The following is a 57,671-nucleotide window of genomic DNA, read 5'->3' on the forward strand; positions in this document are numbered from 1 at the left end:
ATTCAGTAAGAGATACACTCAAGCCCGATTCCCTGCCTCAATCATTCCCTCAAGAGCATGTGGCGTTAAAGGAAATTGAAGAAGAGTTAGGGTCTCTTGTCGGGATGGAAGAAATGAAAAAGATGATAAAAGAAATCTATGCGTGGATATATGTGAACAAGAAGCGCGAAGCAATTGGTTTGAAAGCAGGTAAGCAAGCGCTTCATATGATGTTTAAAGGGAATCCGGGGACTGGTAAAACAACTGTGGCTAGAATCATAGGAAAGTTATTTCTGAAGATGAATGTTTTATCCAAAGGCCACTTAATCGAGGCAGAGAGAGCGGACTTGGTCGGGGAATATATTGGTCATACCGCCCAAAAAACAAGGGATTTAATAAAGAAATCTTTGGGCGGCATATTATTCATTGATGAAGCGTACTCACTTGGGAGGGGCGGAGAGAAGGACTTTGGTAAAGAGGCAATAGATACACTGGTTAAACATATGGAGGATAAACAGCATGAGTTCATCCTAATACTTGCAGGTTATTCAAGGGAAATGGATCACTTCCTGACATTGAATCCAGGGCTGCAATCAAGATTCCCGCTCGTATTTCACTTCCCCGATTATTCAGTAGATCAATTAATGGAAATAGGGAAAAGGATGTTGGAAGAGAAAGAATACTTACTAAGTTCCGATGCAGAGAGAAAAATCAGGGAGCATTTATACTCAGCAAAAAATTCCTTATCACCGATGGCGTTTTCAAATGGAAGGTACGTGAGGAATATACTGGAAAAATCGATTCGTGCACAGGCGATGAGATTGCTGTTGGAGGATTGTTACAATAGAAATGACTTGATCACCATCAGGACCAATGATTTGACCTTTACTAAATCCTCTGCAGAATAATTTATGGTTCCAACAAAAAATGCATTCTCCCGGGAGAATGCATTTTTCTAATGTTAGCTTTGTGCCCGCAGGCTTCTGTTGGGTAATCGCCATTTATACAAGTATGATAAGACGCGTAACGATGTCGTAAGGATAAATAATGTATAAAGTTCAAATGCTGAATTTGTGACACCGAGTCCAACAGCTGCTCCGCACATGACAGCCCAGACAGCATAAATTTCGGAGCGGAGAACAAGTGGTTTTCTTCCTGCTAACAGGTCCCTGATGATACCCCCTCCGCTACCGGTAAGGACTGCTGCGACAATGACCGCGGATAAAGGATGATCCATATTCGATGCATATAATGCACCCTGAATCGCGAAAGCAGAAAGACCTACAGCATCAAAAAAATTCCCCCATCGTCTCCAATGTTTCAGCAAGTTATTCGGGAACAAAAAAACAGCAGTGATCGCCAATAATGCAATTTGAAACAGCATTCCCTGTTCCCATAAAGCCGAAACTGGAACCCCGATTAGTAAATTCCTGATGGCTCCGCCGCCGAATGCGGTGACGATACCTAATATATAAACACCGAGAATATCATATTCCTCTTCCATGGCTATGATGGCACCTGAAACAGCAAACGCAATAGTTCCGATGATACTTAATACTTCCCAAGTCATACGAATGCCTCCTAACCTTATCCTCATTCTATGTAGATCAAGAATGAATCTTTTTCAATCAAACATACATGATTTTATCATGAAAATCTTCAATTGCAACCATTTTTGATTACTTTATACATAGAGTTTGTGAATAACTTTTGATATGATGAAATCTATACAAATTCACTAACGGAAAGAAGGTTGCTTATTGAAAAAAGAAGTGAAGGAAAAAGTCCTGTTAGTCGGTTGTCAGCTGGATGAAGATGACCTGCGTTTTCAATATAGCATGGAAGAACTTGAAGAATTGACGGAGACCGCTCAGGGAGCAGTACTTGCGATTCTATCTCAAAAGAGAGACCGGATCCATCCTGGTACATACATAGGGAAGGGGAAGGTAGAAGAACTGGCAGCACTGGAAGAGCAGTTTGAACCGGATATCATCATATTCAATGGTGAACTTTCCCCAAGTCAAATACGGAATTTATCAAAGGAATTAGATGCAAGGGTCATCGACAGGACACAACTTATATTGGATATTTTCGCACAGCGGGCACGTTCGCGCGAGGGGAAGCTGCAAGTTGAATTGGCTCAGCTTCAGTATTTGCTTCCGCGGTTGATCGGACAAGGTACATCCCTTTCGAGACTGGGAGGGGGGATCGGAACAAGAGGCCCTGGTGAAACGAAACTTGAAAGTGACAGAAGACATATCCATCGCAGAATCGATGATATCAAAAAGCAGCTCCAAACGATTGTCGAACACCGGGAAAGATATCGCGAAAGAAGAAAGAAAAACAAATCATTTCAGGTAGCTCTTGTAGGCTATACAAACGCAGGTAAGTCAACGTTATTCAATCGGATGTCTATTGCTGATTCACACGAAGAAAATCAGTTATTTGCCACATTGGATCCGATGACAAGAAAAATGAGTCTGCCAAGCGGCTATTTCACGTTACTGACAGATACAGTCGGATTCATACAAGATCTGCCTACTTCCCTTATCGCGGCTTTCCGTTCTACTCTCGAAGAAGTAAAGGAAGCAGATCTTCTTTTACATGTTGTGGATAGCTCGAATCCAGATTATCACCAGCATGAAGATACTGTTCAATCTCTGCTTAAGGACTTGGAAATGGACAAATTGCCACAGCTGACCGTTTATAATAAGAGAGATATCAGTCATGCCGATTTTGTTCCTGACAGTGAAGCGGATCATATCATGATCAGTGCCCTGAACAGCGAAGACCGTAAAGAGCTACTAGTTAGGATCGAGGGTATAGTCAAGAAGCAAATGAATTCATATCACGTAGTCGTACCTGCAAGTGAAGGTAAGAACATTTCCAGGTTTAAAAATGAAACAATCACTTCACACCTTGAATTCCTCGAGGACTCCCAGTCGTACGAGATAGAAGGGCATCACCTCGAAGATCATCAAATCAGCGGAATCATCAAGAAATTCCAAAAACAGAAGGGACGCAAGTAATGTTTGATCAATTAGTACATGGTGAGGTATTACAACCTCTTGTTAGTAAAGTAGAAGCTTCAGTAAAATCTATTCATAAAGCAATTGATGAACGTGCTGAGAACAATCAGTTTAAAGTGCTCAAGTCATTTCAGAAGCATAAGGTAAGTGACTCGCACTTCATTCCATCCACGGGTTATGGTTATGACGATATAGGCAGGGATACACTTGAAAGCATTTATGCGGATGTATTTGGTGGAGATGCCGGTCTGGTCAGGCCGCAAATCATTTCAGGAACCCATGCTATCGCCATCGCACTTTTTGGAGTATTGAGACCAGGAGACGAACTGGTTTATTTAACAGGTAAACCGTATGATACACTCGAGGAAATAGTGGGTGTCCGGGGTGAAGGAACTGGTTCGTTGAAAGATTTTAACATTTCATATAAATGTGTGGATCTGGATGACTCCGGTAAGGTCGACTATGCGAAGGTACAGCAGACAATCTCTCCAAAAACCAAAATGGTGGGAATTCAACGTTCGAAAGGATATGCAAACCGTCCTTCCTTCTTAATAGAAGAAATCAAAGAAATGATTTCGTTCATTAAAGAAATTAATTCTGAAATAGTGGTATTTGTAGATAATTGCTACGGGGAATTCGTTGAGGAGCTTGAACCCTGTCACGCTGGAGCAGACCTTATAGCGGGATCCCTCATCAAAAATCCTGGAGGTGGTCTTGCTAAAACAGGCGGGTATATTGTAGGGAAGAAAAATTTAGTGGAATCCTGTTCCTACAGGATGACGTCTCCCGGAATCGGTGCGGAGGCAGGTGCCTCTCTTTATAGTTTACAAGAGATGTACCAAGGGTTCTTCCTTGCACCCCATGTAGTTGCGCAGTCTTTGAAAGGAGCTGTTTTCACTTCTGCATTGTTAACAGAGTTAGGGATGAATACTAACCCTTCCCCGAACGAAATACGAACGGATCTGATCCAATCAGTACAGTTTGAAGATAGGGAAAAGATGATTGCATTTTGCCAGGCAATTCAGATGTCTTCACCAATCAATTCACATTTTACTCCATATCCCAATTACATGCCGGGATATGAAGACGATGTCATTATGGCTGCAGGTACCTTCATACAGGGTTCGAGCATCGAATTATCGGCGGACGGACCAATACGTCCGCCTTATACCGCCTATGTACAAGGGGGATTGACGTACTCTCATGTGAAAATTGCTGTATGCACGGCAATAGACAATTTAATCGAAAAAGGTTTAATAAATGTTTAAAAAGGATAGTAGAAGAGTAATTGGATTGTCTATAACCGACTATCCTTTTCTTTTGAAAATTCATGTAAGAATTTCTAACATATGATTGACAGAACTTCTAACAATACATATAATGATACTATAAAGGAAAAGAAAAGGAGGAATCAAGATGAGTGGAAGTGAAATTCGTCGAACGATGGCTTTATTTCCTATAAGTATTGTCATGCAGCTCACGGACTTGACGGCTCGTCAGATTCGATACTACGAAGAGCATGAATTGATTACTCCTGCACGAACAGAGGGGAATCGTAGGCTCTTTTCCTTGAATGACATCGATAAATTGTTAGAAGTCAAAGATTTGTTAGATCAAGGGGTGAACATGGCGGGAATTAAAAAGATATTTTCTGTTACCGCTTTGTCTGAAACAAAAGTAGTGTCTGAATCAAGTAAACAAGAGGAAGAAAAAGTACGACAGGATCTAACTGACGAACAGTTGCGGAAATTACTGCGAAATGAATTGATTCATTCCGGGAAATTTAACAGGGCTTCGTTGCGTCAGGGAGACATGTCCCGCTTTTTTCATTAATAAATAACCTTTAATTAAATCTGAGGAGGAATTACGCAAAATGGCAAAGTATACTCGTGAAGATGTGGTTAGATTAGCGAATGAAGAAGGTGTTAAATTCATTCGTCTGCAATTCACTGATATTTTAGGGACAATTAAAAACGTGGAAATCCCTTTCAGTCAGCTAGAGAAAGCATTGGATAACAAAATGATGTTTGACGGATCTTCAATTGAAGGTTTTGTGCGAATCGAAGAATCGGATATGTACTTATTCCCGGACCTTGACACTTGGCTTGTGTTCCCTTGGACAGCAGAAAAAGGGAAAGTCGCTCGTCTGATCTGTGATATCTATAACCCTGATGGTACACCATTCGAAGGGGATCCGCGCAACAACCTCAAGCGAGTATTAAAAGAAATGGAAGAGCTTGGATTTACTGATTTCAATCTTGGGCCAGAACCTGAATTCTTCCTATTCAAACTGGACGTAAATGGTGAACCTACTCTTGAACTTAACGATAATGGCGGTTATTTTGACCTTGCACCAACTGACTTAGGTGAGAACTGCCGTCGTGATATTGCCCTTGAATTGGAAGAAATGGGCTTTGAAATTGAAGCTTCCCATCATGAGGTTGCACCTGGTCAGCATGAAATCGACTTTAAATACGCAAGTGCATTGAGAGCTTGTGACGACATCCAGACGTTCAAACTTGTTGTGAAAACAATTGCTCGCAAACATGGTCTGCATGCTACATTTATGCCAAAACCATTATTTGGTGTGAATGGTTCCGGGATGCATTGTAATATGTCACTATTTAAAGATGGTAAAAATTCTTTCTTCGACGAAAAAGGAGATTTACAATTAAGTGACACTGCACGCCAGTTCCTTGCTGGAACAATCAAGCATGCGACGGCGTTCACTGCGATCACCAATCCTACTGTAAATTCGTATAAACGACTAGTACCAGGGTATGAGGCTCCTTGCTATGTTGCATGGTCTGCTCAAAACCGCAGTCCTTTGATCCGTATCCCTGCATCCCGTGGTATCAGTACCCGTGTAGAGGTGCGGAGTGTTGACCCGGCAGCCAATCCTTACCTGGCTATGTCAGTACTTCTGGCCGCTGGGCTTGACGGAATTAAAAACAATCTTGAAGCACCTAAACCAATAGACCGTAACATTTATGTAATGGATAAGAAGGAACGTGAAGAAGCAGGAATCATTGATTTACCAGCTACTTTACATGCTGCCCTTGAAGAATTGAAAAAGGATGAAGTGATCGTTAAATCACTAGGCGGTCATATCTTCGAACACTTTGTGGAAGCAAAGGAAATCGAGTGGGATATGTTCAGAACACAAGTACATCCTTGGGAGAGAGAACAGTATATCCAAATGTATTAAGACCTAAATTTATATGAATACATGATATAAAGCCGGCGCGATCCATTGCGCCGGCTTTTTTATGTCAAAATAAAAAAAGAGGCTGTGACAAAACAAAAAACAACTGCCTATAGGCGAACATTACTATTTCCGTGCAAGACTTCGCTTTCCGCGGGTAGCCCGTGATCCTCCTTTTCCCGCAGGAGTCTTCGTCTTACACTCCAATCAACCACTGGAACAAGCTATATACAAAATGGACATTTGAACAAAGCTAATAAAAACCCGAACTTACTTGAACTTAGAGTTCAAATTAGTTCGGGTTTTATTCAGAACTTTTGTTCCAGACTCTTTAAAGATTAATGCACTTGCCGATATACCCCGATGACTTTTCCTAAAATAGATACATTCCGTAAGATGATCGGACTCATGGAGGAGTTCTCAGGCTGTAATCTTACAAAATCCCTTTCTTTGAAGAAGCGCTTGACTGTTGCTTCATCTTCTTCCGTCATGGCAACGACAATATCTCCGTTGTTGGCTGTCTGCTGCTGGCGTACTATGACGAAGTCCCCGTCAAGGATCCCGGCTTCGATCATACTATCTCCCATGATTTCAAGCATAAAGACCTGTTCATCTGAAGGGGCAAGACGCTCAGGAAGAGGAAAGAACTCCTCTACATTTTCTACAGCTGTTATTGGCTGACCAGCTGTGACCTTCCCGATGAGAGGAACATTTACAACCTTATTGCGAGGAATCGAATCTTCCTCTAAATCAAGGATTTCAATTGCTCTCGGTTTTGTCGGATCCCGGCGAATGAGCCCTTTGCTTTCCAATCTTGCTAAATGTCCGTGGACAGTGGAACTTGAAGCTAAACCGACTGCTTCCCCGATTTCACGAACGGATGGAGGGTAACCTTTTTCCTTCACTGATGCTTTAATGTATTGCAGTATGTCTTGCTGACGTTTAGACAATTTTGTCATATTCACGCACCTCTATTATCGATCTTATGTTCCCATTATAGCATGTCTAATCGAACGATACAAACATAAGTTCGAATTTTTAGTTGACACCAAACGAATGTTCGTATTACAATCGAGTTACAAAGAACAGAACAAACATTCGCATGGAGGTTATATTTATGTTATCACTTATTTGGAGTCGTTTCTCATATATTATAATTCTTTTCACACTATCCTTTTTGTCATCTGGCTACATTTTTTTAAGTGCGGACAGCAGTCCTGCATACGAAACAGTCAGAGTGAGTGAAGGGGATACCCTATGGACGATTGCAGAAAAGTTTGAAGAGGATTATTCTATGACAAGAGAAGAGTTTATTATTTGGGTGGGAGAAGAAAACAATCTTACTACCTACGTCATAAAACCTGGGATGTCCCTTGTATTGCCGGTGGAATCCCCCATATATCAGGAACACACGGATACACAGCTTGCCATGAATAACAAATAGAGGGTGAGATTCAATGAAAGCAGCGATTTACTGCAGGGTGAGCACGAAAAAAGATACGCAGGAAACTTCCTTGGAGAGACAGGAATCTGAATTAGTGAATCTTGCCGGAAAACACAACTTTGAGATTGCTGCCATCATTAAAGATCAGGCAAGCGGATTTGAATTGGACCGTCCCGGTGTACTAGTCTTGCTGGATTTAATAAAGGACCAATCCATCAATGCTGTGCTGATCCAGGATGAAACGAGAATAGGAAGAGGAAATGCGAAGATTGCATTGATTCATTGCATCTTAAAGGAAAATATAAAAATCATAAGTCAGACTCACAGTGGAGAGTTGCATTTATCCGAGTCGGATTCAATGGTCATCAATATCGTGAGCATGGTAGAAGAATATCAAAGAAAGCTGCATAATCTGAAGATTAAAAGGGGAATGAGAAGGGCAGTTGAAAATGGGTTCCGTCCTTATGATAATTTGAAAAATAAAGGTAATACCGAAGGCAGGGAACGAATTGAAGTGCCGGTTGAAGAAATTGTCCGCCTAAGAAAGAATGATCTGACTTTTGCGGAAATCGCTGCAACATTGAGAGGCTTTGGATATAATATATCAAAAGCGACCGTACATAGAAGATTTAAAGAATATATCTCTGCACAAGAAGAAACTTAATCCTTGTCATAGAGGCTGTTATCTAGTAACATATCGGTATATTTCAAAGAACTGAAGATATACGTTGATAATAGCTGTAAAGGAGTTTTCGTTCATGCTTTCAAAGAAAAAGATGAATAGAATTAATGAACTTGCCAAAAAGTCAAAAGCAAGTGGATTAACTGATAATGAAGCAAAAGAGCAGACTAAATTAAGAAAAGAATATCTGGAAACCTTCCGTCAGTCAATGAAAGGTACGATTGAAAACACACGAGTATTTGACTCTGAAGGCAATGAAGTAACACCAAAGAAAGTAAAGGATATTCAAAATAAGCGCAAAATGCATTAATAAATACAAGGCTAAATTATTATTGGATAAAGTGGTTTTTGCTCTGGCGCTAGCCTGCAAAGTCTTGCAAGGAAAATAAATGCGGTGCCTAACAAACACAAGATTAATTAAAGAGACAGGGACAAAAGCATTTTAGTTCAAGTAAGCCCGAACTCATTTGAATTCAAGGATTCAAGTAAGTTCGGGTTTTTTATTCGTTTTATTAAAAGGTTTATTTAGAATCAACACTGTTCGTCTTAAGGTAATTGTTTTTTGTTTTGTCCCAGCCTCCTTCTAGTACTGAACAATGGTTTACTATACAAAATCCCATTCCGCGAAGGTTTTTATTTTTCAACATAATAAAGTCATGTTATCATTCAAGTTAGTTGTATAAACTACTGAATAAGATTAATATTAATAAGAAGTAAGAAAAGGAAGGATGTCTGACATATGTTTGATAATACGGATCAGTTAGCTATTAATACAATAAGAACATTATCTATCGATGCAATTGAGAAAGCAGGTTCGGGACACCCGGGAATGCCTATGGGTGCTGCACCTATGGCGTATACCCTTTGGACACGCTTTATGAATCATAATCCAAAAAACCCTGATTGGTTCAACAGAGACCGCTTTGTATTGTCTGCGGGGCATGGTTCGATGCTGCTTTACAGCCTTCTCCATTTATCAGGTTATGACGTTTCAATGGATGACCTGAAGGAATTCCGCCAATGGGGGAGTAAAACACCGGGACATCCTGAGTATGGTCATACACCAGGCGTGGAAGCCACAACAGGACCTCTTGGACAAGGTATCGCCATGGCAGTTGGAATGGCACTTGCAGAAAGACATCTGGCTGCGACCTATAATAAAGATGATTACAATTTAGTGGATCATTATACATACTCGATCTGTGGTGATGGTGATTTAATGGAAGGTGTATCTTCCGAAGCAGCTTCTTTGGCGGCTCACCTTAAACTTGGACGTTTGGTTGTCCTTTACGATTCAAATGATATTTCATTGGATGGAGAGCTGGATAAATCTTTCTCTGAAAGTGTAGAAGGTCGTTTTGAATCGTATGGCTGGCAATATATCAGAGTGGAAGACGGAAATGATCTTGAGGAAATTTCAAGAGCGATTGAAGAGGCTCAGTCAGATACATCCCGTCCGACAATGATTGAAGTGAAAACAGTCATCGGTTACGGTGCTCCGAATAAATCAGGTAAATCAGATGTACATGGTGCTCCGCTTGGAGAAGATGAAATGAAGCTCACAAAAGAAGCTTATAAATGGACTTTTGATCAAGATTTCCATGTTCCTGATGAAGTATACAGCCGTTTTGAAGAAAAAATCCAACAGACAGGATCTCAAAAAGAAGAAGAATGGGCCAATCTCTTCATTAAATTCAAAGAAGAGTATCCAGAGTCAGCTGTCCAATTGGAAACTGCAATCAAAGGGGAACTTCCTGAAGGATGGGACAGTGAAATACCTGTCTATGAAGAGGGTAAATCATTGGCGAGCCGTGCTTCTTCAGGAGAAGTACTAAATGCCATTGCTAAAAAACTTCCTTCATTCATCGGGGGATCTGCCGATTTGGCAGGTTCGAACAAAACCATGATTAAAGGAGAGGCAGACTTTACTCCTGAATCATATGAAGGAAGAAACATCTGGTTCGGAGTCCGCGAATTCGGGATGGGTGGAGCCATGAATGGTATGGCTTTACACGGTGGTTTGAAAGTATTCGGCGGAACATTCTTCGTCTTCAGTGATTATTTAAGACCTGCGATCCGTTTAGCAGCACTAATGGGTCTCCCTGTGACATATGTTTTCACTCATGACAGCATAGCGGTCGGAGAAGATGGACCGACGCATGAACCGGTTGAACAGCTTGCTTCGCTGCGTGCTATGCCAAACTTGTGTGTGATCAGACCGGCTGACGGAAATGAAGTTGCTGCAGCTTGGAAGATTTCAATGGAGAATACCGAGCAGCCAATAATGCTTGTATTATCCCGTCAAAACCTGCCTACATTAAAAGGAACTTCTGATAAAGCTTATAACGGTGTGGACAAGGGAGCATATGTAGTATCTCCAGCAGGTAAAGAGCAGCCGGATGCATTATTAATCGCAACCGGGTCCGAAGTAAACTTGGCTGTGGACGCTCAAAACGCTTTAGAAAAAGATGGTATCAGCGTGTCTGTAATAAGCATGCCTTCATGGGACCGCTTTGAAAAGCAGTCCAAGGAGTACAAAGAGTCCATCCTGCCTAAGAGTGTAACGAACCGTCTAGCCATTGAAATGGGATCTCCGCTTGGCTGGGACCGTTATGTAGGTACAGAAGGTGATATTCTTGCCATCAATGGATATGGTGCCTCTGCACCTGGTGAAAAAGTACTTGAAGAATACGGCTTCACAGCAGACAATGTTGTTTCAAGAATTAAAGCCTTAATTCAATAAGTTCTGAGCATACCTTTCGCTAACTCCTTAGGAACCTAATTCTTACAGGAGTTAGCTTTTTTTATGAAACAATGACAGGGTGAGATTCTTCGACAAAACTAGTGCATTTTCTCTACAATTTCTGACAAGTGCATACTCTAGCATCCTTTATACTAGATGCAAGGAAATGTAGGGGGGATGTATAGGTGAGAAGTTATCAAATCTATTGGATTGAGGAATCATTTGCCAACCACTACTATGGACGCGAAAGAATGTTCTTTGGGCTGTTCTCTGAATGGGAAGCCAGTACCGGGGAATTAAAAGAAATTATCGCAAAACAAGTAGAATTCATCACTAAGCCAATTCCTTACCTTCCTACACAAAGAATTTTGCAACACGAACTGGTTAAGGTAGAAGGAGCCAAATGGATTGACACGACTGCCAGGATTGAAAGAAATGATTCCGGTGCTACACTGCTGTTGAATGAAAAATCCATGACGATAGAGGCGTGGGGGCCTCTAGATTGCGAGTATTTATATTTTGAGATATTAAGAAGGAATATGGGTCAATTACTTGCAATCGACATAAAAAATGAGCGTTACGGATGGTTGAAACCTATAAAACAAAGAAAATTTATATATTAATAAGAAATTATGACAGAAATATTGTATAATGTTCCTTGGTTTAGTACACTTTTATAAGGACAACATGAAGGAGGAAGTAAGAACATGTCAACGACTTGGCTACTTATTCTAGTTGGAGTTCTAGCATTGCTTGCCGGAATTGCACTAGGATTTTTCATTGCTCGTAAATACATGATGAGCTATTTAAAGAAAAATCCACCGATCAATGAACAAATGCTTCGCATGATGATGATGCAGATGGGCCAGAAGCCATCACAAAAGAAAATCAATCAAATGATGAATGCAATGAACAAGAATATGAAGTAATGAACTGAAGAGACTGGGACAAAAGTGTTTTGTCTGAATAAAACCCGAACTCATTTGAACTCTAAGTTCAAGTGAGTTCGGGTTTTTATTAGCTTTGTTCAAATGTTTTATTTGTATATACTTGTTCGAGCGGTTGATTGGAGTGCAAGACGAAGACTCCTGCGGGAAAAGTAGCTTATGTGAGACCCCGCAGGAGCGAACGCGACGAGGAGGCTCACGGGCTACCCGCGGAAAGCGAAGTCTTGCACGGAAATCATTAGCGGTATTCAGTGGTCATCACAGATAATGTTCGCGTTTAGACAGTTTTTTGTTTTGTCCCAAGCCTCTTTATTTTTAATTTAGCATACATCCATATCAAGCGAATTATTACTTGAGATCATGCATTGGAATTTACAAAGCTCTAGCAAAGCAGCATATGTAATTAGTTGAAAAAACTTCATCTTATTTATTCAGCATGAAAAGGGATTTATGATAGAATAAGGTGCGGAGGGAGTCAAAATGAAAAAATGGATGATTGCTTCACTTTCACTTTTTATCTTTTTATCAGGCTGTAATAATAAAACTCAAGAAGTGATTGATGAAGAAACACTTGAAATACAAGACAGCGCGGCGAGTGAAGCCCGTGAATATCTGACCTATAAAATCAATAAGCAGAAGAAATCGGTCAATCGTGGTTTAATCACGATGATGATAAATAATCGCAGTGATATGGATGAAATTGAAACAGGGCTTATGTCTTTATCAAAGGATTATTTTTCTCCGGAAGATTTCATTTATCAAGAAGGGCAATATTTGAAAAATATAGATTCCTGGTTAGGCAGGAACTCGAAAGAAAACGAGGAAGGTCTTAATCCTGCTATTAAAATTACGGAAGATATGGGCTGGGAAGAAAGAATTGAGCGCGAAAAGAAAGACCCGATGTATCTTGCTTATATACATGAGCAGAATTATGTTGACTCAAAAGGGAAAATTCAAGGGATTTCACTGGGATTTGCGATGAATCAAATTGATTACATACGTGTAAAAGATTCGAAGGGCTTAATGCATTTTGATGAGAAGGTCATTGACGATAAAGTGCTGGAAAAGTACGGAAAGGAAGCTGCGAAAAAAGTTGTGAGCAGAATCCGTTCAATGAAAGAATTAAAAAATGTACCTATCTTTGTTTCCATCTATAAATTACAACCTATAAACAGTGTAGTTCCGGGAAATTACTTCACAAGTACGTTTGTTGATGATAATGAAGGATCGATAAAAAAATGGGAAGATGTCAATGAAGAATATTATTACTTCCCTAGTGATGCCGGGGAAGAAAAAGACCGTGATCTTCACAATCGAATACGGGATCTTGAAGATTACGTTTCCAAGTTTTTTTCACATCAGGATATCGAATTTGTAGGAAAAGCATTATATAAAAAGGACAACTTGAATCAACTTGTACTGGATGTCCATACCGGGATGGTCAAGGAAACTGAGCTGATTGGTTTTGCACAAGCAATCGGACCGGAAATAGTCGATTATTTCCCCCATATGCCAGTGTATCTATATGTGAAGACCCCCAAAGGACTGAAAGCTACAATTGTAAAGGAAGTCGATCAGGAACCATTTGTAGAAATACATGAATAACATAATCATTTTAGCGGGCAGCCATGTTGATTTGGCTGCTCTTTATTATTGCTCATTTCTGGAAAGCAGACTATCTGCCCGCTGGTTAAAGAAGAATTTGCGATCTTACAAATTAATTATTTCTCAATTTTATAAAAATTTGGTAAAATAAAGAGTCATTTATTACATATGCGGGGGATACGAAATTGAAAGTATTTTTGGATTTAAAATGGTTCTTTATTCTCGAAAAAAAATCATATTTAATGGGGACTTTAATTCTTTTATTGGTTGCATTTCTTCAATTGATCCCTCCAAAAATTGTAGGGGTCGTCGTTGATAGTATCAAGAATAACAATTTCACAACCAACCAATTGATGACGTTGATGCTCGTCCTCGCAGGTACCGCGATTTCCATGTATGGTCTGAGGTTCGTATGGCGCATAATGATTTTTGGTTCAGCCACTAAGCTATCCCGGTTACTTAGGAACAGATTATATCACCATTTTACGAGAATGACGCCTTCCTTTTATCAAAAGAAAAGGGTAGGCGACCTTATGGCACATGCTACGAACGATTTACAGGCGATCCAGCAAACGGCAGGCTCTGGAGTGCTGACTCTCATTGATTCACTTGCTACTGGTGGATTTGTGATCCTTGCTATGGCATTTACAATCAGTTGGAAGTTGACTCTGATTGCTCTTATCCCGATGCCTTTTATGGCTCTATTGACAAGTTACTATGGATCGCTGCTGCACAAGCGTTTTCATAAAGCCCAGGAAGCGTTTTCTTCATTAAATGACAAGACGCAGGAAAGTGTATCTGGAATAAAGGTCATCAAAACATTCGGGCAGGAAAAAGAAGATATTAAAGCATTCAAAGATCAATCAAATGATGTCGTGCAGAAAAACATGGATGTAGCAAGAGTGGATTCATTATTTGATCCGACCATCTCTATTATTGTAGGGATTTCTTTCTTTCTGTCCATAGTGTTTGGATCCAGGTTAGTTGTAAGTGGAGAGTTGACAATAGGTGATTTGATTTCATTTACAACCTATTTGGGATTATTGATTTGGCCGATGCTTGCTTTTGGCTGGCTCTTTAATATTGTGGAAAGAGGCAGGGCTTCCTACGACCGGGTTTCGAGTTTATTAAGCGAGAATGTGGAAATTGTCGATAACGAACATGCGTTGGAAGTTCGTCCCTCTGGTGATATTGTATATCGTGCGGATACATTCACTTACCCTAATGAAGAGAAAAACAACTTGGAAAACATTCATTTTACAGTGAAAAAAGGGAGCACGATCGGGATTGTCGGAAAGACCGGAGCGGGGAAAACCACGGTATTACGCATGCTATTAAGAGAATTTGAAGGTTACACAGGTGAGATACGCTTTGGTGACCATTCAATTAAGGAGTATAAACTCTCGAAGTTGCGGGAAGCAATCGGCTACGTACCTCAGGAACATTTCTTGTTTTCTACAACTATCTATGAAAATATAGCCTTTACTAACCCGCAGGCTGAACGCAAACTGGTGGAAGAAGCGGCAAAGCTGGCACAGATTCATGAAGACATCATGGATTTCACTCATGGTTACGAAACAATAGTCAGGGAAAGAGGGGTTTCACTATCAGGCGGGCAGAAACAGCGTATATCAATAGCAAGAGCGCTACTGATGGAACCTGAAGTATTATTACTTGACGATTCACTGTCTGCAGTCGATGCCAAGACCGAAGAAGCCATTCTTACTTCATTAAGAAAAAACAGATCCGGAAAGACTACGATGATCACTGCTCACAGACTGAGTGCCATTCAACATTCAGACCTCATAGTGGTATTTGAAGAGGGCAGAATCGTTGAAAGGGGTACCCACCATGAGTTGATGGATGGTAAAGGAACGTACAGGGAGATGTATATAAGGCAGCAATTAGAAGAACTTGTAGAGCAAGGAGGGGAATGAAAATGGAAACACTTCCAGAAGTGACATCCGTCCATCAACGTAACATCTTTTTTCGCCTAATGAGATACACAAAGCCACATAAAAAGAAAATCTTCACGGCTTTTTTATTGTTACTTCTGACGACCGCAGGTGATGTACTTGGTCCGATCATCATCAAAATATTCATTGATGATTACTTGACTCCGAGAGAGTTTCCATACGGACCGCTTGTCTCTTTGGGGTCGGCATATTTAATCATACAAATAGGAAATGTACTGATATCTTACTTTCAATTATTAAAGTTTCAAGAAATTGCTTTGAAGATCATTCAACAGCTTCGTGTAGATGTTTTTACAAAAGTCCAAAGCCTGGGTATGAAGTATTTTGATCGTACACCTGCCGGAAGTATAGTCTCAAGGGTGACAAATGATACAGAAGCAATCAAAGACATGTTTGTAAGCGTCATGGTTTCATTTATTCAGGGAGCATTCCTGCTCACAGGTATCTTCATCGCCATGTTTATTCTCAACTCGAAGCTCGCTCTCTTTTGTTTGTTTATATTACCGCTTATTTTTTATATCATGGTGCTGTACCGCAAATTCAGTTCTATCTTCTATCAGGATATGAGGGAAAGACTTAGTCAATTAAATGCCAAATTGAGTGAGTCATTACAGGGGATGTCGATCATCCAGGTCTTCAGGCAGGAAAAACGGCTTCGTGATGAGTTTGGAGAAATCAATGAGAAGCATTACCTTGCTGGAATGAGAAATATTAAAGTTGACGGTCTGCTGTTAAGACCTGCGATCGACCTTGTTTATGTAGCCGCCTTGATAGTGGTATTAAGCTTTTTCGGTATCACTTCTTTTAATCAGCCGATTGAAATAGGTGTGCTTTATGCATTTATTAATTATCTTGACCGTTTTTTTGAGCCTGTCAATCAAATAATGATGAGACTTTCTATGTTTCAGCAGGCAATCATTGCATCTTCAAGGGTTTTTACGTTGCTGGATGAGGAAGAGGTATCACCTTCTCAGACAATTGCTGAAGATGGAAATAATGAATTGAATGACGGAGAAATAACCTTTAAAGATGTATCATTTTCATATGATGGTCACAAAGAGATACTGAAAAATATCTCCTTTACAGCCAAACCCGGAGAGACTGTTGCCCTTGTAGGTCATACAGGAAGCGGGAAAAGTTCGATTATTAATCTCCTCATGAGATTTTATGAATTTTCTTCAGGGGAAATATTGATAGATGGAAAAAGTATTAAATCATACCCTATGAACGAATTGAGAGAAAAGATGGGACTGGTGCTTCAGGATCCTTTTCTTTTCTACGGGACAATCAGTGATAATATTAAGCTGCATCAAGAAGGTCTGACTGAAGAAGAGGTACTGGAAGCTGCCAGGTTTGTTCAAGCGAATGTTTTTATTGAAAAACTGGAGGACGGTTATTCAAGCAAAGTAGCCGAAAGAGGTGCGACATTATCGAGCGGCCAGAAGCAGCTTATTGCTTTTGCCAGAACGATTGCTGCCAAGCCGAAAATCCTCATACTGGATGAAGCCACAGCAAATATAGATACGGAGACAGAGGAAGCGATCCAGGATGCGCTGTCTAAGATGCGACAGGGCAGAACCACAATTGCAGTTGCCCACCGATTATCAACGATTCAGGATGCAGAACAGATTCTTGTTCTACATCAAGGAAGGATAGCAGAAAGGGGCTCTCATCAAGAATTGCTTTTAAGAAAGGGTATTTATCATAAAATGTATTTGTTGCAAAATGGGCTGGTTGAAGGCATGGAGGATGCAGTCTCAAATGGAATGACATAAAGGATCTGGACCGATGCATCCAAATAGAAAAGCAGACCCGGTAACCGGTCTGCTTTTCATTATATTAATATATGTATATGTTTTCGAAATCAACTAACCTGAGTCGAATATTTTTTAATATATTTCGTATTGTAATGATTCAACAGAAGATCCAATTCCTGACTGAATTGAATAGCTTTAGGCGATGAAAGTCCGTTTTCAGCTACTATTTCAATCAATTGAGCACGCTTTTTTTCTATACGTTCAATAAGCTCTTGTTTAGACACGGCTGTTTCCTTTCTTTTGTAGTTCCTTACAGGAGGAATACAAAACTAGTAATAACTGTAACTTTTTATTAGTATAACGAAATCTGAAGAAATTATCAAAGCAAAAATACTTTTTTAAAGTTGTTGAAACAAGATTGGAAAGTGGGGAATGAAATTGTAATTAAATGGTCACAAATCGTTCACAGAATAGATTCTCATAGTCTAAGCGGATGTTTGATAGAATAGAGATATACTATCTAATGTAGGAGTTGAAACAATGGCAGACATAAATTTATTTCTGGCTTTCGGGGCGGGGTTTTTAAGCTTTATCTCTCCATGCTGCCTCCCTTTATATCCAGCCTTTCTTTCTTATATAACAGGTATGAGTGTCAGTGAACTCAAAACGGACAATGCCATGCTGCAACGGAGAAGTCTTATACATACCATATTTTTTCTTCTTGGTTTTTCAGTCATATTCATCGCTATCGGATTTGGTACTTCCTTCATTGGGGAATTCTTCCTTGATTATAAGGATTTGATCCGCCAGCTTGGAGCGATATTCATAGTAGTGTTTGGACTTGTGGTAATAGGTGTATTCACCCCTGAAATGCTGATGAAAGAACGGCGTTTTGAGTTTAAGAACAGGCCGTCTGGATTTATAGGGTCTGCACTGATCGGAATGGCTTTTGCGGCAGGCTGGACACCGTGTACGGGTCCCATACTTGCCTCTGTACTTGCACTTGCTGCGACAAATCCAGGGTCGGGTGTATTATATATGACTGCGTATGTACTAGGCTTTGCCATTCCGTTTCTCATTCTTTCTTTCTTCATCGGGAAAATGCAATGGGTCAGGAAAAACAGTGCGAAGATCGTCAAAATCGGCGGATTTATCATGATTGCAGTCGGTATAATGCTTTTCTTTGATTGGATGACTGTCATTCTCTCATATTTTACTTCTGTATTTGGCGGCTTCCAGGGATTCTAATCATTTTCTTAAGTAAAATAATTAGAAAAAATTGATACAATCCCATTATAGATGGTATAGTTATTATACGAATAGGACTATAGTAGGATTAAAAGGGATGCGGCTAAACGAGGAGGAACACCTGTGGCAACAATACTTGTAGTGGATGATGCTAAGTTTATGAGAGTGACACTTGGAAATATGCTGACTTCCAGTGGATACAATGTAGTGGGTGAAGCGGAAAATGGTGCAGAAGCAGTAGAAAAGTTTCGGGAACTTCAGCCCGACCTTGTAACAATGGATATTACGATGCCCGAAATGAACGGGATTGAAGCGGTGAAGAAAATTATGAATGAGTATCCTAAAGCAAAGATCATCATGTGCTCAGCCATGGGCCAGCAGAAAGTTGTCGTCGAAGCGATTGAAAACGGGGCAAAGGATTTTATTGTAAAACCTTTTGATGAAGTCAGGGTAGTAGACGCAATAAGGAGAGTATTAGGCTCGTGAATTGAGGAGAGAGATTGATTCAGTCTCTCTTTTTTTGAGGTTTTCGTTTTCAAATGAAATAAGCTATAATAGATAAGAAATTAAGTAGAAAGTTAAAGGATGATTGTTTATGATGATTGCTTCATCCATTGTGGCAATATGTATGGGGTTTTTTGTATTATTTATTCGAATGAAGGCACAGAAAAAACCGGTAAGCGGTAAAAAAATTATTTTACCTCCTCTTTTTATGAGTACAGGGGCATTAATGTTTTTATTTCCTTTTTTCAGGGTTACACTTGGTGAGTTGTTTGAAGCATTAACGGTGGGAATGTTATTTTCCATTTTACTGATAAAGACGTCCAAATTTGAAATTCGCGATAATGATATTTATTTGAAACGATCTAAAGCTTTTGCATTTATCCTGATTGGACTTCTGATCATCCGCATTGTCGCTAAGTCGATTCTGAGTACGACAATCGATTATGGTGCCCTAAGCGGCATGTTTTGGATTCTGGCATTTGGCATGATCGTCCCTTGGAGAATAGCCATGTATCTTCAATACCGGAAACTCTATCAGGCAAACCGTGACCTCACTACAAATTCCATTTAAAAAGTAATGCCTTTAGCAGGACAAAATGAATTCATTTTGTCCTGCTTTTTTGTGCTGACAGAAATGTTAATCTTCATCAGTGGCAATAGTTAATTCCTGATGAAGAATGTATGGTGTTTGTTACGTTTTTCTTACAAATCAGCAAAGTGGGAGTATCGCTTTATCTCCCCGGGAAGAGAGTGAGAAACATATATATAAAGGGGTTTTAACGTTGTTCAACTTACATGATATTTGGACGTTCTTTCTTGCATTTTTTTTAACACTGCCTCTTGTCACGATTGTACATGAAGCAGGTCATGTATTGGTTGCAAGGATTTTTGGAGCAAGAATAAAATTTGCGATCGGTACCGGTAAGCCATTGATAAAAATTGGACCCCTTGAAATAAATAGGATGTATTTCATGGAAGGCTGGTGTCAATACACTGAATTAAAATACAATAAAGTGTGGTCGCATGTGCTGATCTATTTATCCGGCAGCATATTCAATCTTATTGTCATACTATTGATTAACTTTCTTATATACCAAGGTATTTTTTCCGTTCACATCTTCTTTTATCAGTTTGTATACTTTTCGGTTTATTTCATTTTTTTCTCTCTTTTCCCTTATCGGAATGGAGAGGGTAAACCAAGCGACGGTATGGCCATCTACGACGTAATCAGATACGGAACAGCAGAAGACCCTATAGATTAATACTAAAGCGGAGGCGGCTCGCACTGGAGCAGGAATGCTAATAGAAAAAAGGTAAACGATGCACATCGTTTACCTTTTGTTTGCCTTTTTCCACCTCTTGAAGAGGTATAGGGCGGCACCAATAAATATGATATAAAGAACAATGGGAATTACCAGAATGGACGCCATACATTTTCACCCTTTTCGCCTGGTTTAGAACAAGTGTTCAAACGGAGCAGCATCAATCTGCATTTCATCCAGCTTCTTGCGGAGGAATTTATGGTCGCGTTTTGGGGTGGCCATAATATAACCTCTTATCACTAAATCTTGTGAAATGGCCGTGGCTTGCTCCTTAAGGGCCAACTCACCAATTTTCCCTGCAATTTTATATTTTGCTACATCTCTGAATAATTCTGGAACGGGGGTAACTAATTCATTCAGCATATTCTTTTCTTTGTCATTCCATAAATGGAGTGTTTCATTTACATAATATTCTTCCCAGTCCATATCTGATTTCCCATCCTCTTTGGGGAATCTCTTTAAAAACTTCCTGAACATAAAGAAGCCGCCGATCGCAAAAGATGCGATCAGGAAAACAACCCAAAATAGGATAAAGTATAAAAACCAACCATCAAGCTGCATGCTCTCACCTCAATTTTCTAAGCGCTTTTATCTATTTAACTCTTTGTGAAATAGAAGGAAAAGTGCATTTATATGCGTGTAAAAAACGTTTATGTATCGTCTATCATTATAGACAACGTAACAGGATGTGACAAGAATATCATCCCAAATAAAAAAGAACCTATACTGTTCTTAATAAGAAATGATATACTATTAAATAACAAATATCGTGAAAATTCTTTCTTTTTCGATAGTGGTGAATATTTTAGCTGATCAGGAAGGACGTGGGAGCATATGGGAAAGTACAAAGGCAGAATTTTATTTGTGATAGCGGGAGTTCTATTAATCATAATTTGGGATTTCATTTATTATTTTGTTCTTCAATACTCCTTCAATTTGCAAGTGGATCTGCTTTTTACAACACTTATTCTATTTATCGGATATTATACAGGTAAGACCTACGACGATAGTAATGAAACCGTCTCAGCCCTTAGTAAAAGTGAAGAAAAAATAAAAAGGTTAAACGAAGAATTGCAGCTAGTCCTTCAAAATATTACAGAAGTGGTGTTCCATACAAATTCGAAGGGGGAATTTCAGTTCCTTAATAACTCATGGGAAGAATTGACGGGTTACAGCCTGAAAGAAAGCTTACATAAAAACGCCCTGCATTTTATCTCGCTGCATGAACGGCATGAATTTATGCGTGTGCTTAGAAGGAGTATCAGTGAGCAGAAGGAAAAAACAAAGATTGATTTTTCTTTCCAAATGAGAAATGGGCAGTTCAGATGGGGAGAAGTCAATATCAAACTGAATTATAACGAAGAAGGAGAACTTGCAGGTACTGTAGGGACGATTTCCGATATAACGGAACGAATACATAATGAAGAAGAATTGCTGGAAATGAACGAGACCCTCGCCATTGAGTCACAGAAATTATCAGTCGCGGGGCAATTGGCTGCAGGAATCGCCCATGAAGTCAGAAATCCCCTGACTTCCATAAATGGTTTCCTTCAGCTGCTGAGAGATGATGCAAATGAGAAGACGAAGGAGTATTTAGAAATCGTTTTTTCAGAAATAAAGAGAATCGAACTGGTGCTCAGTGAACTGCTTATTTTGGCAAAGCCTCAATCAGTCACCTATAAACGCATCAATATTATACATACACTCGATCACGTGGCAAAACTACTCAATACCAACGCTATTCTTTATAATATAGAAATTCTGACATCATTCAAGCAGGGTGAGTTATACATAAGAGGAGACGAAAATCAGCTGAAGCAAGTTTTTATCAACCTCGTTAAGAATGCCATCGAGGCGATGCCTCATGGAGGGAATATAATGATAGGAGCCGAGTCGAAAGAGAATAATCAGGTAGAACTTACATTTAAAGACGAAGGGGTCGGCATGAAGAAACAAACCCTGGATAAACTTGGTGAGCCTTTTTTTACGACTAAAACAAAAGGTACTGGTTTGGGTTTGACAATTTGTTTACGGATCTTAAGGGATCATTCTGCAGATATAAGCGTCCAAAGTGAGCAGGGGGAAGGAACGACATTTTCGATAACATTTGAGGCAGCACAGCAGCAAGAGCGTAAAAAGAGGGAACAAACACAGAAGGTATGATAATGGAAGAAGTTTTGGGGAATCTATGATCACCTAAAGCTTCTTTTTTTTGAGGATAAAGAATGGCGGGACTGCCTGGGAATCGAACCCAGCGGAGACGGCACGCGCCTCCCAAGAGGTTTTGAAGACCTAGGCAAGCACCAGCTCTACAATCAGCCCCGGGAAAAATGAAACTAAATCAGTTATACCACTTTTCAGTTCAGTGTTCAATTAATTCAAGTGTTATCTCTATCTTGAGATAAATTTCTGCTTTTACAGTTGACAGTTTGTTTCAAATATTTGTAAAATTAGAACTTTGGCGAAAGGTTAAACTATTTCTTTACCAACCTTACATCCTCATGATAAGATACATTTTGCCGGCTAAAAAATGGAAGAAGTAAGCGATTACCTCTGGTTCGCTTTATCTCCCGCACAATTCATTGAAGAGAGACAGAAAGGGGATATGAATAATGAAAAAGCTATGGTTTTTAGGCTTAGGATTATCACTGTTATTAGTTGGATGTTCCGATGCTGGTTCTGAAGAAGGAAAAAAAGATGAATCTGCAAAATCCAGTGAGGAAAATACAAACGCTGCTGGAGATTTAATGGATTTTTATCTTAACTTAACAACGACTGTTAATGGTACGGATACTGATTTAAATGCATATGATGCAGCTATCGGTGGAGAAGCACCGCCAACGGGTGAAGAACTTGCAAAGTTAGAGGATGCAGCTGCAGTATCTGCAGATGAGTCTGCTAACGCTGTAGAGAAGGTAGAAATCCCATCGGGTCTCGATGATTATAAAAAAGACCTGGAAGAGTTCAAAGCTACATTGGCAGAGTCGTATACGATGAAAGCTGAGGCGTTGAAACAAGACGGAGAAGCAGATCTTACAGCAGCTGAAGAAAAGCTGATTGAAGCTGAAAACCAGATCAAGGCAATTCTTGAAGAAGCTGGACTGGTTAGTTCAAGCTTAATAAATGACCTGAACGGTTAATAAGCATTTCTATTATGTAGTACAGATAAAACGAATCCTTCTCGTGGGATTCGTTTTTCTTTTTTGACGGGGTGTCCTTTACTCCTCCATTTGCCTATATAAGAAGTGAAAGGAGGTTAAGGTGTATGGAATCCATCATTCCTTTCATCTCTGAGGTCGGGTTTCCGATTGTGGTGACGATGTATCTGCTTTATCGAATTGAAACGAAGCTGGATGCCGTCGTAACATCCATTCAGACACTTCCACAAAGAATGAAAGAGTAGCAAGCGGGAGGCCTTTGGTCTCTCTTTTCTATTTGATAGGTATTCAATATGGGGAATATAGTGTATAACAAGTTTTCTTGGTGGTAACAATTCCTTTTCACTGTGAATCCCTAGTTTGATATAATTTATATTAGAGAAATAGATCGAGAGAGGGGAATTGAAGGTTGAAATTTATACATACTGCTGATTGGCATTTGGGGAAATTGGTACATGGCATATATATGACAGAAGAACAGCGATACATATTAGAACAATTCATTGAATTGGTAAAAGAAGAAAAGCCTGATGCAGTGGTGATAGCCGGAGATTTGTACGATCGTTCTGTACCTCCGACTGAAGCGGTGGACTTGCTGGATGAGGTCTTATACAGAATTAACGTAGATTTAAATACGCCTATAGTCGCTGTTTCAGGTAACCATGACAGTGCAGAAAGGCTATCATTTGGATCTTCATGGTACAAACACAGCCACTTTTACTTAAAAGGGAAATTGACGTCGGACTTTACGCCTGTAACCATAAATGGGGTGAACTTTCATTGCATTCCATATGCAGAACCCGGAACGGTTCGTCAATTGCTTGATGATGATTCAATACATTCCCACCAAGATGCAATGGAAGCGATCGTGGAGAGGATTAAGCAGGTGATGAATCCCGATGAACGTCATGTGTTCGTCGGTCATGCATTTGTACTCGGAGGCAAAACGACGGATTCTGAGCGTACGTTGTCAGTTGGGGGCTCTGGATGTGTAGGCAGTGATTTGTTCGATTCATTCCATTATACAGCGCTTGGGCACCTGCACAGCCCTGACGCGATTAAACATGATACGGTTCGTTATTCAGGTTCACTTCTAAAGTACTCATTTTCAGAAGCAAGCCAGCGGAAGTCTGTTACGATTGTTGAAATGGAGGAAAGTGGATTGTTTGATCTCAGTGAACGAACTTTGACTCCAAGGCAGGATATGCGCGAGCTTCAAGGGTATTTGGAAGAGCTGCTCGATCCGTCATTCTATCAATCTCAAAAGGTGGATGATTATTTAAAAATCACTTTGCACGATGAAGGCACCTTGATTGACCCGATTAACAAACTTCGTCAAGTTTATCCAAATGTGCTGCATCTTGAACGAAAATTAGAATTGACGGATGCAAAAAAGAAAAACAGTTTCAACGTATTGGAGGACAAAAAGAAGTCAGAATTGGAATTATTCAAAGAATTCCATGCGGATATGACAACCAGCGATTTTTCACCATCTAAGGAAGATATCTTGCAAAAGGTTATTGCAAAAGCAAGGCAGGAGGTGTTTGAAAAGTGAAACCTCTTAAATTAACTATGCAGGCATTCGGACCATATGCAGATAAGGAGGAAATTGATTTCAGAAATCTGGGCAACCGTACCATGTTTGTGATTTCAGGTAAGACCGGGTCTGGTAAGACGACCATCTTTGATGGTATTTCGTTCTCGATTTATGGAAAGGCAAGTGGTGAAGATCGAAGCCCGGCTGAATTGAGAAGTCAGTTTGCCAAAGATGAAGATATAACAGAAGTGGAACTCTTATTCAGTTTAAGAGGGAAAACATACCGCATCTGGCGTTCACCTCAGCAGGAGAAGAAGAAAGCCAGGGGAGAAGGGTTTACAACAATCAATGCCAGGGCTGAATTATATACATTTGATGAAGACGGTGCTGAACAGCTTCTTGCAGCAAATGTAAGGGAAGTCGATGAAAAGATAAAATCCCTCATTCAGTTGGATGCCAATCAATTTCGTCAAATACTCATGATTCCCCAAGGGGAATTCCGAAAGTTGTTAACATCTGATAGTAAAGATAAAGAGGTCATCTTGCAGCGGCTATTCCATACAGAGCTTTATAAGGTGATTCAGGAAGGGTTAAAAACGGAAGCGGATGAGCTGAGAAAGACAGTGGAAGCAGCTGTTGAAACACGAACAAGAGAATTGCTGAAAATTAACACTGAAAATAATGACGAGCTTATAGAATCATTGAAGGAAGAACCTTTAAACGATAGCCGTATCCTTGGGCTTCTTCCAGCCCATATTGAAAAGATGGAGGAGCAGCAGATAAACGTCCAGCTCTCCTATCAACAGGTACAAAACAAAAGAGACAGCGTAAATAAGCAATTGGCAGAGGCGAATACACTTCTTCAACAATTTGAATTACGTGATAAATTAACTGTCGAATTCAACAAGCTTGAGCAACAGACGGCGGAAATGGAAAAAGTGAAAAATGAAATCGCCCTTGCACATAAGGCATCCAGATTAATAAAACAAGATGAATATTGTCATAAACTGAATCAAAAGCTTAAAGTCTTGAAGCGTGAACTGGAACAATTATTGAAAGACCAAGGGACGTTAGCAGAGAAGCTCAAGCAGGCAAAAAATATGCTAAGCGAAGAAGCAGAAAGGGAACCTGTCAGGGATGCGCTTGTAAAAAAGATAAACCATCTTGAAAGTATCCAGAAAGATGTTTATTCACTCGATACACTGCAATCAGATTTAAATGAGATTCAGGAACAACGATCGAAGGAACAGCAATTAATAGATAAACAGTCTGAACAAATCACCTTTCTCCAAAGGGGAATCCGTGAAAGGGAAAACGCCCTAGAAAAATTCGAAGAAAGTCAAAGCATGCTTTTCCAATTCGAAAAAACACTTCAGGATAAAGAATCTCTATTAGAGACTCTTAAAGAAGCCCGAAAATTGATAGACAGGAACGGTCAATACAAGAAAAACTTCACTTCGTTGAATGAGCAATATACAATCATCTGCAGGAACGTTAAAGATGCTGCTGATACTGTCGCTTATCTGGATAATCAATGGCGTACAGCACAGGCAGCCATATTAGCATCGGATCTTGATAAGGAAACTCCTTGCCCTGTATGCGGGTCGCTGCACCATCCTCAGTTGGCCATGGGCGGGCATGATCTGCCATCGGATGAAGATATGGAAAGCGCAAAAAAAACATTGCAATCACTTCAGGATGAAGAAAAAAAAGTGAGCCTTGCAGCGGCACAGGAAGAAACCAAAATGGAAGAAACAGAAGGGCAGATTCATTCACTGCTAAAAAAAGCTTCAAAATTCTCAAAAGACCTGACGATTGAAAATAGTGTAAATGTTATTCAAGAAGCCGAAGATAGTGTTAGATCCGTGAAAAACTTAATACTTGAAAAGAAAAAAGAAGTAGATCAACAAACAAGGACTAAAGAGGAACTCAAGAAAGGGAAAGAAAAACTTTTGGAAATTGAAGAAGCCGTTAAGGATCGCCAGCTTAAACAACAACAGCTGGAAGTCGCTTACTTGACGAAAAAGACTGCTTTGGAAAAGGTAAGAGAATCCATTCCAAATGAAATTACCACAAAGAATGACTTTGATAATGCTTTGAAACAAAAACAAGATTTGCTGGGAAAAATGAAATCTGACTTCGAAAAAGCACAGCAAAACTATTTTACTTGGGAAAAAGAGAATAGTGTGAAAGCTTCACAAGTAGAAGAAAAGAAAAATCAAGCTGACAAGATTGATGCAGAAATGAAGGAGGAACGGGAAGCGTTTCTTTCGTTATTGACCCAACAAGGTTTTCCTCACTACAAGTCTTTTCACGAAGCGAAAAAAACAGAAGATGAAATAATTGATCTGGAAAACAAGTTAAAGAAATACGGTGAAGATCTACGCTCAGTAACTGATCGATTAGATGAAGTGAATAGGCAGCTTGAGGATCAAGAAAAGCCTGATATCAAAGTGATTAAAGAGGTTTTGGCTGCTGTATCTGAAGAAATGGAGAAGGTAAACCAAGAACTTAACCGGGTGATCTCCCATACGAAAGAGAATAAGAATATACTATCCCGGGTACTCGAAATAAATGAAGGGATAAAAGAGTTGGAAGTAGATTATCAAACGGTTGGTCAGCTTGCAGATCTCGCCCGCGGTCAAAATGCAAATCGACTGACTTTTGAAAGATATGTGCTTGCATCCTTCCTTGAAGATATACTTAGTATCGCGAATGAAAGATTGATAAAAATGACCGCCGGCAGGTATAACCTCATTCGAAAGGCAGACCGCAGCAAAGGGAATGTACAAAGTGGACTGGAACTGCTTGTATTTGATCAATATACAGGTCAAGATCGTCATGTTAAAACATTGTCAGGCGGTGAAAGCTTTAAAGCTTCACTGGCATTAGCGCTTGGCCTTGCGGATGTCGTACAACAATATGCAGGAGGAGTTTCACTTGAGACGATGTTCATCGATGAAGGTTTCGGAACCCTTGATCCGGAATCACTCGATCATGCGATTGAAGCGTTGATGGACATCCAAAGCAGCGGCCGATTAGTCGGATTGATTTCCCACGTACCAGAATTGAAAGAGAGGATCGATGCACGGCTTGAAGTCATATCATCTCAAAATGGAAGCAGGACAGAATTTCTATTCACTGTTTAGGACAAACTAACCTTCTATGAAAAAACAAAAAGTCAGGAGAACCCTGGCTTTTTGTTTTCCTGACATTTCTAATTTCACTTTATATTTCCATCCTTTTTTAATAAGATAGAGATAATCAGACCAAAGAGCAGGTGTTCATTCATGAAAATAAGTATTTATATTTTGTTACTGTTGATTTCAGCCGCTGTTGCAATCGGATGGAGCTGGAAGAGGCTGTTGGATTTTAATAGTTATAAGAAACCATTTTGGGAAGGGGTTGCGCTTCAATTTTTCTTTTTACTGTTAGCGTCTATTTGGTGGCTTTTCACAGCAGACTTTTCGAAAGGGATTATCGGGGTATTCTATTATCTCCTGGCATTTTTGATCATCATGGTGATACATGGATATATCCTTCATTTCTTATTCTCAAAGAAGAAATTGAAAGAAGAAGCTGAATGAAGAACATTGGGATTGATGCAGGTGGTACACTGACGAAGATTGTGTATGAAGAAAACGGCAGGAAGCATTTTAAACGATTTGACAGTAGAGAATTACATTCTGTTTCAAAATGGCTGGAACTGACTTCACCTGACGCTTTACTGCATGTAACCGGCGGAGGGGCGATGAAAATCAAATCGTTACGGAAAGAAGTCAGTGTTATCCCGGAGTTTCGGGCAGTGGAAGAAGGTACCCGAGAGCTCCTTAAAGAGCAGCACCATCAAATAGAGAGATTCATCGTAGTCAATATCGGAACAGGTACCTCTTTCTTCAAGGTTGACGATAGAAGTTTTACAAGGGTTTTAGGGAGTGGTATAGGCGGGGGTATGTTTATGGGGCTTGGAAGTAAATTAACGGGTGTAACCGACTTCACAGAGCTGGTGAAGTTAGCTGCGAATGGCCACCGGGCGTCTGTAGACTTGATGGTGTTGGATATTTATCAAGATCAGGAAACTCCCGTTCCAGAAAATTTAACTGCTGCAAACTTTGCCAAGTACAAGAAAGGAAAGAGTAATGACGGTGATATAATACGATCGATGACAAATATGATGGCCGAGACGATCATCTTATTGGCTCATCAAATGGCAGTTACACATGATACTCAATCAATTGTTTTTATTGGGAGTACACTGAGTGGAAATACGCCTCTTAAAGAAGATCTTTCCCAGTTTGAAGAAATGCTTGGCTACAATGCCATCTTCCTCGATGATGGGGGATTCACAGGCAGTCTTGGTGCATTATGCCTTGGACTGAAAGGACAAGGTGATTTCACAAAATAGACATCGAAACTCAAATGAAGCGCATTGAATTTTCCTTATCTTTCTACTAACATAGTATGAGAAATAGTAGATGAAAGCGGAGGAGATTGAAGTGTCTAAACCGAAAACACTAGCAGTCATGATGACTCTGATCGGAATTCTCCTTGCAGGTTGCAGCAATAGTGACTTTCAAGCAGAAACGGATTATGAAATCTCAGACTTCAGTTATACGAACCAGAATAATGAAAAGGTGAGTTTGAAGGATTTAGAAGGGAAAGTATGGGTTGCGGATTTTATTTTCACAAACTGTGAAACTGTCTGCCCTCCAATGACGTTTAACCTGAAAAAACTTCAAGGGGAACTGAAGAAAGAAGGAGTGGAGGATTATAAGATTGTGTCCTTCAGTGTGGATCCTGAACATGATAAGCCTGAGGTATTAAAAGACTATATCTCAAAATTCGAAGCCGATACCAGTAAGTGGGAATTGCTTACTGGATATGAGTTTGAAGAGATCAAAGAGTTTGCGGAGCATTCCTTCAAGTCAATCGTAGCGAATGATCCTAAGTCTGATCAAGTCATTCATGGTACGAGTTTCTATCTGGTCAATCAAGAAGGAGTTGTCGTAAAGACATACAGCGGTAACAGCGACGTACCTTACGACGAAATCACAGCTGATATGAAGACGCTGATCAAAGAAGGTTCTAATTAAACAGGTGACGGGAATAGTCAAGTTGGTATCAAGCTTAAGTAAGTTTAGAACAAGCTTGGATTCCTCTTGGCTATTTTCTTATTAATCAAGATATATGGTAAAATTGTATTATTCTATTAGTTTAAGCGGGTGAAGAAAATCAGAAAATCAAAAGGGATGTTTATTTTTGATTGTGTAATCACAATCGTTATACTGCTCTGGACCATCAAGTCTTTCTCTGAAGGAGAGAATGTGAAGGGAATGCTGTTTGTTGCTTGCTTTGCGTTGATGACAGGAGTCTTATTTACTCATTATAAAAATAGAAAGCGATAAAGAATCATGTTTACATAGTGAAAGCAGGTGTGAAGATTGCAAAAACGCTTTTATACGATCGGTATGGCAGGCCATATCGATCACGGGAAGACGACACTCACTAAAGCGCTGACGAATATCGACACCGATCGGCTTAAAGAGGAAAAGGAAAGGCAGATTTCAATTGAATTGGGGTTTGCCCCGCTCTATAAAGATGAAGACATGCAAATTTCAATCGTTGATGTCCCCGGTCACGAACGTTTTATCAAAAAGATGATTGCAGGTGTAGCTGGGATAGATCTTGTGGTATTGGTTGTTGCTGCAGATGAAGGTATCATGCCGCAAACCCGTGAGCACCTTGACATTCTTTCATTGCTGGGAATCACTAATGGTATTGTGGTACTCACGAAAACTTCGAAAGTGGATGCTGACCTTAGAGAACTTGCAAAAGATGAGGTAGTGGAAGAACTACAAGGTTCCCCCTTCGAAAATGCCCCATTAATGATGGTGGACAGTATATCAGGTGATGGGATCCAAGAACTGAAAGAATTGATCATCCGGTCAATGGAAGACATTCCTGTAAGGACCTGGGAAGGGGATTTCCGGATGCCGATCGACCAGGTATTCACCGTAAAAGGACAAGGGACCATCGTAAGGGGGACTATCTACGAGGGATCTGTCGTGACAGGTGAGAACCTCCTGATCCTCCCCAGGGGTCTGTCCACTAAAGCAAGGCAGATCCAGGTTCATGGAATGGACACCCAGAAAGGATTTGCCGGTCAGCGTACAGCGGTTAACCTTCCGGGGATTCATCACCAGGAACTTAAACGGGGTGACGTTCTGGTTGGATCCACTCACCTTTCCGTGACAGATACGATTGACGTATCGATAAATGTCCTTAAAGGTTTATCGCATGAAATGAAACAGAGAATGGAAGTGAAAGTCCATACAGGCACTTCTGAGGTGATGGGTAAACTGATATTTTTCGACCGTAATAAAATTGATAAAGAAAAAGACCTCATCCTTTGCCAGATTCGATTGAACGAGCACATAGTGGTTAAACGAGGTGACCGCTTTGTAATAAGAAGACCTACTCCTATGGAAACGATTGGAGGAGGCTGGGTCATTAATCCGAAAGGCGAATCATACAGATTCGGACATGAAACGATTGCAAAGCTCCGATCAATCATGGAAGGAACTCCAGAGGAAAGAATATTGAATCTGCTAGATAAGAAAAAGAGCATGACTGCTGAAAGTATCCAAAAAGATGCGTCCGTTACCGAAAACGAACTTTCCTCTATCCTCAAACAGGAGGGGTGGTTCGTTTTGCGTTCTTGCAATGTGACACATATCACCATTATTGAAAGCTGTGGTGAAAGGATTTTCAGCGAACTCAGTATCTACCACGAACAAAACCCCTTAGATAAAGGGATGAATAAAGGGGAACTGACTCAGCTTCTCGATATTCCATATGATGTACTCCTTTCTAGTATCGACCATCTCCTTCAACAGAAAAGATTATTAATAGAGAATGGTGTCTTTAGTATTAGAGGGTTCACTCCCCAACTTCCCTTTCAATGGGAAAAAAGGTGTTTGCAGATGATTCATTCTATCAGGGAAGACGATTTGAAGGTGAAAACAGTAGAAGAATATTTTCACGATGCAGGTATCCCTGAATCACTTAGACAAAAGTATTATTCATTTTTTGTCCAGGAAAAATGGATTATTCCGCTGGACGAAAAATACGCATATGCATATGAATCATTCATTCAAGCAACTAATTTCTTGATGAAAAACACCGGTCAAAGTTTTGCCATTACTGAAGCGAAAGAGGTATTGGGAATAACACGAAAATATATGATTCCTTTTTTAGAAAGACTGGATAAAGAAGGGTACACAGTCAGAATGAATGAAAAGAGGAAGTGGATTTCTTATGAAGAATAGCCTGGAGATGTTTCTCCTCTTAAGAAATGTGGTATAAATGATCTCATGTCGTTGTATTTAATTAATATAAGAGGTAGAAAGTAGGAGACGAAAGATGCATGAATTATGGAGCGCATTCGGATGGGTGATACCCATTCTTGCACTGATTACCATTACTTCTATTCTAGCCGTCTCCGTTTGGAAAAAGAAAAAGGGAAGGGGCAGGTGGATGAATCTCCTTCCCATTTTATTGCTTTCGATTTCCATTGGGGGGATCTGTTTGATCACACTCACTCCATTTATCGGAGATGGAGGAGTGAACGGCGGAATTAAAGGCAATACCAATATGGAGCCATTTTCCAATCTCAAACTCAATCTCATATACCGCAATCATTTAGAGGTTCCAATACGAAACCTATTAGCGAATATCTTCCTGTTTGTTCCTTTCGCTTTCTTTTCAAGCTGGTGGATGCGCCACCAAAGAGCGATAGTTTTGAAGGTGACCTTTCTAGGTGCACTATTTTCATTCTTTATCGAATTGACTCAATACTTCCTTCCCCTGGGAAGGTCAACGGATATTGATGATTGGCTCATGAATACATTGGGATCTCTTATCGGTGGTATTTTATTCATCATAGGAGGCTTCTTTTACAGAGTGTATAAATTAAACAGCCGAAAAAATAAATGATAGGACTAAGATGGAGTATAAACCAAAACGGGTTTATGCTCTTTTTTGAATATAAAATAGAAAATTATGTTAATATGGAAGGGAAATCAGCTAATAAGGAAAACTCTTATGCAAATAATGATAACAAGTTGAAGGAGGCGGGTTTATGAATGAAGAGAAACTATCCATTTTCGATGGAGATTATAATAGATTGGGAGAACGGACTCGTGAAGAAGTACATACAGATGGGGATTGGCACGAAACGTTTCACTGCTGGCTGGCCCATACTGATGAACGCAGCGGGGAGGAATATATTTATTTTCAACTGAGAAGTGATCGAAAGAAAGATTACCCAGGACTGTTTGATATTACAGCTGCCGGCCATATATTATCTCATGAGTTAATTGAAGACGGGGTACGGGAGATTCATGAAGAATTGGGGATGGAGATTGACTTCGGTGATCTAACTTTTGCCGGTGTCATCAAGGAAGAGTTGAATGGCACAGGGATCATGGACCGCGAGTTAGCAAATGTTTATTTTTATACAAAACCTGTGAACTTTGAAAGCTTTAGTATTCAATTGGATGAAGTATCAGGCATCTTCCGCACCACTCTTAGAAATTTTGAAAGGCTGATCTCCAAAGAACTGAAAGAAGTCCAATCAGAAGGATTTATTATCAATAAAGACTTTGAAAAGGAATACATAAACAGAAACATATCAATAAATGACTTTGTCGCTCATCCTCCATCCTATTTTCATGAGATTATCACGAAGGTAAAGATCGAGCTGCTGAAAAAATAATTCAAGTTTCCCATGTTCACTTCACCTTAAATCCTCTATTATGGGAAGTTCAGTATTTCTTGTAAGATAAGGAGGAGTGTTGTGAACGGAACAGCACATATGGCCGCAGGAGCAGCTGCGGGATTTATCACAGCCAACTCAACAGGATCAGATCTAAGCGCGACAGCCATTCTTGTCACAGCAGGCGCGATTTCCGGGTTGATGCCGGATATGGATATCGATGGTAAGCTCAGTAATAAGGTGACCTTTTCACCAAAGATGATCCGTGCGGTGGCCCAAGTAATTGGTTCTATGATGATATTATACAGTTTCTTGGAAGAGCAAGGAAGAGAACAATGGATCGGTATAGGATACGGAATCGGTATTTTAATGCTTTCCACCGTGATTACTCAGAGGAGGATGCTGACCATTACAGGAATCGGAGTGGCTGCAGCAGGCTGGCATATGGATGAAACCTGGTTATGGCTGCTTGGAATCTACATCGTAATTGCTTCGCTTGTTTCACACCGAAGTTATACCCATTCTTTGCTTGGAGTAATCTTTTTTGGGTTTATTTCGAAATACTTTGAGTCTTCACTGCAGATAGAAGGCGTATTTGAAGCATGCATGCTTGGATATGCCAGTCACCTGGTTGGGGATATGAAGTTCCTACCCTTTAACAAAAGAGGTGTAAAATTATTTCTGCCTTTTACATCAAAGGAAATTTAAAAAAGTATTGACCAAATTTTCCTCTTACTATAAAATATTGGAAAACAAGAAAATACGTATGCAATGATGAAGAAAAGTAAACTGTTGAAAACTCTTCAGAGAGCTGATGGGCGGTGAGAATCAGCGTGGCAGGACAGTCGAATGGGCTTCTGAGCACCCAGACCGAAAGTGAAAGTAGGTCGTGGCGGAAAGTCTCACCGTTACAAGGGACAATGTATCTAGGTACGATCCTATGTACATGTAAGTGCGTTTACGGCTGTGAACGAATGAAGGTGGCACCACGGGTTTCCCGTCCTTTTTAGGATGGGGAGCCCTTTTTTGCGTTAAAAGAAATGGAGGAATGAGGGATGAAAAAGCAAGTGCTGACCGGGATCAAACCTACAGGAAGGGTGCATTTGGGAAATTACATCGGTGCAATAAAACCAGCACTCGAATTTGCACAAAACGAAGAATATATGCCTGCTTATTTCGTAGCGGATTATCATGGACTCACAAAAATACATGACAAAGAGGAAATGAATCTGCTCAGCCGCGGAATTGCTGCTACATGGCTAGCTTTAGGGCTTAATCCTGAGAAAGCGATATTTTACAGGCAATCAGATGTCCCGGATATTTTTGAATTAAGCTGGATATTAGCCTGTTTTTCTCCTAAGGGATTGATGAACCGGGCACATGCATATAAATCCATTGTCGAGGAAAATATCGAGATTGGAAGAGAGGCTGATACAGGAGTGAATATGGGGTTGTTTACGTATCCGATCTTGATGGCTGCGGATATCCTGCTCTTCCAAACTGAAATTGTTCCTGTGGGCAGGGATCAAATTCAGCATGTTGAAATCGCAAGGGACATCGTTGAAAGCTTTAATCATACCTACGGTGACACATTCACACTTCCTCAGTATGTCATTGAAAAAGAAACCGCTGTGCTCCCGGGATTGGATGGACGCAAGATGAGTAAAAGCTATAACAATACCATCCCATTATTCGAGGAACCGAAAAAGCTGCAAAAACTCATAAATAAGATCAAGACAGATTCCAGCCCGCCTGGAGCGCCGAAGGATCCGGATGCATCTGTAATATACTCGTTATATAAAGAATTTGCGACAGACATACAAACCTCAGAAATGAGAAATCGCTTCCTGTCGGGAATTTCATGGGGAGAAGCCAAGAAAGAGCTTTTTGATGTTATGAATGTGTATTTGGAGGAGCCGCGTGACAGATACAATGAGTTGATGGCATCTCCTGAAAAGCTTAATGAAGTTTTACTGCAGGGTGCAGAAAAAGCAAGAAAGAAAACCCGTCCACTTTTGCAAGAGGTGAAAAGGAAAATCGGAATCCTTCATTCTTGAAGAAGAATATAAAAAAGCTGCCATCCCAAGTGATATGGCAGCTTTTCTAATCAAAATTATTATGGTTTTAAAATCACTTTAATATTGCCGTCCGCTTTCTCATCAAAAATATCATAACCCTTTGCCGCCTCTTCAAGTGGTAAACGATGAGTGATGATATCGGTAGGGTCAAATTCGTTGTTTTCTATCATATCATACAATTTAGGCATAAGATGTATGACAGGAGCCTGCCCCATTTTGATGGAGACATTTCTGCTGAAGAAGTCGCCTAAGGGAAAACGGTTTGCCTCCGTCCCATAAACACCTGTCAATTGCACTGTACCGAATTTTCTGACAGCTTGTGAGGCGGTTTTAATTGGACTGATGGTTCCGAATTGATTATCGAAATCTGATCCTAATGTCTCTTCGGGAGGGACGGTACCATCCATTCCTACACAGTCAATGACCACATCAGCGCCTCCTTTAGTAAATTCGTGAAGGACAGATCCGATGTCAGGGGTTTCTTTGAAATTGTATATTTCAGCACTGTTTGTGCGTTTAGCATGATCCAGGCGGTGCTCAACCTGATCAACAGCAATGACTCGATCGGCGCCTTTTAATTTGGCAAACTTTTGAGCCATCAGTCCTATCGGGCCGCTCCCAAGAACAATGACAGTATCCCCTTCTTTTACCCCGCTGTTTTCAACGCTCCAATAAGCTGTAGGTATGACATCCGAAAGGAAGAGGACACTTTCGTCATCGAGGTTACTGGTCTCGGGTACTTTAAATGATGTAAAGTCAGCATAAGGCACTCGAAGATATTCTGCCTGTCCGCCCGGATAACCTCCCATCATTTCAGTAAATCCAAACAGACCTCCTATTTCTCCATGGGGATTGGAATCATCACACTGACTTTCCATCTGATTCTTGCAGAAGAAACACTCTCCACAGCCGATATTGAAAGGGATGACGACACGGTCCCCTTTTTTAAGACTTTTCACTTCGGAACCTGCTTCCTCGACAATCCCCATTGGCTCGTGTCCCACGACATAATCTTGTTGAGGTTCTATCCCGCCGTGGTATAGGTGAAGGTCAGAACCGCATATCCCACTTGCTGTGATTCGCACAATCATGTCTGTAGCTTCCTGGATATCAGGTGTTTCAACTTCTTTGACCATCATCTTTTCTTTCCCTTGGAACGTTACGCCCTTCATAACTGATCACATCCTATTCTAGTATTTATATACATATAGACTTGATGTTGATGAATTAAACATTTGTTTGTTTAACAGTCCATCAATATTTAACAAACTCATCAAATCAATAACTGCTTAAAGCATTAAAAATGACAAAGTATTCATAATTTTCATTGACAATTAATAAAGTATGGTGTAAGTTATGAAGAAGTTATTTCAGTAAAGTGATTGCTGGATTTAATAAAACCAAATAGATTCTTATCCAGAGAGGTAGAGGGACTGGCCCTGTGACACCTCAGCAACCAGCATGGCGCATGGTGCTAATTCCAGCAAGTTGTAATCAACTTGAACGATAAGAGGGAGAATGAACGATAGAAGCCTTCTTATTTTGATAAGAGGGCTTTTTGTTTTTTACCCCTTTTCGTGTAAAAAAGAGAAAAGGAGCTGCAAAGTTGAAAAAACATATCGATACAATTCTCGTTCAATCCGGAAATCGTACGGACGCAGGCACAGGGGCCATCAGCCCCGCCATTCATTTGTCAACAGCATATGAACACAAGGCTATCGGACAATCAACAGGATTTGATTATTCCCGAACTGGAAATCCTACCAGGTCCATAGTAGAAGATACACTTGCTAAGCTGGAAGAAGGACATAGGGCTTTGGCATTCAGTTCGGGGATGGCAGCCATTCAAGCTGTTCTGAGTCTATTCACAACAGGCGATGAATTGATTGTTTCCCAAGATCTATACGGGGGCAGCTATCGTTTATTTCTTCAGTTTGAAAAACAATATGGAATCAGGTTTCATTTCGTGGATATGCATGATGATAGCCGGATTACAGAAAAGTTGAATGGTAGAACAAAAGCGATATTTCTTGAGACGCCAACTAATCCGTTGATGAATGAAACCAGTATTTCAGCCGTTTCCTCCATTGCTCAAGGTCATAACCTGCTGCTGATCGTGGACAACACGTTTTATACCCCGATTCTGCAAAAGCCGATTACAGAAGGGGCGGATATCGTCGTTCACAGTGCTACGAAATATTTAGGCGGTCACAATGATGTCCTTGCAGGGGCGGCCATCGTTAATAGTGAGGAATTGGGTGAGAAGCTCTTCATCATTCAGAATTCCATCGGTGCCGTCCTTTCCCCTTTTGACAGCTGGCTGCTTCTTCGAGGCATGAAAACACTAAGTATAAGAATGGCTCAGCATGAAAAAAATGCAAGGGTAATTTCAGAATACCTGAAGAATCATGATTGTGTGAGTGATGTGCTGTATACCGGCAGAGGCGGGATGCTGTCATTCCGGATTACAAGGGAAGAATGGGTTGGTCCATTTCTGCAGAAACTCAAAGTCATCACGTTTGCTGAAAGTCTTGGAGGGGTTGAAAGTTTCATTACGTATCCGGCTGCACAGACACATGCAGATATACCTGTAATGGAAAGGAATAGGCTGGGAATTTGTAATCGGCTGTTGAGATTTTCAGTTGGCATTGAGCATGTGGATGATATCATTTCGGACTTAGAGAATGTATTTAATCAGTTAAGAGGAGAGGCGATTATTCATGGGTAAAAAAACATATTCACGGCAAACTTCCCTGCTTCACTCTCACGGATATGATGCTCATACTGGAGCGGTTTCTACACCTGTCTATCACGCTACCACTTTTCATCAGAGTAATTTCGATCAGTTTGGCGCCTATGATTACAGTCGTTCAGGAAACCCTACCAGAGAAACGTTGGAAGAGACGATCGCTGAACTGGAAGGCGGTGTAAGAGGCTTTGCATTTTCATCAGGCATGGCTGCGATTTCCACAAGTTTCCTGATCCTTTCCAAGGGGGACCATGTTCTTATTTCGGAAGAAGTATATGGAGGCACTTACCGATTGATTACAGAGGTATTAAACCGGTTTGGTATTCAGTATTCCTTTGTTGATATGAGGGATCTTCATGAAGTTGCCCGTTCGATCAGACCAAATACGAAAGTGATTTATATTGAAACTCCTTCTAATCCATTGCTGAACATAACTGACATTGAAGGAATTGTGAAACTGGCCAAAGCAAATGATTGCTACACATTTTTAGATAATACGTTTATGACCCCGCTGCTGCAGAGACCTTTGTCACTTGGTATTGATGTAGTATTGCACAGCGCGACCAAGTTTCTGGCTGGTCACAGTGACGTCCTTGCGGGACTCGCGGTGACTGGAAACGAATTACTTGCAGAAAAGCTTGCTTTCTTACAAAACTCATTTGGTGCTGTACTTGGGCCGCAGGACAGCTGGCTATTATTAAGGGGATTGAAGACCCTGCATGTCCGGCTTAAACAATCTTCAGAAAGCGCATATAAAATCTCCCGATTCCTGGAGACGAGAGAAGAAGTAGAGGAAGTGTATTATCCGGGATTAAGCTATCACAAAGGACACGAGATCCATGTTCGCCAGGCAGAAGGGCCGGGTGCTGTGTTATCTTTCCGCTTAAAAAGTGAAGTTGAAGTCAGAAGATTGAGTAAAGCAGTGAAGATTCCCGTATTTGCTGTTAGCCTTGGAGCTGTTGAATCCATTCTTTCTTACCCGGCAAAGATGTCACATGCATCCATGCCGCAGCCGGAAAGGGAGCGGCGCGGGATTACAGACGGCCTCTTGAGGTTATCGGTTGGACTGGAAGACACAAACGAGTTAATTGAAGATCTTAAGCAGGGATTGAATTCAATCAAGATAGAATCGATTCATGATAAAATCATCCACTTGTGAAGAAGGAGGGATAATGTGAAACCGCTCATACAATCGATAAAAGAGAAAATTTTGATAGCTGATGGAGCCATGGGGACTTTATTGTATTCATACGGTGTGGATCGATGTTTCGAGGAATTAAACCTTTCCCACCCGGATGAAGTCTTCAAGGTTCATAGAGATTATATAGATGCAGGGGCGGATATCATCCAGACCAATACGTATGGCGCAAACTATGAAAAACTTTCGAGGTACGGATTGGAGGACTCAGTCAAGGAAATAAATACTGCAGCAGTAAGGCTTGCTAAAAAGGCAGCAGGTGACCAAACCTATGTTGCAGGGACCATTGGTGGAATCAGGGCGATAAAACAGAATATATCTCTTGAGGAAATCAAACGAAGTTTCCGTGAACAGCTATACTGTCTGCTGCTTGAAGGAGTCGATGGAATCCTCCTTGAAACGTATTATGATTTTGAGGAGTTGTCGACAGTCGTTAAGATCGCCAAACGGGAAACAGACCTGCCAGTCATCGCGCAGGTATCGATGCATGAACCGGGAGTACTTCAAAACGGTATGAACGTAAATACTGCGCTTCGGGAGCTGGAAAACCTCGGGGCGGATGTTGTAGGGATCAATTGCAGGATGGGTCCGTATCATATGGTTTCCTCCTTGGAAGAAGTACCAATCCCAAACAATGCATTTCTATCAGTCTATCCGAACGCAAGTCTGCCGAATTATGAAGAGGGGAGATTCTATTATTCTGCAGAACCGGAATATTTCGGGAGGATAAGCAATGACCTCAGGAAACAGGGTGCAAGGATAATAGGTGGATGCTGCGGGACCACACCCGAACATATCCGGGCAGTATCAAAGAATTTGTCCAGCAGAGTTCCGGTTACGGATAAAGAGGTAAAAACAAAAAGATGTGTACAGATTACTTCACCCCCTTTAAAAGATAAATTGATTCATCAGAAAGTAAAAGAAAAGAGAACGGTGATTGTCGAGCTCGATCCCCCAAAGCACCTCGATACCAGTCTATTTTTTCAAGGGGTAAAAGCGTTAAAGAAGGAAGGCATTGATGCCGTCACACTTGCAGACAATCCTTTGGCTTCCCCGAGGATCGGAAATGATGCGATTGGGACGATGGTCAAGGAAAGATACGATCTTACGCCGCTCGTACATATCACATGCCGGGACCGTAATTTGATCGGCCTTCAATCCCACTTGATGGGGCTCTGCACGCTGGGGATTCACAATATATTGGCCATTACGGGGGATCCTGCAAAAATAGGGGATTTTCCCGGCGCAGCTTCCGTCTACGACCTTTCTAGTCTGGAATTGATTGAATTGATCAAGCAGAATAATGAAGGAATATCATTCTCCGGTAAATCACTCCGGCAAAAAACACAGTTCTCGGTTGGAGCTGCATTCAATCCGAATTTCAGACATCTGGATGCATCAGTAAAACGACTCGAGAGGAAAATTGAATCAGGAGCGGATTATTTCATATCTCAGCCGGTATTTGGTGTAGAAGAGATGTACCAAATCCATGAAGCGACCAGGCATTTAAATACGCCGATTTTCATCGGAATCATGCCTTTATTGAGTTCCAGGAATGCAGAGTTCCTTCACCATGAAGTACCTGGCATCAAAGTCCCGGTGGAAACGAGAGAAAGGATGAAAAATGCAGGTACCGACCCCGTTCATACAAGGGCAGCGGGAATGGGAATTGCCAAAGAGCTATTGGATTCAGCTCTTGAATTATTTAACGGAATCTACCTGATCACCCCGTTTGTCCGATACGATATGAGTATAGAATTACTTCAGTATATGAAAGAAAAAGCCGGGAAAGAAATGGAGGCTCCATATGGGCAGCACATTATTTGAAGAACAGCTCAGAAAGAAAATACTCGTCCTCGACGGGGCTATGGGAACAATGCTTCAAGAGGCGGGCTTAACACCAGAAGACTTCGGTGGAGAGGAGCTGGACGGGTGCAACGAACATCTTGTCATCACTGCGCCGGAAGTCATTTACAATATCCATTGTGAATATTTACAGGCAGGCGCTGATGTGGTAGAGACAAACACATTCGGAGGCACCCCTATTGTACTTGAGGAATATGGATTAGGTACCCAAGCTTATGAAATAAATAAAACTGCGGCAGAAATAGCAAGAAAAGCGGTAAAATCCTTTACGACTCCCGAATGGCCAAGGTTTGTAGCCGGATCAATGGGACCGACTACCAAAACGTTATCGGTCACAGGTGGAATCAGTTTCGACGCATTGTCCGATAATTACCGCATACAGGCGAAGGGACTGCTGGATGGAGATGTAGATGTACTGTTGCTGGAGACCAGTCAGGATGCGTTGAATGTCAAAGCAGCAAACCTTGGTATCCAGGCTGCGTTCGCAGAAACCGGCAAGGAGGTCCCTATCCTTTTATCAGGCACAATAGAACCGATGGGTACGACACTGGCAGGACAGAACATCGAAGCATTTTATTTATCATTGGAACATCTGAACCCTCTGGCAGTCGGGTTGAACTGTGCGACAGGACCTGAATTCATGCGGGATCATCTGCGTTCACTATCAAATTTAGCGACGACATTTGTCAGCTGTTATCCGAATGCCGGACTGCCTGATGAGGAAGGGAACTATAATGAAACCCCGGAATCACTCAGTCTGAAAATGAAAGGGTTCCTTGAAAAAGGGTGGCTGAACTTGGTTGGTGGCTGTTGCGGGACGACTCCAGATCATATAAGGGCATTATCCGAGCTGGTAAAAGGATATATTCCAAGAGTTCCGAACAACTCACATGCTCACGCTGTCTCGGGTATTGAACCGTTTTTATACGATGACAAGGATAACCGCCCTATATTGGTAGGCGAACGGACGAATGTAATCGGCTCCAGGAAGTTCAAGAGACTGATTGCTGAGAATAAAATTGAAAAAGCATCGGAAATCGCAAGATCACAGGTGAAAAATGGTGCACAGGTCATCGATATTTGTGTTGCAGATCCTGACAGAGAAGAAGCGGAAGATATGGATACATTCATACAGGAAGTTGTGAAAAAAGTGAAAGTTCCTCTTGTCATCGATACAACCGATGAAGAAGTTCTGGAGGCAGCTTTGAAATATTCACAGGGTAAGGTAATTATCAACTCCATTAATTTAGAGGATGGGGAAGAACGGTTCGAAAAGATTTCCCCGCTCATTAAGAAATACGGTGCTGCAGTTGTAGTAGGAACCATCGATGAAAAAGGAATGGGAGTGACAATACAAAGGAAGGTTGATATTGCTCTCAGGTCGCATCAGCTGTTAACGGAAAAATACGGAATCGCTCCCCAGGATATCATTTTTGATCCACTCGTTTTTCCGGTAGGCACAGGTGATGAACAATATATAGGTTCTGCAAATGCAACGGTTGAAGGAATTAAGAGAATCAAGGAATTACTGCCTGAGTGCCCTCATATACTTGGGATCAGCAATGTTTCTTTCGGTCTTCCTCCAGTGGGAAGAGAAGTGCTGAATGCCGTATTTTTATATCATTGCACCAAAGCAGGACTTGATTACGCGATCGTGAATACAGAGAAACTCGAACGGTTTGCCTCCATCCCTCGTGAAGAAGTAGAGCAGGCAGAAAGGCTTCTGTTTGAAACCACGGATGTGGCGCTTGCTTCTTTCACAGAGTTCTACAGAGGGAAGAAGAAGGAATTGAAGGTACCTGTTAATACAATGACTCTCGAAGAACGGCTGGCGCATTATGTCGTCGAAGGCACAAAAGAAGGGTTGATACCTGACCTTGAACTGGCTTTAAAACAATACAATGCCCCCTTGGAGATCATAAACGGTCCATTAATGGAGGGAATGAGCGAAGTCGGACGATTATTTAATGATAATCAGCTGATCGTAGCGGAAGTGCTGCAAAGTGCTGAGGTCATGAAAGCATCAGTAGCTCATCTGGAGCCGCATATGGAACAGAATGAAACATCTTCAACCAAAGGGAAAGTAATCCTTGCTACGGTTAAAGGAGATGTCCATGATATCGGAAAGAATCTGGTAGACATTATTCTGAGTAATAATGGGTATGACGTGAAAGATTTGGGAATTAAAGTGACCCCTCAGGAATTGATTGAAGTGATTAGAGCGGAAAAGCCAGATATTGTGGGGCTTTCAGGTCTCCTGGTAAAATCCGCACAACAGATGGTCATTACAGCACAAGATCTAAGACAATCGGACATTTCTGTTCCAATCGTTGTAGGAGGTGCAGCCCTGACCAGAAAATTCACATCTTCAAAAATTGCCAAGGAATATGAAGGGCTCGTTCTGTATGCCAAAGATGCCATGGATGGATTAAGCATCATCAACGGTGTCCGGGATGAAAGGACCCGTAAGAAATTGGAGGAAGAAAGCCGACAGAGACTCAATGAAGTCAAACTCACTACAGAAAAGGAAACAAGGAATGATGCATCGGTTACGGTAAAGGTCCGGTCGAAAGTATCTAAAGATGTGCAAGTACATGTTCCACCTGATTTAAAGCCGCATACCATTAAAGACTTTTCTTTGGATCAAATACAACCCTATATTAATCAGCAAATGCTGCTGGGTCATCACCTCGGGATCAAAGGGAAAGTCTCAAGGCTGCTCCAGGAGAAAGATGAACGGACACTGCGAATAAAGAAAGTAACCGATCATTTATTTGAGAAAGCAAGAACAAATGGGCTGATTCACGCTGCAGCACTGTATCGTTTTTTCCCGGCTCAATCTGACGGGGACGATGTCGTCATTTACGACCCAAATCACAAAACGAGAGAAATTGAACGATTTCATTTTCCAAGACAAGTTAACAACCAGCATCTCTGTTTGGCAGATTATCTGCGCCCTGTCGGAAGCGGTGAAATGGATTACGTAGGGTTCTTTGCAGTGACAGCCGGCAGACGAATCAGAGAATGGGCGGCATCATTAAAACAAGAAGGGAAATTTCTTGAGAGTCATGCCATCCAGGCATTAGCGCTTGAGACTGCTGAAGGACTCGCTGAGCGTGTTCATGAAATGATGAGAAGCCGGTGGGGATTCCCGGATCCGGTTGACTTTACAATGCAGGACAGATTTCGAACAAAATACCAGGGACAGCGATTTTCCTTCGGATATCCCGCTTGCCCGGAACTGGATGACCAGCAGAAACTTTTCGGACTTTTACAACCTGAAGGAATTGGCATAGAATTGACGGAAGGATGTATGATGGAACCTGAAGCATCCGTTACAGCAATGGTATTTGCCCATCCTGAAGCACGGTACTTTAATGTACTTTAGAAGATCAATTGGCTGCTTATTTTGAAAACGAGGAATATCGGGAAATTGAAGGCACCCTGGCAAGAGTGATCAGGGTGCCTTCTTTAACATCGTCTTGATGTATTTTTAGACTGTAAATGTATGGTGCGAATAATTCTCGTCCTTATCTCTTGCTTGAGAAAGTTTATGAATAAGGGGTCCGGTTGCGATTCACCTTTATCACCCCACAATAAATTATCGATGCGCTGAAATTGATATTAATGGAATCTGGTATTTTACTATATTATAATGTACAGAAAGCAATAGTTGGAAATAATATTTGTCTTACCAATTATCGGAAGGAGCGTACATAAATGCACAGAAACAAGGGGCTACATACCTTTTTATTTAGTAAAGCGCATCAATTGACAGAGAACTGGTACAGTACAATTGAAAAAAGCAATATTTCAGGGGTATATTCTTCCAGTGATCCCAAAGTGATAGAGGACTTGAAAAATCAAAATTTTACGTTTCACCAATTATTTTGTGAAGTCTTTATCTTGGATAAAGAGACATTTTTTAAGCGGTTAGATGATTGGGTGCTGACGATTGCAGAAGACAAAGAACATTTGGAGACACCTACTCACATTATCATCCAAGAGTTCATGAGAGTAAGAAAACAATATCTTGAATTTGTAAATGAGTACGCTCAGATTCATCAGGAAAAAGATATATTGGAACATCTGAAGCTATGGGAGGATATAGTGATCGATTCATTCGACCGTGTAATGGTGCGCTTTATCGAATTGCAAAATGATGTTGTTGAAAAACAGCTGCAGTCACAGGAGCAAATCATCCATGAGCTGAGTGCCCCTCTTATCTCCTTAAATGAAGATACAGCATTGGTACCGTTAATTGGTAATATTGATCCAGCCCGTGCTAAATTGATATTGGAGAACACCCTGGAACAATGTGTGCGGCAAGAAGTTTCTTATTTATTCATTGATCTTTCCGGAGTTGTCATGATCGATACCATGGTTGCTCATCAACTGTTCCATCTAATTGATGCCCTGGAATTACTCGGAGTAAAAACGATCCTTTCTGGCCTGCGTCCGGAAATTGCCCAAACGGCTGTTCAGCTCGGGCTTAATTTCAATAACCTCACGATTACATCCACTTTAGCACAAGCGATCACGATCAAAAATGACAATAAAAGGTAATTGAAGAGCATCTGACTGTTTAACTGTCGGGTGCTTTTTCGTGCTAGTAAAACACCTCGAAATAATATATCTTGAATTAAAGATAAATATAATGTATGCTATTTGTAGATAGTAAATAGATACCATTTCTTAAATAGGAGTGAAATAATGATGAATTTAAAACCTTTAAAAGGGCAGCACCATGTTTCTGCCATTACAGCAAATGCAAAGAAGAATTATGAATTTTATACTAAAATGCTCGGGCTTCGTTTAGTGAAAAAATCCATCAATCAAGATGATACTTCTGTATATCATCTCTTCTATGCAGATGAACGGGGGAATCCAGGGACGGATCTTACTTTTTTTGAAATCCCTCATGCTGGTCAAACGTACAAAGGAACGAATAGTATCACCTTAACCGCCCTAAGAGTAAAAAATGATGAAACGTTGAAATTCTGGAAGAACCGCTTTGAAGAGTCAGGGGTTGAGCATGATGAAATTTCCCATAACACAGGTCGGGCTTCTTTAAGCTTCCGTGATTTTGAAGGGCAGCGACTAATGCTCGTATCTGATCAGAATAATGAAGGGGTTACAGGCGGGACACCTTGGGATAAGAGCCCGGTGCCTGTTGAATATGGAATAGTAGGATTAGGACCGGTGACTCTTACTGTTGCGAGAGGAGAATATACAGCAAAGATCCTGACCGATGTATTAGGCTATCGTGAATCAAGAAGTTTTGCTGCTTATGAAGAAGGCCAGCCTGACATTCGTGTATTTGAAACTGGTGAAGGCGGAACAGGTGCAGAAGTGCATCTGGAAGAGAGAAACGACCTGCCTCAGGAAAGACCGGGAAGAGGAAGTGTGCATCACGTAGCATTCCGGGTAGAGGACGAAAAGGAACTGCGCAAATGGGTGGACTGGATTACGAAAACTAAACTGCCCAATTCCGGGTTTGTTGAACGTTACTATTTCCGCTCTCTTTACTTCAGGGAGCCTAATGGTATCCTGTTTGAACTGGCGACGGATGGTCCTGGGTTTGAAACCGATGAAGACTTTGAGAATTTAGGAGAAAATCTTTCTTTGCCTCCATATTTTGAAAATCAGCGAGGCACAATTGAGGCGAAATTGAAACCATTGGACACGAAAGAATAACCGATTAATAGGAGGAAGGAAATTGAAGCATATTTATATACAAGGAAGTAACCGTGAATTGCCGATACTCTTACTTCTTCATGGCACCGGCGGGAATGAACGGGATCTGCTGCCGCTTGCTGAAATGATTGCCCCGGACGCTTCAATACTAAGTGTACAAGGGAATGTTAATGAGAATGGAATGGCCCGTTTCTTTGCAAGACTGCGTGAGGGAGTCTTCGACGAAGAAGATTTGCTATTCAGAACGAAGGAATTAAATGATTTTCTTGATGAGAGTTCCCGAAAGCATGGGTTCGATCGCAGCAATATAGTGGCAGTCGGTTACTCCAATGGAGCAAATATCGCAGGCAGCCTCATGTACCATCATGAAAATTCCTTGAAGGGTTCTATATTGTTTCATGCAATGGTACCCCGGCGCGGAGTGGATCTTCCCGATTTAAATAATGTGGCAGTATACATCGGAGCAGGGAAAAAAGATCCGTTGATTCCTATGGGTGAAACAAAAGAACTAATAAAGAATCTTATGGGAGCAAACGCAAATGTCACCGAGTTTTGGACAGAAGGCGGGCACGAATTAAGAAGAGATGAAGTGAATGCCGCGAAAGAATGGTTCGAAAAGAATTATATCCAAATCTAATTTACTAAGAGGCTGGGACAAAAGTGTTTTAGGCTGAATAAAACCCGAACTAATTTGAACTCTAAGTTCAAGTAAGTTTGGGTTTTTATTAAATTTGTTCAAATGTCCATTTTGTATATAGCTTGTTCGAGCGGTTGATTGGAGTGCAAGACGAAGACTCCTGCGGGAAAAGTAGCTTATTAGAAAAGCGGAAGGGCTTTGCTCAGAGGCGTGTGGCATAAGACGAATCGGCCAGGAAGGCGCTCTTTGCCTTCTTGGCCGGTTTGGCTTATGACATGTGCCTCTAAGCCTTGCAGCTAGACAAGTGAGACACCGCAGGAGCGAACGCGACGAGGAGGCTCACGGGCTACCCGCGGAAAGCGAAGTCTTGCACGGAAATCATTAGCGGTATTCAGTGGTCATCACTGATAATGTTCGACTTTAGGCAGTTGTTTTTTTGTTTTGTCTCAGCCTCTTTATGATTTATATAGACTTTGCCATGATGACATTCGTTACTTCATATCCGATGGTTTCATATAGCCTTCTGGCGGGTGTATTATGGGCGAACACATGTAATTCTATTTTATTCAAACCCAATTCTTTTGCTTTGATTTCAATTTCTTTCATCGCCGATTTGCCGAAACCCTTACCTCGGAATTCTTCTTCAATTTCAATATTATATATATATCCTGTTTGGTTAGGCATGACCGCAATCCAAAAAGAACCAACCCGGGCATTTTCATTATAAAGTGAATATAGATAGTTGTTCTCCGTCTTTTCACCTTGAGGCAAAAACCTTTCATAATCTGCTTTCGCTCTATCAAGAGCTTCTTCTTCGTTCCAGTTGCCGGATCGTGTTTTTTCACTTGCGTAGCTGATAATGGATTTCTCTACAAAAATAGAAAATTCTTCAGAAGTCATCGGTATTACTATCATAGATTATTCCTCCTTGCTTTTTTCAAGAATCAAAGGGAATTACTTATTGATTTTTCCGTAAGCATCAAGGGAACGGAGTGTAGCCAGGGTCAGGATTCCCCTCCATTCGATTTCTGCATTTTTCCAGGTATCTTCGTATTGACCGAACCAGGACCAGGCCGGCTGCCAATAGCCATCTTTATGCTGAGATTCAATCTCTGCCATTAACTGCAGTTCCACATCTTCCTTAAGCGCTTCATAAAAAGGTGAAGTAGGATGAGGAGCTGCCCCAAGCGGCTTTGCAACGTATTCATCCCATCTCTCTGGATTCGTGCAGACAGTCTGGTGAAGTGACTGTGATAATGATGTATAAATGTGCTGTCTTTCATCCGACTTTTCAGGAAGGCTTTGAAGCAGACGGGAATAGCAAAGAAAATCATGCATTTCAATGGGCATCGGCAACTCGTCAAGTTCTGCTAAAGCCTTACTTAACCATTGTTCCTTAGAAGGAAAATCACAGTCATAAACGTGGAAATATCCTACTAGTTCTGCATTGGGATTAGCCCATGTCGTCTGCACGCCAGAATACCCTTTGTCATTGTGGAAGTGCCACCAGGGAGCATGGGGAACGCCATTCACTTCCGGGGGGACAGCATGCCAGGTTTTCAGAGTGTGATCAAAGGCAGCTTCTAAATAATTCAACGCTTTTCTTATGATTGGATGATTACTGCCTAATTCCAGTTCTTTTGCAATTTGCAGACCTACAGTCGTAGCCATGGGAGAAGAGACTTGTAATCTGAAATCCGGTTCAAGACATTGCCCGAAACCGCCGTCCTCATTTTGAAAGTAGGTTAACTCCTCCGCAGCGTCCTTTCTGCTCCCATTTTCAAAGTGATAAGAAAACAATTTTTGCTCAAGGGGGCGGGCATGTGTAAACATGAAAGATCTGGCAGATTCCCATCCATCACTTGATAGCATCATTTTGAAAACTCCTTTATCCGTAAATTATCCACTCTTCTATATTGGCTAACCACCTTATAAATTCCTTCTTTTGGAGAATGAGTCACCAAATACTTTTTCCTGATTGCAACATTATGCAAAGACTACTAAACTAGTATAGTAACTACACCATAGAAATAGGAGTCCTTCATAGTGAATTACATACAAAAAGCATCAGTCCTTGCCTCAGGTTCCGTGATTCAGGGGACAGCCATGTCGGTCTTCCTTTTTCCTCATTTCATTCCTTCCGGCGGGGCTGCAAGTGTAAGTGTACTGCTGAACTATCTTTTTCATATTCCATTTTCAAGCACGCTTTTGGTATTGAATGCAGGATTATTGATCGCTGCTGTTAAGTGGCTGGGAAAAGCAAATGCCCTATGGACGATGTTCTGCGTGACGATCACATCGATTACAGTTGATTCCATCAGTCCATACATGATTACTCCCTTGTCAAATGTAGCATTGGACTTGCTGTCCGGTGCAATCTTGTTTGGAATCGGACTTGGTCTTCTCTTCAGGATGGGTGCATCTTCCGGGGGGATGGATATTCTCGCTCTTATCCTTTCGAAACTGCAAGGATATTCACCGGGCCGGTCACTATTCGTCATAAATAGCAGTCTTTTAGTATTGACGGGCATCGTGGTCGATTGGAAAATCATCCTGTATGCACTTTTTTCGCAATATATCGGAACAAAGATCCTCGATTTAATCTACAAGTTTGAAGTGAAAAAAGTTTCAAGATGGGCTGAAAAAATGGCAAAATGAAGGTTTGTCCTCCATTGGGTAATTGCAATGTAGGATATACCTTTATTTTTGTTTAACGCTGAGATTGAATTAACATGGTACCTTCAGCGGAGAAAAAGCGGGGAGCAGTACGTAAAGAGAATCGGTATGCGTCTAACAAAAAAATATTAAATAATTTCACTAAAATGGTTTAACCGTTTAATAGAGAGGTATGTAACTTAGATGTGTAAAAGGAATAACTATATAGTTAAGCGGAAGAGACATAACAATAGGTCAAGGGGGCTGATCATTTGGAGAAGGCAATGTTACTTGGGGAGTTGATCGTAAGGAATAGAATGGGGATTTCTGCAAAAATAAGTGAATCTTTGAACGGGAGTTATAAACAATTTCTGAAAGAGAACAAATTTGATGAGGAAAAAATGATGTACAGGCGTTCTGAGTTAATCGAAATGATCGGACATGCATTGATTGCCTTTGATGCGGATGCAGTGTGGGAAGAATTGAACAGCTGGGCATTAAATACAGGACAGACTGCCGTAGATCATGGTTTAGCCATCGATGAATTGCTTAACATGAATAAAATATACCGTAAAGAAATATGGTTCTTTATCCAGGAGAACATGGATAAACCGCTGATGAAAATTGAGACCGTCCTTAGAATAAATGAAATCATCGATTCTCTTCTCGATCAGACGGCTTATATCTATAGTTCAACGTTTGTAGAATACCATAAAAAAACGATTCGTCTGGCCAAGGATACTATGCTGGAAGTTTCAACACCGGTTGTATCTCTCTCCGATGAGATTGCAATACTTCCTTTAGTAGGGGATTTAGACACAAATCGGGCGAAAATCCTGATGCAAACTGCTTTGGAACGCTGCGGGGAACTAGGGAATTCGGAGTTGATCGTAGATGTTTCAGGTGTCCCTATTTTAGATACGATGGTGGCAAATGAGTTTTTCATACTGGCGAAATCCTTAAAATTGATTGGCGTGCAGCCGGTGTTTACATGGCTTCGACCTGAAATTGCCCATGCAGTCGTCAGTCTGGGGATTGATTTTAAAGAGATTAAGATCTTGGGTTCCTTAAAGCAAGCATTGGCACTACGGGTTTAATTAATAGACTGCAATCGTGAAGAAAGTCATGGACTTCAAGCCGTCCATGACTTACTTTTTTGTTGATTTGAAGGAGAGAAGGCAGAGAAGTGAGAAATCCATAAAGCAATCTGAATAAACGTCAATCCAACCAGAATCCATACGCCTGCATATGAGATTAATTCCTGAGCCCTTTGCACAATTATTCCTTCGGGTTTCATCATGATGGTAAAGGTATAAAACATTGCAAACGTAAAAATCCTGCTCCATTGGCTGACATGATAAGTCCATAATGCTTTACGAATCCCCAGCTTGCGCAGCCGTAAATTGAGCCGGATGATTTCAATCAACTCAACAAAAATGAACATGATCGCTGCCATCACCCATAGACTTTCGATTATCAGAGAAGGGACTGAACCGCTGGTCACTGCAGCAAAGCCCGTGATGGATAATGCCCCATGCATGATACAGTTCGTATTATTCCAATCATGGATAATCGACCAATGACTCCCGAGATACCTTTTCAGGATCATCACCAGGCTTACAACATACATAATGATGCCAGTTATGATGAGTACCCGCATCATAAGCTGAGGTGATTGACCTAATACTGCATGGGTCAGTAATACAAGGGACTGAGTACTCACTGTAGTGAGTAAAATGACTCCATGTACTTTGTTTGAATTGCCGCCAATGCTCCTGAGTGCCTGAATGGAACCAGCCATATAGCAGATCCACAATAAGAAATTTGCCGTAACAATCAATTCAGGTATATAAAGTGGATTAAATTGCTCATCGATGATGATACCGCAAATAGAAGTACTGGCAATCCATGTCCCGATACTGAATCTGTTTAGAGAATTGTCAACATGACGACTAATGAAAGATCTGTTTTTAATAGTCAATAGAATGGATCCTATGAATGACAACCAAATCGCAATAATCATAATACTCAGTAATCTGCCGGGTGCCCCCCTGAAAAAATCCAATCCTAGATAATGGTGTAACACCCCTTCAGTAAAGATACCAAGTGCCATTACAATAGCAAATGAGGCTGTCTGAATATAAATTTTTTGTCTATAAAAGAAATAAGTCAAAATACCAGTAAGCACAATGACGTACAAGTAAACATCCATCACAAAACCACCAACATAAAATGATTTAACGTTTAATATTTTATCATATAAATTGAAACATAGTCCTTGTACTTATGTATTTTAACCCCAATATATTTAAGGCTTGCCATATCAATGAAAGACCATTTATCCGGTGTTTATGATAAGATAGAAAAAGATATGTATGGGCCATAGGAGGAACTGTTTTGCAGAAGTGTGAAGTGTGTAAGAATAAATTCAGCTGGAAAGAATTATTGTTGTCAATTTGGAGTTCGTATAAACCGGTAAAATGCTCAAATTGCGGTAAAAGACATACAATCAGCTTTGCCTCCAAATTTATTGTGTCTTTTCTGATTGTCGTACCTGCCGTTATATTCGGTCTTTTGATCGCTCCGGGCATGGGTTTAACCAAAACGGTGACATTCGGTATCATCGTGATGATCGCATTTATTATCTCAATGATTCTTCCTTTTTTTGTAAGATACGAAATAAAACCAAAAACAAATAAAGCCTAAAGGAAGGGACTGTCATACTTTATGACGGTCCTTTTTTACTTTTTATATTGCTGTGCATCATGAATATCAGGTGATGAATAGGAATAACGAGACTGTTTTTGAAGACAATAAATAGCATTAAAGTCACAAGGAGAGGGCATATGGCGAAGCAAAAAATTCCATTGACAACAGCTGAAATCACTGCATTATGGATCAGCTATATGAATTGCTCAGCAACAAGATGCTTTTATAAACATTTCCTGCAGCATCTCGAAGAGCAAGAAATCAAAGAGATCCTGGAAGAAGTCCTGAACACATGCGATGAAACAATTGTGGAGATCAAGAATATTTTTCAAGAAGAAAATTTCCCTGTACCTCAAGGGTTCTCAGACAAAGACCTTGATCTTACAGCACCACCGCTGTTTACGGATTTATTTGCCTTGAGCTTTATTTATCGTGCCGGACAAATGATCATTTCACATTATGCTACTTATATTGGAAAAGTAGCAAGGGAGGACATCGTACATTTATTTGACGGAAGATTGAATAAGACGACTCAGTCGTATAAGAAGTCATTAAACTTAATGCTCTCAAAAGGTATTTATGACCGTCCACCTAAAATGGAATATCCCGATTCAGTTGAATTCATTCATCATCTGCCATCTTTGCTGGAAACCTGGTTGGGGGAGTCCAGACCATTGAATGCCTTTGAACTGAGTGAACTTTTCTTTGCTATAGAAAGAAATTGTATAGGCATCATCATGCTGAAGGGATTTATTCAGGTTTCGAAAGACAAAGATGTTAAAGAGTATCTGAAACAAGGAAAGAAATTGAGCGAGAAACAAATATTCACATTTAATAAAGTATTGATGAAGGACGAATTCTTTCCTACTTATCCTGTTTCAATGGAAGTGAAGAACAGTACAGTACCGCCGTATTCAGAAAAATTGATGCTTTTCTTTATATCTGCTTCCAATACAGTAGGGTTGCATACGTTGTGTCAGGCGGCCACAATGTCAATGCGCAAAGATCTTGCTGTCCACTATGGTCATTTTATCAGTGAAGCAATGAAATATTCCTCCGAAGGATTAAGCCTGCTTATTAAACGAGGGTGGATGGAACAACCTCCTCAGGCTTCGGATCAGAAAAATTTATATGAATAATATAATAGCGGAGGGAACGTATGAATAGAGAAGAAGTAGTTCTGTCTAATGTATTGGCAATCATTATAAACTTTCTTTGGGTATATTTAAAGTGTCTTCAGAGTGGAGACGATTGGATTATTGGCTGAATTCAAAGTATCTTCATGTCCAATCTTTCCTTAAAACAATAAAATAGAAATTTCTTCTTGGCTGCCTGAGTGGTGACCTTTTCTTGTTTAATATTCAATATATGTAAAGTATTTCCAAGTATAGGTGGAATTCTTCTTTTCCTCACAAAATAGTCGAATTTTCTGCACTTCACCTATGTCAAAGCAACCAGCATTAAGATACAATAAAGATTATATAATCGGGACGTATGGATGTAATCTAACGAACATTGAAGAGTGAGAATACGTTTTGTTCTACAATCTTTAATCATCCTCTGTAATAAGTTACGTGCTTTGAAGGAGAGAATACATGCTGGAATATAAGGTTCATCAAGGTAACTTTGAGGAATATGTTTTATTCCTTCACGGCATTGGAGGAAACTCGAAAATTTTTGGTAAGCAGCTCAGTGCCTTTAAGAAACATTATAATGTCATTACCATACACTTGCCTGGTCATGGTCAATCGCCAACAGTAAACAGTTATGGCGAGGAATTTTCGATCGATTTAAATGTCCGTGAAGTGTTGAAAGTACTGGATCACTTGAAAGTGAAACAAGCGCATTTTGTAGGCGTTTCGCTAGGATCGATATTTATTCATGCGCTTCTATCACGACACCCTCAGCGGGTTCAAAGTGCTGTAATGGCTGGCTGCATCACACGGTTTACCCCGTTTGCTTCGATGCTGCTCAAACTTGGGAATTTGATTAAACCATTTATACCATTTATCTGGTTATATAAGATTTTTGCTTATATTATGATGCCGAAGAAAAATCATGCGATATCACGAAAACTTTTTATAAGGGAAGCAAAGAAGATGAACCGTCATGATTTTCTCAGCTGGTATAGATTGACTCCGTATGTCAAATCGACGTATCAGTTCGTTCAGAATAAATCATCACATATACCGAAACTTTATATTTCTGGAAGAGAGGATCACTTGTTTGTTAAGGCACTGGAGAAAGACATTAAAGGTGACCCTTCCGCAAAAAAAGTCATTTTAAAAGATTGCGGCCATGTATGCAATGTGGAAAAACCGAAAGAATTCAATCATCATGCGCTCACATTCCTTTTCAATCAACAAGGGACTCCGCTTCGTAAAGTACAATAATTCACTGTACCCCAATTTGCATTTTTTGCAGATTGGGGTTTTCTTTAACTCTTTCAATTGCAGCATTAAAATCAGATTCTTTTACTAATAAAGGAAAAACGGCAGGCGGTCAAGAATATAAAGTAGAGGAGGGTTTCCATGAGGGAAATATTGAATTTTCGCTACGATGACTATCCTTTTGTTTTATTTTCTATGTCGCATTTAGCAGCCATCTTTTTTATGCTGATCCTCATTTTACTATTATATATGTATAGAAATAAATACAGCAGTAGAGTAAAGGAAGGGGTCAGATGGGGGCTCATTATTTTGTTGGCTGTTGGGGAACTGTTTTTTCATATTTGGTACTCAGTAAATGACCTGTGGTCCCTTACAATCAATCTGCCATTTCAGTTATGCTCAATTTCCATTTATCTATGCATCTTCATGCTTGTGACGAGGAGCAGAACAATATTTGAAATTGCATACTTTGCGAGTATGTCAGGCGCTTTTATTGCCATGATCACTCCTGAATTGTTTTTGGGATTTCCACATGTACGGTATTTTCAATTTTTCCTGGTACATGCAGCCATTATCCTTTCCTGTTTGTATATGGTATGGCTGGAAGGATACGTGGTAAAATTTTCTTCCCTGTTAAAGTCATTCTTTTCGTTGAATCTTATTGCGTTGGCTGTATATGGAATTAATGGGTTGCTCGGGTCTAATTATATGTTCCTCTCTCATAAACCATACAATCCCAGTCCGATTGACTACATGGGGGAATATCCCTGGTATTTGCTTTCATTGGAAGGCATCACGTTCTTACTGTTTTTATTCCTTTACTTCCCTTTTTATTTCTTGGAAATTGTAAAAAAATGAAACTTTTACATGGCATTTTCGTCTATTAGTTAGGCTCTTTTTTTACTTGGGCATGAAATTGAATGAAATACATAGAAAGATATTGTCTCAGAAAAGCAGGGTGGTAAGACCATGGAAAATATCATAGTCAAGTTTGTTGTCATCATCGTAATGTCGTATCTTGCCGGTAGTGTAGCGGGTGGGTATTATGTGGTGAAGCTGTTCACAGGTCAGGACATCAGAAAGCTCGAAAGCGGGAACGCGGGAGCAACGAATGCCGGCCGTGTCCTTGGTAAAAAAGGCTTCCTGCTTACAATATTGATAGATGCCGGCAAGGTGTTCATAACGCTTGCAATTGTACAGCATACAATTATAGATAGTGATTTGGCTCTGGTTATAAGTTCCATTTTATTGATCACCGGACATTTATATCCGTTCCAATTAGGGTTTCAAGGTGGAAAAGGCGTGGTGGTATATCTCGCATCTGCCTTATTCCTGTCACCTCTTACGATTGCGGTGATGGCTATCGTGATGGGAGCGTCTTATGGGGTTTCACGCCGCTACAAAACAGCAGGATTCATCTCGATGGCTTCTATTCCCCTAACAGCGTTTTTGATTGATGATTACATCGTCGTTTGTGGTCTCTTTTTACTGTTCTGTACAGTCGTGTTGTCTCATAATAAATAATCATATGCAAATAACCAAATCATACTTCATCAAGAGGAGGTACAAGTATGAATCATTCACTTGTTTATAAGATTGCAAGCGATCCATACGAGTTCCAACAGATCAATCAACTGAATTATGAAACGTTTGTGAAAGAAATCCCTCAGCATGAGAAGAATGATACTGAGCAGCTGATTGACAAGTTTCATAATGAAAATACATATATCATTGCAAAAAGTGGGGAATGCATCATCGGAATGATCGCAGTCCGTGCGAA

The 57,671-nt window shown here is 40.6% G+C and carries 54 protein-coding genes, 1 tRNA gene, 1 riboswitch and 1 other annotated feature (2 of these 57 only partly in view); of the genes, 46 read left to right on the forward strand and 9 right to left on the reverse strand.

Going from position 1 to position 57,671, the window contains the following annotated elements:
* A protein-coding gene (gene spoVK / locus V6B33_RS09985) for a stage V sporulation protein K (protein ID WP_334217719.1) crosses the window boundary here: on the forward strand, positions 1-887 show its 3' portion. 55 nt of this gene lie to the left of the window's left edge; 887 of the gene's 942 nt are visible here — the last part of the coding sequence; the start codon falls outside the window, past its left edge; it ends in the stop codon at positions 885-887.
* Between the two features lie 53 nt (positions 888-940).
* Here spoVK and V6B33_RS09990 read toward each other — a convergent pair whose 3' ends face one another.
* On the reverse strand, positions 941-1,549 hold the full coding sequence (locus V6B33_RS09990) for a trimeric intracellular cation channel family protein (protein WP_334217592.1): 609 nt from the start codon (positions 1,547-1,549) through the stop codon (positions 941-943).
* A gap of 190 nt (positions 1,550-1,739) precedes the next feature.
* Here V6B33_RS09990 and hflX point away from each other — a divergent pair, with 190 nt between their 5' ends.
* From hflX to glnA, 4 genes are all read left to right on the forward strand, one after another.
* A complete protein-coding gene (gene hflX, locus V6B33_RS09995) occupies positions 1,740-3,008 on the forward strand; it encodes a GTPase HflX (RefSeq protein ID WP_334217593.1) in 1,269 nt (422 codons plus the stop codon).
* Positions 3,008-4,276 carry a methionine gamma-lyase family protein gene (locus V6B33_RS10000; RefSeq protein ID WP_334217594.1) on the forward strand — a complete coding sequence of 423 codons (1,269 nt, stop codon included), beginning with the start codon at positions 3,008-3,010 and terminating at the stop codon, positions 4,274-4,276. The genes hflX and V6B33_RS10000 overlap by 1 nt, the downstream gene beginning before the upstream one ends.
* Before the next feature lie 148 nt (positions 4,277-4,424).
* A complete protein-coding gene (locus V6B33_RS10005) occupies positions 4,425-4,841 on the forward strand; it encodes a MerR family transcriptional regulator (protein ID WP_334217595.1) in 417 nt (138 codons plus the stop codon).
* Between the two features lie 40 nt (positions 4,842-4,881).
* Positions 4,882-6,216 carry a type I glutamate--ammonia ligase gene (gene glnA / locus V6B33_RS10010; protein ID WP_334217596.1) on the forward strand — a complete coding sequence of 445 codons (1,335 nt, stop codon included), beginning with the start codon at positions 4,882-4,884 and terminating at the stop codon, positions 6,214-6,216.
* 335 nt (positions 6,217-6,551) lie between these two features.
* Here the strand turns inward: glnA and lexA are convergent, their stop codons facing one another.
* Positions 6,552-7,172, reverse strand: coding sequence for a transcriptional repressor LexA (gene lexA, locus V6B33_RS10015; RefSeq protein WP_334217597.1), 621 nt, complete (start codon positions 7,170-7,172; stop codon positions 6,552-6,554).
* A gap of 158 nt (positions 7,173-7,330) precedes the next feature.
* Between lexA and yneA the strand changes: the two genes are divergently transcribed.
* From yneA to V6B33_RS10060, 9 genes are all read left to right on the forward strand, one after another.
* Positions 7,331-7,657 (forward strand): cell division suppressor protein YneA, encoded by a 327-nt coding sequence (yneA, locus tag V6B33_RS10020; RefSeq protein WP_334217598.1) that lies wholly within the window; start codon positions 7,331-7,333, stop codon positions 7,655-7,657.
* Between the two features lie 13 nt (positions 7,658-7,670).
* A complete protein-coding gene (locus V6B33_RS10025) occupies positions 7,671-8,321 on the forward strand; it encodes a YneB family resolvase-like protein (RefSeq protein ID WP_334217599.1) in 651 nt (216 codons plus the stop codon).
* Positions 8,322-8,415: 94 nt separating this feature from the next.
* Complete coding sequence (locus V6B33_RS10030; protein ID WP_334217600.1) at positions 8,416-8,649, forward strand: DUF896 domain-containing protein; 234 nt, start codon at positions 8,416-8,418, stop codon at positions 8,647-8,649.
* Between the two features lie 429 nt (positions 8,650-9,078).
* Positions 9,079-11,082 carry a transketolase gene (tkt, locus tag V6B33_RS10035; RefSeq protein ID WP_334217601.1) on the forward strand — a complete coding sequence of 668 codons (2,004 nt, stop codon included), beginning with the start codon at positions 9,079-9,081 and terminating at the stop codon, positions 11,080-11,082.
* Between the two features lie 185 nt (positions 11,083-11,267).
* Positions 11,268-11,705: a sporulation inhibitor of replication protein SirA gene (sirA, locus tag V6B33_RS10040; protein WP_334217602.1), complete on the forward strand. Its 438-nt coding sequence runs from the start codon at positions 11,268-11,270 to the stop codon at positions 11,703-11,705.
* An 84-nt stretch (positions 11,706-11,789) separates the two neighbouring features.
* Positions 11,790-12,011 (forward strand): YneF family protein, encoded by a 222-nt coding sequence (locus V6B33_RS10045; RefSeq protein WP_064093594.1) that lies wholly within the window; start codon positions 11,790-11,792, stop codon positions 12,009-12,011.
* A 498-nt stretch (positions 12,012-12,509) separates the two neighbouring features.
* Complete coding sequence (locus V6B33_RS10050; RefSeq protein ID WP_334217603.1) at positions 12,510-13,634, forward strand: CamS family sex pheromone protein; 1,125 nt, start codon at positions 12,510-12,512, stop codon at positions 13,632-13,634.
* A gap of 185 nt (positions 13,635-13,819) precedes the next feature.
* Positions 13,820-15,571 (forward strand): ABC transporter transmembrane domain-containing protein, encoded by a 1,752-nt coding sequence (locus V6B33_RS10055; RefSeq protein ID WP_334217604.1) that lies wholly within the window; start codon positions 13,820-13,822, stop codon positions 15,569-15,571.
* Positions 15,572-15,573: 2 nt separating this feature from the next.
* Positions 15,574-17,385, forward strand: coding sequence for an ABC transporter ATP-binding protein (locus V6B33_RS10060; protein ID WP_334217605.1), 1,812 nt, complete (start codon positions 15,574-15,576; stop codon positions 17,383-17,385).
* Positions 17,386-17,474: 89 nt separating this feature from the next.
* Here the strand turns inward: V6B33_RS10060 and V6B33_RS10065 are convergent, their stop codons facing one another.
* Positions 17,475-17,651 (reverse strand): aspartyl-phosphate phosphatase Spo0E family protein, encoded by a 177-nt coding sequence (locus V6B33_RS10065; RefSeq protein ID WP_334217606.1) that lies wholly within the window; start codon positions 17,649-17,651, stop codon positions 17,475-17,477.
* A gap of 256 nt (positions 17,652-17,907) precedes the next feature.
* On the opposite strand from V6B33_RS10065, the gene V6B33_RS10070 reads away from it, so the two are divergent.
* The 4 genes from V6B33_RS10070 to V6B33_RS10085 all read left to right on the forward strand — a co-directional run bounded on the left by V6B33_RS10070 (position 17,908) and on the right by V6B33_RS10085 (position 20,381).
* Positions 17,908-18,615: a cytochrome c biogenesis CcdA family protein gene (locus V6B33_RS10070; protein WP_334217607.1), complete on the forward strand. Its 708-nt coding sequence runs from the start codon at positions 17,908-17,910 to the stop codon at positions 18,613-18,615.
* A 123-nt stretch (positions 18,616-18,738) separates the two neighbouring features.
* Positions 18,739-19,101, forward strand: a complete 363-nt coding sequence (locus V6B33_RS10075) for a response regulator (protein ID WP_334217608.1) — start codon at positions 18,739-18,741, stop codon at positions 19,099-19,101.
* A 109-nt stretch (positions 19,102-19,210) separates the two neighbouring features.
* Positions 19,211-19,690: a CcdC family protein gene (locus V6B33_RS10080; protein WP_334217609.1), complete on the forward strand. Its 480-nt coding sequence runs from the start codon at positions 19,211-19,213 to the stop codon at positions 19,688-19,690.
* A 211-nt stretch (positions 19,691-19,901) separates the two neighbouring features.
* Complete coding sequence (locus tag V6B33_RS10085; RefSeq protein WP_334217610.1) at positions 19,902-20,381, forward strand: site-2 protease family protein; 480 nt, start codon at positions 19,902-19,904, stop codon at positions 20,379-20,381.
* Between the two features lie 192 nt (positions 20,382-20,573).
* Here V6B33_RS10085 and V6B33_RS10090 read toward each other — a convergent pair whose 3' ends face one another.
* Positions 20,574-21,002: a DUF2621 domain-containing protein gene (locus V6B33_RS10090; protein ID WP_334217611.1), complete on the reverse strand. Its 429-nt coding sequence runs from the start codon at positions 21,000-21,002 to the stop codon at positions 20,574-20,576.
* A 273-nt stretch (positions 21,003-21,275) separates the two neighbouring features.
* Here V6B33_RS10090 and V6B33_RS10095 point away from each other — a divergent pair, with 273 nt between their 5' ends.
* Positions 21,276-22,604 carry an ATP-binding protein gene (locus V6B33_RS10095; protein ID WP_334217612.1) on the forward strand — a complete coding sequence of 443 codons (1,329 nt, stop codon included), beginning with the start codon at positions 21,276-21,278 and terminating at the stop codon, positions 22,602-22,604.
* Positions 22,605-22,667: 63 nt separating this feature from the next.
* On the opposite strand, the gene V6B33_RS10100 is transcribed toward V6B33_RS10095, so the two are convergent.
* Positions 22,668-22,764 (reverse strand) — tRNA-Sec (locus tag V6B33_RS10100).
* A 289-nt stretch (positions 22,765-23,053) separates the two neighbouring features.
* Between V6B33_RS10100 and V6B33_RS10105 the strand changes: the two genes are divergently transcribed.
* From V6B33_RS10105 to V6B33_RS10160, 12 genes are all read left to right on the forward strand, one after another.
* Positions 23,054-23,581 carry a hypothetical protein gene (locus V6B33_RS10105; protein WP_334217613.1) on the forward strand — a complete coding sequence of 176 codons (528 nt, stop codon included), beginning with the start codon at positions 23,054-23,056 and terminating at the stop codon, positions 23,579-23,581.
* A 125-nt stretch (positions 23,582-23,706) separates the two neighbouring features.
* Complete coding sequence (locus V6B33_RS10110; RefSeq protein WP_334217614.1) at positions 23,707-23,844, forward strand: YvrJ family protein; 138 nt, start codon at positions 23,707-23,709, stop codon at positions 23,842-23,844.
* 164 nt (positions 23,845-24,008) lie between these two features.
* Positions 24,009-25,154 carry an exonuclease SbcCD subunit D gene (locus V6B33_RS10115; RefSeq protein ID WP_334217615.1) on the forward strand — a complete coding sequence of 382 codons (1,146 nt, stop codon included), beginning with the start codon at positions 24,009-24,011 and terminating at the stop codon, positions 25,152-25,154.
* On the forward strand, positions 25,151-28,285 hold the full coding sequence (locus tag V6B33_RS10120; RefSeq protein WP_334217616.1) for an SMC family ATPase: 3,135 nt from the start codon (positions 25,151-25,153) through the stop codon (positions 28,283-28,285). The genes V6B33_RS10115 and V6B33_RS10120 overlap by 4 nt, the downstream gene beginning before the upstream one ends.
* A gap of 141 nt (positions 28,286-28,426) precedes the next feature.
* Positions 28,427-28,723: a hypothetical protein gene (locus V6B33_RS10125; RefSeq protein WP_334217617.1), complete on the forward strand. Its 297-nt coding sequence runs from the start codon at positions 28,427-28,429 to the stop codon at positions 28,721-28,723.
* Positions 28,720-29,541, forward strand: a complete 822-nt coding sequence (gene coaW, locus V6B33_RS10130; protein WP_334217618.1) for a type II pantothenate kinase — start codon at positions 28,720-28,722, stop codon at positions 29,539-29,541. The genes V6B33_RS10125 and coaW overlap by 4 nt, the downstream gene beginning before the upstream one ends.
* A gap of 91 nt (positions 29,542-29,632) precedes the next feature.
* On the forward strand, positions 29,633-30,229 hold the full coding sequence (locus tag V6B33_RS10135; RefSeq protein WP_442915497.1) for an SCO family protein: 597 nt from the start codon (positions 29,633-29,635) through the stop codon (positions 30,227-30,229).
* Between the two features lie 348 nt (positions 30,230-30,577).
* Positions 30,578-32,464: a selenocysteine-specific translation elongation factor gene (gene selB, locus V6B33_RS10140; protein WP_334217619.1), complete on the forward strand. Its 1,887-nt coding sequence runs from the start codon at positions 30,578-30,580 to the stop codon at positions 32,462-32,464.
* A gap of 94 nt (positions 32,465-32,558) precedes the next feature.
* Entirely contained in the window at positions 32,559-33,131 is a 573-nt protein-coding gene (locus V6B33_RS10145) for a VanZ family protein (protein ID WP_334217620.1), read from the forward strand.
* A 145-nt stretch (positions 33,132-33,276) separates the two neighbouring features.
* Positions 33,277-33,912: an NUDIX hydrolase gene (locus tag V6B33_RS10150; RefSeq protein WP_334217621.1), complete on the forward strand. Its 636-nt coding sequence runs from the start codon at positions 33,277-33,279 to the stop codon at positions 33,910-33,912.
* Between the two features lie 81 nt (positions 33,913-33,993).
* A complete protein-coding gene (locus V6B33_RS10155; RefSeq protein WP_334217622.1) occupies positions 33,994-34,620 on the forward strand; it encodes a metal-dependent hydrolase in 627 nt (208 codons plus the stop codon).
* Positions 34,621-34,674: 54 nt separating this feature from the next.
* Positions 34,675-34,920 (forward strand) — a binding site (T-box leader).
* A gap of 47 nt (positions 34,921-34,967) precedes the next feature.
* Positions 34,968-35,969 carry a tryptophan--tRNA ligase gene (locus V6B33_RS10160; protein ID WP_334217623.1) on the forward strand — a complete coding sequence of 334 codons (1,002 nt, stop codon included), beginning with the start codon at positions 34,968-34,970 and terminating at the stop codon, positions 35,967-35,969.
* A gap of 59 nt (positions 35,970-36,028) precedes the next feature.
* Here the strand turns inward: V6B33_RS10160 and V6B33_RS10165 are convergent, their stop codons facing one another.
* Positions 36,029-37,162 (reverse strand): zinc-dependent alcohol dehydrogenase, encoded by a 1,134-nt coding sequence (locus tag V6B33_RS10165; protein ID WP_334217624.1) that lies wholly within the window; start codon positions 37,160-37,162, stop codon positions 36,029-36,031.
* A 237-nt stretch (positions 37,163-37,399) separates the two neighbouring features.
* Positions 37,400-37,503: riboswitch (SAM riboswitch) on the forward strand.
* A gap of 93 nt (positions 37,504-37,596) precedes the next feature.
* Between V6B33_RS10165 and V6B33_RS10170 the strand changes: the two genes are divergently transcribed.
* The 7 genes from V6B33_RS10170 (at position 37,597) to V6B33_RS10200 (ending at position 48,137) form a co-directional block, all read left to right on the forward strand.
* Complete coding sequence (locus V6B33_RS10170) at positions 37,597-38,718, forward strand: methionine biosynthesis PLP-dependent protein (RefSeq protein WP_334217625.1); 1,122 nt, start codon at positions 37,597-37,599, stop codon at positions 38,716-38,718.
* A complete protein-coding gene (metC, locus tag V6B33_RS10175) occupies positions 38,711-39,898 on the forward strand; it encodes a cystathionine beta-lyase (RefSeq protein ID WP_334217626.1) in 1,188 nt (395 codons plus the stop codon). The genes V6B33_RS10170 and metC overlap by 8 nt, the downstream gene beginning before the upstream one ends.
* 15 nt (positions 39,899-39,913) lie before the next feature.
* The gene (locus tag V6B33_RS10180) at positions 39,914-41,764 is read left to right on the forward strand and encodes a bifunctional homocysteine S-methyltransferase/methylenetetrahydrofolate reductase (RefSeq protein WP_334217627.1); all 1,851 of its coding nucleotides are present in this window, start codon (positions 39,914-39,916) and stop codon (positions 41,762-41,764) included.
* Positions 41,745-45,191, forward strand: coding sequence for a methionine synthase (gene metH, locus V6B33_RS10185; protein WP_334217628.1), 3,447 nt, complete (start codon positions 41,745-41,747; stop codon positions 45,189-45,191). The genes V6B33_RS10180 and metH overlap by 20 nt, the downstream gene beginning before the upstream one ends.
* A 332-nt stretch (positions 45,192-45,523) precedes the next feature.
* Entirely contained in the window at positions 45,524-46,369 is an 846-nt protein-coding gene (locus V6B33_RS10190) for an STAS domain-containing protein (protein WP_334217629.1), read from the forward strand.
* Between the two features lie 150 nt (positions 46,370-46,519).
* On the forward strand, positions 46,520-47,500 hold the full coding sequence (locus tag V6B33_RS10195; RefSeq protein ID WP_334217721.1) for a ring-cleaving dioxygenase: 981 nt from the start codon (positions 46,520-46,522) through the stop codon (positions 47,498-47,500).
* A 22-nt stretch (positions 47,501-47,522) separates the two neighbouring features.
* Positions 47,523-48,137 carry an alpha/beta hydrolase gene (locus tag V6B33_RS10200; protein WP_334217630.1) on the forward strand — a complete coding sequence of 205 codons (615 nt, stop codon included), beginning with the start codon at positions 47,523-47,525 and terminating at the stop codon, positions 48,135-48,137.
* Between the two features lie 462 nt (positions 48,138-48,599).
* Here the strand turns inward: V6B33_RS10200 and V6B33_RS10205 are convergent, their stop codons facing one another.
* Both V6B33_RS10205 and V6B33_RS10210 read right to left on the reverse strand, forming a co-directional pair.
* Positions 48,600-49,052 carry a GNAT family N-acetyltransferase gene (locus V6B33_RS10205; RefSeq protein WP_334217631.1) on the reverse strand — a complete coding sequence of 151 codons (453 nt, stop codon included), beginning with the start codon at positions 49,050-49,052 and terminating at the stop codon, positions 48,600-48,602.
* Between the two features lie 39 nt (positions 49,053-49,091).
* Positions 49,092-50,012: a hypothetical protein gene (locus V6B33_RS10210; RefSeq protein WP_334217632.1), complete on the reverse strand. Its 921-nt coding sequence runs from the start codon at positions 50,010-50,012 to the stop codon at positions 49,092-49,094.
* 171 nt (positions 50,013-50,183) lie between these two features.
* Between V6B33_RS10210 and V6B33_RS10215 the strand changes: the two genes are divergently transcribed.
* Both V6B33_RS10215 and V6B33_RS10220 read left to right on the forward strand, forming a co-directional pair.
* Positions 50,184-50,795 (forward strand): YitT family protein, encoded by a 612-nt coding sequence (locus tag V6B33_RS10215; protein ID WP_334217633.1) that lies wholly within the window; start codon positions 50,184-50,186, stop codon positions 50,793-50,795.
* 269 nt (positions 50,796-51,064) lie between these two features.
* Positions 51,065-51,889: an STAS domain-containing protein gene (locus V6B33_RS10220; RefSeq protein WP_334217634.1), complete on the forward strand. Its 825-nt coding sequence runs from the start codon at positions 51,065-51,067 to the stop codon at positions 51,887-51,889.
* 35 nt (positions 51,890-51,924) lie between these two features.
* Here the strand turns inward: V6B33_RS10220 and V6B33_RS10225 are convergent, their stop codons facing one another.
* Positions 51,925-53,004: a hypothetical protein gene (locus V6B33_RS10225; protein ID WP_334217635.1), complete on the reverse strand. Its 1,080-nt coding sequence runs from the start codon at positions 53,002-53,004 to the stop codon at positions 51,925-51,927.
* Between the two features lie 185 nt (positions 53,005-53,189).
* Here V6B33_RS10225 and V6B33_RS10230 point away from each other — a divergent pair, with 185 nt between their 5' ends.
* From V6B33_RS10230 to V6B33_RS10255, 6 genes are all read left to right on the forward strand, one after another.
* Positions 53,190-53,498 carry a TIGR04104 family putative zinc finger protein gene (locus V6B33_RS10230; RefSeq protein WP_334217636.1) on the forward strand — a complete coding sequence of 103 codons (309 nt, stop codon included), beginning with the start codon at positions 53,190-53,192 and terminating at the stop codon, positions 53,496-53,498.
* A gap of 140 nt (positions 53,499-53,638) precedes the next feature.
* On the forward strand, positions 53,639-54,640 hold the full coding sequence (locus V6B33_RS10235) for a DUF3231 family protein (RefSeq protein ID WP_334217637.1): 1,002 nt from the start codon (positions 53,639-53,641) through the stop codon (positions 54,638-54,640).
* 456 nt (positions 54,641-55,096) lie between these two features.
* Positions 55,097-55,894 carry an alpha/beta fold hydrolase gene (locus V6B33_RS10240; RefSeq protein WP_334217638.1) on the forward strand — a complete coding sequence of 266 codons (798 nt, stop codon included), beginning with the start codon at positions 55,097-55,099 and terminating at the stop codon, positions 55,892-55,894.
* Between the two features lie 138 nt (positions 55,895-56,032).
* Positions 56,033-56,749, forward strand: coding sequence for a YwaF family protein (locus tag V6B33_RS10245; protein ID WP_334217639.1), 717 nt, complete (start codon positions 56,033-56,035; stop codon positions 56,747-56,749).
* Between the two features lie 111 nt (positions 56,750-56,860).
* Entirely contained in the window at positions 56,861-57,415 is a 555-nt protein-coding gene (locus V6B33_RS10250) for a glycerol-3-phosphate acyltransferase (RefSeq protein ID WP_334217640.1), read from the forward strand.
* Between the two features lie 47 nt (positions 57,416-57,462).
* On the forward strand, positions 57,463-57,671 hold the start of the coding sequence (locus V6B33_RS10255) for an aminotransferase class V-fold PLP-dependent enzyme (protein WP_334217641.1). 1,414 nt of this gene lie beyond the right edge of the window; only the first 209 of its 1,623 coding nucleotides appear in the window; its start codon is at positions 57,463-57,465; the stop codon falls past the right edge of the window.

This window comes from Mangrovibacillus sp. Mu-81 (assembly GCF_036867415.1).
Classification (GTDB): Bacteria; Bacillota; Bacilli; order Bacillales; family Bacillaceae_B; genus Rossellomorea.

Excerpts from the sequence above, each read along its gene's own strand:
- V6B33_RS09990 (WP_334217592.1), bottom strand. The coding sequence starts at position 1,549 with ATGACTTGGGAAGTATTAAGTATCATCGGAACTATTGCGTTTGCTGTT.
- V6B33_RS10000 (WP_334217594.1), top strand. The coding sequence starts at position 3,008 with ATGTTTGATCAATTAGTACATGGTGAGGTATTACAACCTCTTGTTAGT.
- V6B33_RS10005 (WP_334217595.1), top strand. The coding sequence starts at position 4,425 with ATGAGTGGAAGTGAAATTCGTCGAACGATGGCTTTATTTCCTATAAGT.
- glnA (WP_334217596.1), top strand. The coding sequence starts at position 4,882 with ATGGCAAAGTATACTCGTGAAGATGTGGTTAGATTAGCGAATGAAGAA.
- lexA (WP_334217597.1), bottom strand. The coding sequence starts at position 7,172 with ATGACAAAATTGTCTAAACGTCAGCAAGACATACTGCAATACATTAAA.
- yneA (WP_334217598.1), top strand. The coding sequence starts at position 7,331 with ATGTTATCACTTATTTGGAGTCGTTTCTCATATATTATAATTCTTTTC.
- V6B33_RS10025 (WP_334217599.1), top strand. The coding sequence starts at position 7,671 with ATGAAAGCAGCGATTTACTGCAGGGTGAGCACGAAAAAAGATACGCAG.
- V6B33_RS10030 (WP_334217600.1), top strand. The coding sequence starts at position 8,416 with ATGCTTTCAAAGAAAAAGATGAATAGAATTAATGAACTTGCCAAAAAG.
- tkt (WP_334217601.1), top strand. The coding sequence starts at position 9,079 with ATGTTTGATAATACGGATCAGTTAGCTATTAATACAATAAGAACATTA.
- V6B33_RS10045 (WP_064093594.1), top strand. The coding sequence starts at position 11,790 with ATGTCAACGACTTGGCTACTTATTCTAGTTGGAGTTCTAGCATTGCTT.
- V6B33_RS10050 (WP_334217603.1), top strand. The coding sequence starts at position 12,510 with ATGAAAAAATGGATGATTGCTTCACTTTCACTTTTTATCTTTTTATCA.
- V6B33_RS10060 (WP_334217605.1), top strand. The coding sequence starts at position 15,574 with ATGGAAACACTTCCAGAAGTGACATCCGTCCATCAACGTAACATCTTT.
- V6B33_RS10070 (WP_334217607.1), top strand. The coding sequence starts at position 17,908 with ATGGCAGACATAAATTTATTTCTGGCTTTCGGGGCGGGGTTTTTAAGC.
- V6B33_RS10080 (WP_334217609.1), top strand. The coding sequence starts at position 19,211 with ATGATGATTGCTTCATCCATTGTGGCAATATGTATGGGGTTTTTTGTA.
- V6B33_RS10090 (WP_334217611.1), bottom strand. The coding sequence starts at position 21,002 with ATGCAGCTTGATGGTTGGTTTTTATACTTTATCCTATTTTGGGTTGTT.
- V6B33_RS10095 (WP_334217612.1), top strand. The coding sequence starts at position 21,276 with ATGGGAAAGTACAAAGGCAGAATTTTATTTGTGATAGCGGGAGTTCTA.
- V6B33_RS10105 (WP_334217613.1), top strand. The coding sequence starts at position 23,054 with ATGAAAAAGCTATGGTTTTTAGGCTTAGGATTATCACTGTTATTAGTT.
- V6B33_RS10110 (WP_334217614.1), top strand. The coding sequence starts at position 23,707 with ATGGAATCCATCATTCCTTTCATCTCTGAGGTCGGGTTTCCGATTGTG.
- V6B33_RS10125 (WP_334217617.1), top strand. The coding sequence starts at position 28,427 with ATGAAAATAAGTATTTATATTTTGTTACTGTTGATTTCAGCCGCTGTT.
- coaW (WP_334217618.1), top strand. The coding sequence starts at position 28,720 with ATGAAGAACATTGGGATTGATGCAGGTGGTACACTGACGAAGATTGTG.
- V6B33_RS10145 (WP_334217620.1), top strand. The coding sequence starts at position 32,559 with ATGCATGAATTATGGAGCGCATTCGGATGGGTGATACCCATTCTTGCA.
- V6B33_RS10150 (WP_334217621.1), top strand. The coding sequence starts at position 33,277 with ATGAATGAAGAGAAACTATCCATTTTCGATGGAGATTATAATAGATTG.
- V6B33_RS10160 (WP_334217623.1), top strand. The coding sequence starts at position 34,968 with ATGAAAAAGCAAGTGCTGACCGGGATCAAACCTACAGGAAGGGTGCAT.
- V6B33_RS10165 (WP_334217624.1), bottom strand. The coding sequence starts at position 37,162 with ATGAAGGGCGTAACGTTCCAAGGGAAAGAAAAGATGATGGTCAAAGAA.
- metC (WP_334217626.1), top strand. The coding sequence starts at position 38,711 with ATGGGTAAAAAAACATATTCACGGCAAACTTCCCTGCTTCACTCTCAC.
- metH (WP_334217628.1), top strand. The coding sequence starts at position 41,745 with ATGGGCAGCACATTATTTGAAGAACAGCTCAGAAAGAAAATACTCGTC.
- V6B33_RS10190 (WP_334217629.1), top strand. The coding sequence starts at position 45,524 with ATGCACAGAAACAAGGGGCTACATACCTTTTTATTTAGTAAAGCGCAT.
- V6B33_RS10195 (WP_334217721.1), top strand. The coding sequence starts at position 46,520 with ATGAATTTAAAACCTTTAAAAGGGCAGCACCATGTTTCTGCCATTACA.
- V6B33_RS10205 (WP_334217631.1), bottom strand. The coding sequence starts at position 49,052 with ATGATAGTAATACCGATGACTTCTGAAGAATTTTCTATTTTTGTAGAG.
- V6B33_RS10210 (WP_334217632.1), bottom strand. The coding sequence starts at position 50,012 with ATGATGCTATCAAGTGATGGATGGGAATCTGCCAGATCTTTCATGTTT.
- V6B33_RS10225 (WP_334217635.1), bottom strand. The coding sequence starts at position 53,004 with ATGGATGTTTACTTGTACGTCATTGTGCTTACTGGTATTTTGACTTAT.
- V6B33_RS10235 (WP_334217637.1), top strand. The coding sequence starts at position 53,639 with ATGGCGAAGCAAAAAATTCCATTGACAACAGCTGAAATCACTGCATTA.
- V6B33_RS10240 (WP_334217638.1), top strand. The coding sequence starts at position 55,097 with ATGCTGGAATATAAGGTTCATCAAGGTAACTTTGAGGAATATGTTTTA.
- V6B33_RS10245 (WP_334217639.1), top strand. The coding sequence starts at position 56,033 with ATGAGGGAAATATTGAATTTTCGCTACGATGACTATCCTTTTGTTTTA.
- V6B33_RS10250 (WP_334217640.1), top strand. The coding sequence starts at position 56,861 with ATGGAAAATATCATAGTCAAGTTTGTTGTCATCATCGTAATGTCGTAT.